Genomic DNA, 56,373 nt, shown 5'->3' with positions numbered 1-56,373 from the left:
TTTTTCCATGTAGCGAGCGTCATAGCCACCACCTTGGATCATAAAGTTATTGATGACGCGGTGAAAAATCAAACCGTTGTAATGACCATCGCGCACATAAGCCAAAAAATTCTCAACGGTGCTAGGCGCTTTGTCGGGGTAAAGCTCCACCACAAACTCGCCTGCGCTGGTAGTGAATTTGACTTGAGGGGAGGAAGTTTGTGCCTGTGCAAAACCAATGGAGCTCAGGGCCAAGGCTATGCCAAGTAAATAGCGACGAAGAATCATGGGGTGGTACTTAGGGTGAGTTGAAGAAGAGGGTTGAGAGCCAGCATTTTTTGCTGAGCCGATTTAGCAGCAGCGGGGTCAAGTTCTGCTGATTTGGCAAATGACAGTCGGGCCAAGTGCAACAATATATCGCCCATGTTTTCATGGGCAGTGGCTAAGCTTGGGTTGTTGCGCAAGGCGTGCTCAAAAGCCAATTTGGCCTGACCCCAATTACCTTTGGCCGCGTACATCACGCCAAGGTTGTTTTGTACTTCGGCAAGCTCTGGGTAGTCTTGCGCCAACTCTTCGTAAACCACGAAGGCTTCATCGCCACGTTGGAGTTGTTCGAGCATGCGGGCGCGCCAAAAACGCATTTGTGGGTCGCGAGGCCGCTCAAACAAATAGGTATCGATCTGCTCTAAGGCTTGGTCCCATTGGCGCTGCCCCATGGCTTTTTGCACTTCAACATGTGGCGTTCCTTTGAGTTGCAAGGTGCTGGAAGTTTGCGCCTGCAAACCCAGACAAGTCGATACCAGCAGGCAAAACAAGCTGGTACGCCAAACCAAGACATATGAAACAAATAAACGTGGTAAAGATCGTGGCATGAAATTCAATCAAGCATCTGGTGAAAAAAATGCTTACAAAGGATGGGATCGATATACTGCAGTCATTGTAGTAGAGAGTCCTTCTAAGCCTTTTGTCAGTCTTGCCTTGTTGCAAGCGCCGTTAACCTCACCATGACCGTCCGCATTTACAGCACCCTAACCCGTGCGTTGGAAAACTTGACGCCGCTTACGCCTGGACAGGTGCGCATGTATGTCTGCGGTATGACGGTTTATGACTTATGTCACCTTGGTCACGCGCGGTCTATGGTGGCGTTCGATGTGGTTCAGCGCTGGTTACGCCACAGTGGCTTACAGGTCACCTATGTTCGCAACGTCACTGATATCGACGACAAAATCATCCGCCGCGCCAGCGAAAACGGCGAAAGCATTCGCTCTTTGACTGACCGCATGATTGCCGCATTGCACCAAGATGCAGATGCACTAGGGATTGAGCGACCCACACTCGAGCCTCGTGCCACCGATTACGTGCCACAAATGCTCTCGCTCATTGGTCAACTTGAAGACAAAGGATTGGCCTACCGCGCACCCAGCGGCGACGTCAATTACGCGGTTCGTAAGTTCACAGGCTACGGCAAGCTCTCGGGTAAGTCCTTGGACGAGTTGCATGCGGGTGAGCGTGTGGCGGTACTCGATGGCAAGCAAGACCCGCTTGACTTTGTACTTTGGAAATCTGCCAAGCCAGAAGAGCCCCAAGAAGTGAAATGGGACAGCCCCTTTGGCGCTGGGCGACCTGGTTGGCATATTGAGTGCTCCGCCATGGCTTGCGAGTTGTTAGGCCAAAGCTTTGACATTCATGGAGGGGGCGCAGATTTGCAGTTCCCCCATCATGAAAACGAAATTGCACAAAGCGAGGGCGTTCATGGCCAATCTATGGCCAGCATTTGGATGCATAACGGCTTTATCAATGTCGATAACGTCAAGATGTCCAAAAGCTTGGACAACTTTTTCACCATCCGCGAAGTATTGAAACTGTATGCCCCAGAGGTGGTTCGCTTCTTTGTGGTCAGAAGCCATTACCGAAGCGCTTTGAATTTCAGCGATGCGCATTTGGACGATGCTCGCGCTTCCCTCAAGCGCTTGTACACCGCTTTGCATGCAGCGCCTGCCGCTGATGTGACCATCGATTGGCAAGACCCTTACGCTGCGCGCTTCAAGGCCGCCATGGACGAGGACTTTGGCACCCCTGAAGCGGTCGCTGTTCTCTTTGAACTTGCCGCGGAAGTTAACCGCACGCAGTCAGCGCAGTTGTCGGGCTTGCTCAAAAGCTTGGGCGGTGTGCTGGGTTTGTTGCAAAGTCATCCGCAAGATTTTTTGCAATCAGGCAGCCAAGTCGATGAAGTTCAGATTCAGTCCTTGATCGACGCCCGAGCAGTGGCCAAAGCAAGCAAAGACTTCGCCGAAGCAGACCGTATCCGCAAAACCTTAGCCGATATGGGCGTGGTGCTGAAAGACTCCGCACAAGGCACACAATGGGAGCGCGCCTGATGGTGGCCAGTTTGCCTGTCAAACGTGCGGTCCCACCTTATTGGGAAGATGCTTGTAAGCACTTGGCCAAAAAAGACCGCGTCATGCGCCGCCTCATACCGCAGTTTGGCGACGCCAGCTTAGAGTCGCGTGGGGACGCTTTTGTCACCCTTGCCAGAAGCATTGTGGGGCAACAAATATCGGTAAAGGCTGCGCAAGCTGTATGGGACAGGTTTTCCGCCTTGCCCAAAAAGATCACGCCAGCTTATGTCCTAAAGCTTAAAGTGGACGATATGCGTGCTGCTGGCCTGTCGGCGCGCAAGGTGGAGTATTTGGTGGATTTGGCTTTGCATTTCGCTAATGGCGCTGTTCATACCCGCCAGTGGGCGGCTATGGATGATGAAGACATCATTACCGAGTTGGTGTCTATTCGGGGCATAGGGCGCTGGACGGCAGAGATGTTTTTGATTTTTTATTTGATGCGTCCCAATGTGCTGCCACTGGACGACGTGGGTCTGATCAATGGCATTAGCCACAACTATTTTTCGGGCGAATCGGTCAGTCGAAGTGATGCCCGTGAAGTGGCTGCGGCTTGGGCGCCGTACTGTAGCGTTGCAACTTGGTATATTTGGCGATCGCTTGACCCGCAACCGGTGGCCTACTAGGCTTCCTAAAGCGAACACAGCGCAAGGAGAGACGATTGGCGAAAAAAACATTTCTCGATTTCGAGCAACCTATAGCGGAGCTTGAAGGCAAAATTGAAGAGCTCAGGTATGTACAAACAGAGTCTGCTGTGGATATTTCAGATGAAATAGAGCAACTCGCCAAAAAAAGTCAACAACTCACCAAAGACATTTACAGCGACCTCACACCTTGGCAAATCACCAAGATTGCGCGCCACCCAGAGCGCCCCTATACGCTGGACTACATCAATGAAATCTTCACCGACTTTGTGGAAATGCATGGCGATAGGCATTTTTCGGATGACCAGAGCATCGTTGGTGGTTTAGCCCGTTTCAATGGCAACGCTTGCATGGTGATGGGTCAGCAAAAAGGGCGTGATACCAAAGAGCGTACCGCCCGAAACTTCGGCATGACCCGTCCCGAGGGTTACCGCAAAGCTTTGCGTTTGATGAAGACCGCAGAGAAATTCAAGTTGCCAGTATTCACTTTTGTTGATACGCCCGGTGCTTTTCCGGGTATCGACGCCGAAGAGCGCAGCCAAAGCGAGGCGATTGGGCGCAATATTTTTGAGATGGCACAACTTCAGGTGCCCATCATCACCACCATCATTGGCGAGGGCGGTTCGGGTGGTGCTTTGGCCATCAGCGTGGCCGACCAACTTTTGATGTTGCAGTACTCCATTTATTCCGTTATCAGCCCTGAAGGCTGTGCCTCTATTTTGTGGAAAACCTCCGAAAGAGCATCTGACGCTGCTGACGCCTTGGGTATTACCGCCCACCGCTTAAAGGCTTTGGGGTTGGTCGACAAGATTGTGAATGAACCTGTGGGTGGCGCGCATCGCGATACCAAGCTCATGGCTTCGCAGCTCAAGCGTGGACTCAACGACGCATGGCGTCAGGTCACTGACCTCAAGCCCAAGGAGTTGCTTGACAGACGTTACGAGCGCTTGCAAAGCTATGGGCGCTTCACTGATATCAAAGCCGACGCGCGTTAACTTGGCTCCCCCCTCCTTAGCGCATTTTTTACCATCTTTGCCTTTTGCGCTTGCTTTGAGTGGGGGCGCTGATTCTTGTGCTTTGTTGTTGGCCTGTAACAAGCAGTGGCCTGGGCAAGTGCGAGCAGTACATGTGCACCACGGTTTGCAGGCTGCGGCAGATGACTTCGCAGCCCATTGCCAATCATTGTGTGACCTGTGGTCTGTTCCCTTGGTGGTGACCCGCGTCAACGCTCACCCTCGCAGTGGCGAAAGCCCAGAAGACGCTGCCCGTCAAGCACGTTATCAAGCCTATGCACAAGTCTTGAAAACGCATTGGGGTGGCACCATTCAAGACATCGCCTTGGCGCAGCACGCTGACGATCAGGTGGAGACCGTGTTGCTTGCCTTAACTCGCGGTGCGGGTTTGCCAGGCTTGTCGGGTATGCCCGCATTGGTCGAGCGTGCAGGCTTGCGCATTCACCGCCCATGGTTGGAGGTGCCAGCTCAGCAGTTGCGTGATTGGCTGGTGCAAGAAGGTGTGTCTTGGGTAGAGGATGCCACCAACCAAGACGAACGCTATACCCGCAACCGTATTCGCCACCAATTGCTACCTGTCCTTGTGGAGGCGTTTCCCTCTTTTCGGCAAACCTTTGGTCGCAGTGCTCGACATGCGGCACAAGCCCAACTGGTTTTGGATGACATGGCCTTGATCGATTTGCAGATGACAGGGGTACCCCCTCAGTTGGCGGCTTTGCAACTGCTCAGTGTGGCTCGCCAAGCCAATGTGTTGCGGGCGTGGTTGCTGCAGCGGCAAGTCGCTTGCAGTACGGCACAGCTCGACCAACTGCTGCACCAAATCGACGCTTGTCGAACGCGAGGGCATCAAATTGACATCAAAGTAGGCGAGGGCTTTGTGCGCAGGGTGGACGGCAACATCGATTGGTACAATTTATAGCTTTCGCATAAAGATACTTTCTACTACGATGGCATTGATCGTTCATAAATACGGCGGCACCTCCATGGGCTCGACCGAACGCATACGCAATGTGGCTAAGCGCGTGGCCAAATGGGCCAAAGCGGGGCACCAACTGGTGGTGGTTCCCTCTGCCATGAGTGGCGAGACCAACCGTTTGTTGGGTCTAGCCAAGGAGTTGGCGCCGCAGTCAAGCAACGCCGAACACTTCAGAGAATTGGACGCATTGGCCGCGACAGGTGAGCAAGCCTCGTCTGCTTTGCTGGCCATTGCTTTGCAGGCTGAAGGTATGCCGTCGGTCAGTTATGCAGGTTGGCAAGTGCCTATTCGCACCGACAGCGCTTTCACCAAAGCGCGAATTGAGTCTATTGACGATGCGCGTGTGCGTGCAGATTTGAACGCTGGCAAGGTGGTCATCATCACTGGGTTTCAGGGGGTTGACCCTGATGGTCACATCACCACTTTGGGCCGCGGTGGTTCGGATACCTCTGCAGTGGCGGTAGCTGCTGCCATGAAGGCAGCGGAGTGTTTGATCTACACCGATGTGGATGGCGTGTACACCACCGACCCGCGCGTGGTGCCAGAAGCTCGTCGCTTGCATACCGTGAGCTTTGAAGAAATGTTGGAGATGGCGTCCCTTGGCAGCAAGGTGCTGCAAATCCGTTCGGTCGAGTTTGCAGGTAAATACAAGGTACCCCTTCGCGTACTGTCTAGTTTTACGCCATGGGATATTGATATTCATGAGGAAGCCAAGTCTGGCACTTTGATTACTTTTGAGGAAGACGAACAAATGGAACAAGCCATCGTATCGGGCATCGCCTTCACCCGCGATGAAGCCAAAATTTCCATCATCGGTGTGCCCGATAAACCTGGCATTGCTTACAAAATTTTGGGTGCCGTGGCGCAAGCCAACATCGAAGTGGACATGATCATTCAAAACATCAGCAAAGGTGGTTTGACTGACTTCAGCTTCACCGTCAACCGCAACGACCACGCCCGAGCCATGGAGTTGCTCAAAACCCAAGTCATGGCTGACTTGGGTGCGCCCGAGGTCATTGGCGACGCCAAGATTTGCAAGGTGTCTATTGTGGGTATTGGTATGCGCAGCCATGTGGGGGTGGCCAGCAGGATGTTTGAATCCTTGAGCGATGAAGGTATCAATATTCAGATGATTTCCACCAGTGAAATCAAAACTTCCGTGGTAATTGACGAGAAATATTTGGAGTTGGCGGTGCGTGCTCTGCACAAAGCCTTTGACTTAGAGAAGAATCAGGCATAATAAATCCGCTGGAAACGTGACCGAGTGGCCGAAGGTGCTCCCCTGCTAAGGGAGTATGGGGTGTTGAGCCTCATCAAGGGTTCGAATCCCTTCGTTTCCGCCAGCAAGTCAACCTTGCTATCAGAAACCCTAGGCAAGGTGACCACGCTTAGGTGACAAAATAAGGCATGAATACATCCAAAGTCACCCAAATCAAAAAAACATCTGCCCTCTACTATGTGGTGGGCATCGTCATATTCTCGGCCATCGCTGGAACGGTTGCTGTGATTGTGGAAATCGTCAAGCAAAACAGCTAAGCGAGCTTACTTACTGCAGGCTTAGGGTATGCGTGTTTTATTGCTCGGTGCCACCGGAACCATAGGCCAAGCCACTTGCAAAGCCTTGCTCGATGCTGGGCATTCGGTGTTCTGTTGGGTACGCGAGAAGGCAGGCGTCAAAGCACAGTGGTCTGCTGAACAATCCCGTGAATGGCTGGCAGGTGCAGAGATTCGTTTTGTTGATGTGAAAAACCCAAGTTCAATGCAAGTGCATGTTTTGCGGGAGGAACGTTTCGACGCCATCGTTTCTTGCATGGCTTCACGAACGGGTGCGCCCAAAGATGCTTGGGCGATTGACTACCAAGCCCATTCACAGTTACTCCAAATTGCCAAACAAGCAGGCGTTGCCCAGTTTGTTTTGCTGTCTGCCATTTGTGTGCAAAAACCCTTGCTGGCTTTTCAACAAGCCAAATTGGCTTTTGAAAAGGAGTTGTGCGAGTCTGGCATGAACTACTCCATTGTTCGCCCCACCGCGTTTTTCAAGTCGCTGTCTGGGCAAGTCAAAAGACTCCAACAGAACAAGCCCTTTTTGCTGTTTGCAGACGGACAGCTAACCGCTTGCAAACCTATCAGCGACCTCGATCTGGGCAGGTTCATGGCTGAATGCCTGAGCGACCCCGCCAAGCACAATCGAATTCTTCCCATTGGAGGACCTGGCGACGCCATCACCCCTTTGCAGCAGGGCGAGTATTTGTTCAAAGCCATGGGCAAGCCGCCCAAATTCAAATACGTTCCAGTTGCGCTGTTAGATGTCATCATTCGGGTCTTGCAAACATTGTCGTGGTTCATTCCCCCCTTGGCTGTCAAAGCCGAACTCGCTCGCATTGGACGCTACTACGCCACCGAATCCATGCTGGTGTGGGATGCACAAGTAATGCGCTATGACGCCCAAGCCACCCCTTCATTCGGTTCACAAACCCTTTTTGAACATTACGACCAATTGCTTGCCGGTCAAGCAAATGTGCAATTGGGTGAGCACGCGGTGTTTAAATAGGGCTTAACTTTGGGGGCAATGATGGCTACTGATCTTGATATGTCAAATCTTGGCAATTGGGTGGGCAAACAAGAAAGCCTACAAGACAGCATCACTGCTGCACCTGTGCGGTCTATGGCTGCCTTGCTCGACCGAGAACAGGCTTTGAAGGAGGGTGACCCCTTGCCCCCTTTGTGGCACTGGTTGTATTTTTTGCCCGCTGCCAAGCAGTCAGAACTGGCGGAGGATGGACACCCCAAGCGTGGTGGGTTTTTGCCCCCAGTGCCGCTGCCTAGGCGAATGTGGGCTGGAGGGAGCCTAGACTTTATAGCTCCCATCTATGTGGGTGACACGCTGAAACGTAGCTCTTGCATTCAATCCGTCACACCCAAAAAGGGGCGGGGAGGTGACTTGGTGTTTGTCTGCGTTGAGCACCAATACCATGGCGAGCAAGGCTTGTGTTTGCGCGAGACACACGACATTGTTTACCGAGACAGTCCGGCCCCAACTGACAAACCTTTGCCACCCGTTGCAGCGCACATCATGGTGGAGTCTGGTAATGGTGCTAAAGAAGTATGGAGTCGCGACGCTGTGCCAGACGCTACCCTGTTGTTTCGCTATTCAGCATTGACCTTTAATGCGCACCGCATCCATTACGACCGTCAATATGCAAGCGAGGTCGAGGGCTATCCAGGTTTGGTAGTTCACGGGCCGTTGATCGCCACCTTGTTATTAGATCTGTTAGGCCAGCATACTGACAAGGCCATTAAACGCTTTACATTTAAAGCAACTCGCCCCACTTTTGAATGTGTGGACCAACGACCTTTGCGTGTAAATGCCCAAATGCTCTCCGATGGCCAGCACTGCCGCTTATGGGCGCAAGACCATGAGGGTTGGCTGACCATGCAAGCTGATGCTGAATTGAACTGATGCTGATGACCATGGAACTCCCGCCTCCAGACCAACACCAAGCCTTGCGAGAAGCTGTGCGCTCCTTGTGCACTTCTTTTGATTCTCGCTATTGGCAAGGCGTTGACGAGCAACGCACTTACCCCGAAGAATTTGTAAGTGCCTTGACCCAAGCGGGATGGCTGGCCGCCTTGATTCCCGCCGACTATGGCGGCTCTGGGTTGGGTTTGGCGCAAGCGTCTGTCATCATGGAAGAAATCAATGTAAGCGGGGGCAATGCGGGTTCATGCCATGGTCAGATGTACAACATGGGTACCTTGTTGCGCCATGGCTCTGTGCAGCAAAAAGCCCATTACCTTCCAAAGATAGCCTCGGGTGAGTGGCGACTGCAGTCCATGGCAGTGACCGAACCCACCACCGGCACCGACACCACCCAACTCAAAACCACGGCAGTCAAGCGCGGCGACTGCTATGTGGTCAATGGTCAAAAAGTGTGGATTTCTCGCCTTCAACATTCGGACCTGATGATTTTGTTGGCAAGAACAACACCGCTGGAGCAAGTCAAACGTAAAAGCGAAGGTATGTCTGTTTTTATAGTGGATGTGAACATGGCCTTAAAGCATGGCATGGCTATCAAGCCCATTCGCAATATGGTCAACCACGAAACCAATGAAGTCTTTTTCGACCATTTGGAAATTCCTGCAGACAACTTGATTGGCGAAGAAGGCAAAGGCTTTTCCTATATTCTGGACGGCTTGAATGCCGAGCGCATTTTGATTGCGGCCGAATGCATTGGTGACGCTTATTGGTTCATTGACCGCGCCCGTCGCTATGCCAACGACAGGGTGGTGTTTGGACGACCCATTGGTCAAAACCAAGGTGTTCAATTCCCTATTGCAGACGCCTACATGGAAACCGAAGCAGCCAATCTGATGCGTTGGAAGGCTTGCGAGCTTTTTGACGCAACTCAGCCCTGCGGTAAAGAAGCCAATATGGCGAAATACTTGGCCGCCAAAGCCTCATGGGAGGCAGCCAATGTGTGTTTGCAAACCCATGGCGGGTTTGGCTTTGCCAGTGAATACGATGTCGAGCGAAAGTTTAGAGAAACGCGTTTGTACCAAGTGGCGCCCATCTCTACCAATTTGATTTATGCCTATATGGCCGAGCATGTGTTGGGCTTGCCAAGGTCCTTCTAATTCAGCAGCGCTCAGGCCTTGATATCTACCCTTGAACCTTTGGACGCACTGCTTCTGGGCTGTTGTTTAACCTCAGGCTCAATTTGCCTGAGCTCTTTCGGAAGTTCAGGTCTTGGCTTTGCCTGAGGTTTTGCTTGAACCTGAGGCGGGGGTTGAGAGCGTGGGGAGTCGATGCGAGCCATGCATTCATCTTAACTAAATTATCATCTTCCAACAGAACAAGGAGATGACCCATGACCCATGCCATGATTTTCGATGCGGTACGTACACCGCGCGGCAAAGGTAAAAAGGACGGTAGCTTGCACAGCGTCAAACCCGTGGATTTGCTGGGCGGATTGCTGAACCAGCTGCAAGCCCGCCATGATTTTGACCCTGCCGAGGTCGATGATGTGGTCATGGGTTGCGTGTCCCCTGTAGGTGAGCAGGGCTCCGTTTTGCCTAAAACCGCTTTGCTCAAGGCGGGTTGGGACTTTCGAGTGTCTGGCGTTCAAATCAACCGCTTTTGTGCCTCAGGCCTAGAAGCGGTAAACATGGCTGCGCAAAAAGTCGCCAGCGGTTGGGAAGATTTGGTGGTCGCTGGTGGTGTGGAAAGCATGTCTCGTGTACCTATGGGTTCGGATGGCGGTGCGTGGGCGCAAGACCCTGCCACCAATGCAGCCACAGGTTTCACGCCGCAAGGCATTGGTGCTGATTTGATTGCGACCATGGCGGGTTGGAGCCGTGAAGACGTCGATCAATTTGCGCTGACTTCGCAGCAACGTGCCGCTGCCGCACAAAGCCTTGGCAAATTCGACCGCTCGGTGATGCCTGTTTTCGATGAGATTGGCCTTGCTGTATTGGAGCGCGACGAGTTCATCAAACCCCGCACCACCTTGGAAGGTTTGGGTGCATTGAAGCCCAGCTTTGCCGACATGGGCCGAATGGGTTTTGATGCAGTGGCTTTGTCGCGCTACCCGCAGGTTGAGCGCATCGACCATGTGCACACAGCGGGCAATTCATCGGGTATTGTGGATGGTGCGGCGGCCGTGTTGATTGGCAGCGAAGCCAAAGGCAAAGCGCTGGGCTTAAAGCCGCGTGGGCGCATTGTGGCGACAGCCTTGTCGGGGGCAGACCCCACCATCATGCTCACTGGCCCCATGCCAGCGGCGCGTAAAGCCTTGGCCAAAGCGGGTTTGACTGTTGACGATATCGACTTGTTTGAAATCAACGAAGCGTTTGCCGCTGTGCCTATGCGCTTCATGCGTGAGATGAACGTCCCGCATGAAAAGGTGAATGTGAACGGCGGCGCCATCGCCATGGGCCACCCCTTGGGGGCCACGGGTGCGATGTTGCTGGGCACCTTGCTCGACGAGTTAGAACTGCGCCAACTCAAACGCGGCCTCATCACTTTGTGTGTGGGCGGCGGCATGGGCATCGCCACCATCATTGAACGGATCTGACATGGCTTTTTCTACCTTGCGTTACGAGCTGAGCCCTCAAGGCATTGCCACGGTTACCTTCGACGAGACTGGTTCTCCTGTGAACACCATGAAACCCGAGTGGCAAGCAGACATGCTGGCCTTGGCGGATCAACTGGCTGCAGACCAAGCTGCGCTGAAAGGCGTGTTGCTGACCTCTGCCAAGACCACTTTTTTCGCAGGCGCGGACCTTAAAGGTTTGCTCAAACTGCAAGCCAGCGATGCAGCCCGTGGCTTTGCAGGCATTGAGGCTTTGAAGCAGGCCTTTCGCCGCATAGAGACTCTGGGCAAGCCCGTGGTGGCGCTGTTGCAAGGTGCTGCATTGGGTGGTGGTTGGGAAGTAGCGCTGATAGCCCATGCACGTTTTGCTTTGGACAACCCCAAAATTTCCTTCGGTTTGCCAGAGGTCACGCTCGGCTTAATACCGGGGGCAACGGGCATCACCAAGATGACGCGGTTGCTGGGTTTGATGGTAGCGCAGCCTTATCTCATGGAAGGCAAGTTATTCAACCCTGCTGAAGCGGTGTCATTGGGCTTGGTCGATGGTTTGGCCTCTGGCCCCGAGCAACTCATGGAATTGGCGCTGGCCTACATCCATGACAACCCACAGGTGCAACAACCGTGGGACCGCAAGGGCTACAAAATGCCCGGAGGCAGTGTCAACAGCCCTGCTTTGGCCAATGGCTTGGCAGTGGTGCCTGCCATGCTGTTCAAGAAAGCCCATGGTTTGTACCCTGCGCCCCAAGCTGTTTTGGAAGCCATGGTCGAGGGGGCGCAGGTAGATTACGACACCGCCACAAGAATCGAGAGCCGCAAGCTGGCCAAGTTGATGGTGAGTCAAACCACCAAGAACATGATCACGGCGTTCTTTTTCAACCTCAATGCCATTAAGGCAGGCAAATCGCGCCCCAGCGGTTTTGCCCCTTGGAAGCCTGCCAAGGTGGGTATCTTGGGTGCCGGCATGATGGGGGCAGGCATTGCGCTGGCCTCTGCCAAGAAAAGCATTCCCTGTGTGCTGCTGGATGTGAATTTAGAAAAGGCCCAGCAAGCGCAAGTACTTCCATTGATACACGCCACCGACAAGCTCAGCGATTTGAAAGGCTGCGATTTGGTGATTGAGGCGGTGTTTGAAAACCGAGAACTCAAAGCCCAAATAACCCGTGAAGTGGAAGCGGTGATGGCAGGGAACGGCGTGTTTGCTTCGAATACCTCGACCTTGCCCATCAGCGGTTTAGCCAAGGCCAGCGTCAGGCCTACACAGTTTGTAGGGCTGCATTTCTTCTCGCCGGTGGACAAAATGCGTTTGGTGGAAATCATCAAAGGCGCACAAACAGACAACGAAACTTTGGCACGTGCCTACGACTATGTGTTGGCGATTGGCAAGACACCCATCGTGGTCAACGATGGGCGAGGTTTTTTCACCAGCCGCGTGTTTGGCACCTATGTGATGGAGGGAGCGGCCATGTTGGCTGAGGGCATTCCTGCAGCCTTGATCGAACACGCTGCCTTGGCAGCGGGTATGCCTGTCGGTCCGTTGGCGGTGATGGATGAAACCTCTTTGTCGCTTTCAGTGCATGTGATCGAGCAAACACGTGCGGATTTCGCGGCAGAAGGCAAGACCTATAACACCAGTGTGGGCGAGCAAATGGTGGAGCGCATGGTGCATGAACATAAACGCGCAGGCCGTGCAGCAGGTGGCGGCTTTTACGACTACCCCACAGACAGCCCCAAACGTTTATGGTCTGGGTTGAAGCAGCATTTTGAAAAACCCTTGTCTGGCGACCCGCAAGCGCTGCAACTGGCTATCAAACAGCGACTGCTTTACCGCCAAGCGGTGGAGACAGCCCGCTGCTTGCAAGAAAACCTGCTGACCTCTGCGCATGACGCCAACATCGGCTCTATTTTTGGCATTGGTTTTCCTGCGTGGACGGGTGGCGCCTTGCAATTCGTGTTCTCTGAAGGCTTGCAAACCTTTGTCAGCAACTGCCACCAGTTAGCCCAGCAGCATGGCAAGGGTTTTGAGGTAAGTCCTGAAGTGGTCGATTGCCTGAAGAAACAGGCGCTTTGAAGGGTTATGTTTGAGGCTGCCTACAATAACTATTCTCTGGAGTGCTATATGAAACGATTTTTGGTATTGAGTTTGTTTGCCTTGTCAGCTGCCGCCCATGCGGAGTGGACACCCATCATGCAAGATGCTGAGTTTGGCGAAAACCATTACATCGACTTGGCAAGCATCAGCGATGTGGATGGTATGAAACAAGTCACCACCATGTCGGACTACCCCACAGGCAAAAAAGAGGCTTGCCAAGGCGATAGCTGTGCCTACCTCACCAGTTCACGTATTTCTGTGCGTCATGTGCAGTGTGAAACCCTTAGGCAGCGCCAAATCAAGTTCACCGACTTTGATGGACGCATGGGCAAAGGCAATGTCACCCAAGGCGGCGCATCTTTAGACCCCAAAAAACGTTATTTCCGCTGGTACTTCCCTCAGCCCAAATCCTTCTTTGAGGCATTGATCAACAAAGTTTGCGCCACTTAAAGAGCAGCCAAGCGTTCAGACCGTGGCGATGGGTGCCGCGGGTGAGCCAATCGCCCCTGGCAAGCGCAGCGGTGGCGCAGTCAACAAAAACCGTGAACGGCCGTTCGCTCTAAGCCAATTAGCCAAGGGTGTGAGATGCCACAACTCGCCCAAGTGAACCCCCAGTTTGAATAAACAATGTTCGTGCAGGGGCAGGGCCGCACATGCGCCTGCATGGGGCAGGGCAGGGTGGGTTTCCACCGCGTAGTTGTCGGCGATCAGGGCGATCAAGCCGCTGTCGGTGATCCATTGTTTCAAGCGTTCGTCCCGACCATCGAGGGTGGAGCCGCTTTTGTCTAAAACTGCACCGTCAGGTTGTTTGTTCATGCCCAGCAGCACCTCGCCAAAGCCAGTGTGCAAACACACCATGTCGCCTTCTTCCACCACCACCTTGTCTTTGGCCATGATGTCCATCAGCATGTCGTAGCCCACCACCGCGCCGGTGTTGCCGACATGGGCGTGCAAGTCGATCATCACCGCACGGCCTTGCACACAACGCTCGGCCATTTTTTCGATGCCCAATGCTTTGGCATAAGAGGTGGATTCACGCGGTACTTTGATGAAATCGAAAATGCCTGCGCCCTCGTTGTGGTCGGGGCCAATGACATCGGTTCCCGCGCGAAAACCGTTGTAGTACAGCGCTTGGGGCACACCATCGCCATTGGCGTCAAACATAGAGCCCGCATGGGCCAAGCTGTCCCACTGGGTGCTGTATTGCAAATGCATGATGACCAAGTCGTCGCTCATGACATCGGTGCACAAGGGGTCATCACACCACATTTGGTAGTTCATATTGGGCTTGCCGTTGCGCACCGTGGGGCGCAAGACGGGGGGGCTGCGCCGCGGGTTGAGTACCGAGCCGCCGGGAAAGTCCAGCGGCAAACTCAGGTTAAAGCTCAGGCCATGCTTGACCTCGGACACGCCTTGCAAGACCTTGGCGGGGGTGAGTAAATTCATGCGGCCAAACTGGTCGTCGGGGCCAAAGTCGCCCCATGTCGAACCTGCAGGGCGGTGTTTCCATCGGGGGGATGTGCTCATGGGGATGCCTCAAGTCGGTGCATGACGGGCTTGTCTTGCGGATGAAAGATAGTCCATTATGACCTTCAACAATTCTTCTTTTTACTTGAATTGGAAAATTATTTATGGACAAGTCCTGTGCGCTTAAAGCACAATGGGACTCAACATCAAGGGGCAGCCATGAGTCACACTGAAGCGCATTACGACGAACTGCTTGAAATTTCCAAGCGCATCCAATCTCGTCAAATTTCCTCGGTAGAGGCCACCCAAGCGCAGTTGGCTCGCATTGCGCAGTTAGACCCCAGCTTAAAGAGTTACGCCACCGTCATGGCCGACCATGCGCTGGCAGACGCCCAAGCGGCAGACAAGGCCATTGGCGCAGGGCACATCTTGGGGCCGCTGCACGGCGTGCCCATCGCGGTGAAAGACCTGTGTTGGACGGCGGGCACCAAGACGGCCGCTGGCATGACCATCCATGCCAACAACATTCCCACAGAAGACGGCACGGTGGTGCGCAAACTCCGCGAAGCAGGTGCCGTCATTTTGGGCAAGTTGCAACTTACTGAAGGCGCTTACGCCGACCACCACCCCAACATCACGCCACCCGTCAACCCTTGGAGTGCGGGCCAATGGCCGGGGGCGTCTTCCAGCGGCTCGGGTGTCGCCACTGCGGCTGGCCTGTGCTACGGCTCGCTGGGTTCGGACACCGGCGGCTCGATTCGCTTTCCGTCTGCGGCCAATGGCATCACCGGCATCAAACCCACTTGGGGGCGGGTCAGCCGCTATGGTGCTTTCGAGTTGGCGGCCACCTTGGACCACTTGGGTCCCATGACCCGCAGCACCGCAGACGCAGCAGCCATCTTGGGCGTGATTGCAGGTGCAGACGCCAAAGACCCCACCGCCAGTTTGTTGCCTGTGCCAGATTACTTGGCCAGCATGAGCAAAGGCCTCAAAGGGGTTCGTGTGGGTATCGATTTGAAATGGAGCTTGGAGGGCATTGACGAGCCCAGCAAGCAAGCTTTCATGGCCATGATCGAGGTCGCTAAAGCGCAAGGCGCTATCGTCAAAGAAGTGAAGTTTCCCGACCCTCAACAAGCCATTGACGACTGGTTTCCTTTGTGCGGCGCCGAGACTGCGGTCGCGCATGAAGCCACTTACCCCGCGCGTAAGTCTGAGTACGGCGCAGGTTTGGCGGGTTTGATCGACATGGGACACGCCTTAAGCGGCTTGGATTACCAAAAAATCATTCTGCGCCGCCACGACTTCAAAGGCCGCGTCGATGCTTTGTTCCAAGACATCGATTTACTGCTGATTCCCACCACCGGCATTGCAGCGCCCACGTGGGAGCGTATGAGCAAGTTAGCCACCGACGCCGAGTTGCTCAGCGCCTTGTTGAAATTCACCTGCCCGTTTGACATGACGGGCCAACCCACCATCACCTTGCCCGCTGGCTTCACGCCCCAAGGCATGCCGATTGGTTGCCAGTTTGTGGGACGCCATTTCGAAGAAGACATGATTGTTCGCGCGGGTTGGGCGTTTCAGCAAGCCACCGATTGGCACCGCCATCACCCCAAAGTTTGATTCCAAAGGAGTATTTGTATGTCATGGTTAGAACAATCCATCATGCGCCAACGTGGCGTGGCCCAAGGTCGTCAGGCCGTCACCCACGAATTGACAGAGGCCAAGCAAGGCAATTACCACTACACCATTGGCCCCTACTCGCAGCCGGTGTTGAGCGTCAAGCCTGGCGACCGCATCATCGTGGAAACCCGTGACGCTTTCGAAGGCAAGGTGAAAACCGAGCAAGACTTGCCCTCCAAGGTGCTGACCATGCCTTTTGTCAATCCGCAAAACGGCCCCATCATGGTCGAAGGTGCGCAGCCTGGCGATGTGATCGCGGTGTACATCGAATCCATGGCGCCACGTGGCCCCAACCCGCGAGGAACCTGCGCCATGATCCCCGAGTTCGGCGCACTCAGCGCCACCATGTTCACCTCGCTGCTCACGCAACCCTTGCCCGAAATTGTGCGCAAGATCGATGTGGATGAAAAAGGCGTTTACTGGAGCAAGCGGGTCACGCTGCCCTACAAGCCGCACATTGGCACCTTGAGCTGCTCGCCCATGCTCGACTCCATCAACACCTTGACGCCCGACACCCATGGCGGCAATATGGATTTGCCCGACATGGGCCCTGGCAGCATCACTTATTTACCCGTTTGTACCGATGGTGCGCGGGTGTTTATTGGCGACGCCCATGCTTGCCAAGGCGACGGCGAGGTGTGTGGCACGGCGGTGGAGTTTCAAAGCACCACCACCATTCAGGTCGACCTCATCAAAAACTGGGCTATTACTTGGCCACGCTTGGAGACCGAGGACATGATCATGACCATTGGCAGCGCTAGGCCCTTGGAAGACGCCACACGCATCGCCTACAAAGACTTGGTGCTGTGGATGGAGGCCGAGTTTGGCTTTGACCGATGGGATGCCTACATGATGCTCAGCCAATGCGGCAAAGTGCGTTTGGGTAATTTTGTGGATCCCAAGTACACCGTGGGGGCGGGCATATTGAAGGAATACCTCAAAGCCTGATATCTAGCCCGTCATTGCGAAGTCCGCAGGGATGAAGCAATCCCCTTAAAGGCTTGCGCCGCAGGCTCGGCCTCGCCTCCATGCTGTCACAACGTCGGCTACGGCCGACCTGCGACACCCGCCTTCACTGATGCGTTGATTCATCCCAAAGCTTTATTTCGAATGATCGCCCCTTGTTGACAGCCGTACTTACGAGCGCAGCGAAGCAATCTTTCATGGCATCGAAACATGACGCTACGCCACCCGGCCTGGGGACGCATTTTGCTGCTCTTTCGCTCACAAAATGGTCCCCAGACCGATTGGCTTAGACGATGTATCTTGGGTTTACGAAGGGCCCACTTCAGCTGCCGAGGGCAGCGAATCGGCAAGCAGCTAGATTGCTTCAGCCCTGCAGGCTTCGCAATGACGGCGCTCGTAATGACGGCCCTCTACTTCTCACCCTGTGAAGTTAATTCGTGTGCAAAAAAGTAGCGTAAAAGGCGTGTGCTGCAGGTCGGCCGTAGCCGACGTTGTGCAAGCATGGAGGCGAGGCCGATCCTGTGGCATACGCCTTGAAGGGGATTGCTTCAGCCCTGCGGGCTTCGCAATGACGGGGATTGCTTCGGGGCTTTGCCCCTCGCAATGACGGGGATTGCTTCGGGGCTTTGCCCCTCGCAAAGACGGGCTTACTTCAAGCTCAGAATCCAGGCGACAAGCTTTTTGGCCTCAGGCTCTTTCACCTGCGGGTTGGCCGGCATGGGAATGGCACCCCACACACCGCCACCACCGGCCATGACTTTGGCGGCCAAGGTGGCTGCAGCCCCTTTGTCCCCCGCGTATTTGGCGGCCACTTCTTTGAAAGCAGGCCCCACCACTTTGTTGTCCACCGAGTGGCAAGCCAAACAGTTTTTGGCTTGTGCCAGTTCTTTGCTGGCCATGGCGGGTGCCACCAAACAAGAGGCCAGCAAGGTGGCTGTCAACACAGGTTTCATGGGACTTCCTTTCAGAACAAATCGAGCACCGCGCCTTTGCTGGCGCTGGAGGCGTTGTGGGCAAACTTGGCTTGCACACCGCGGGTGTAGCGCGGCGCTGGGGCTTTCCATGCGGCGCGGCGTTTGGCGATTTCGTCGTCTGCCACATTCAGTTGCAACAACAACTGGCGAGCATCGATGGTGATGCTGTCGCCTTCATGGATGAGGGCGATGTTGCCGCCAGCCGCCGCCTCGGGGGCGACATGGCCGACCACCATGCCCCAAGTGCCGCCCGAGAAACGCCCATCGGTAATCAAGCCCACGCTCTCGCCCAAACCCGCACCAATGAGTGCGCTGGTGGGGGCCAGCATCTCGGGCATGCCTGGGCCCCCTTTGGGGCCAAGGTAGCGCAGCACCATCACATCGCCCGCCACAATTTTGCCGTCCAAAATGGCTTTGAGGGCCGACTGCTCGTCGTCAAACACCCGTGCGGGGCCGGTGATGACGGGGTTTTTCAGGCCGGTGATTTTGGCCACACAGCCCTCGGGAGAGAGGTTGCCTTTCAAAATCGCCAAGTGACCTTCGGCGTACATGGGCTTGTCGATGGAGCGAATCACGTCTTGGTCGGCGCGGGGCGTGTCGGGCACATCGGCCAGGTTTTCCGCCACGGTTTTGCCGGTGATGGTCATGCAGTCGCCGTGCAGCAAGCCGGCCTTGAGCAAGACCTTCATCACTTGCGGAATGCCACCGGCTTTGTGCAGGTCCACGGCCAGGTATTTGCCGCTGGGTTTCAAGTCGCAAATCACCGGGATTTTGCGGCGCATGCGCTCAAAGTCGTCAATCGTCCAGTCCACCTCGGCGGTATGGGCGATGGCCAAAAAGTGCAGCACCGCGTTGGTGGAGCCGCCCGTGGCCATGATGACCGCCACGGCGTTTTCAATCGCTTGCTTGGTGACAATGTCGCGGGGTTTGAGGTCTTTTTTGATGGCCTCGATCAGCACCTTGGCCGAAGCCTTGGCCGAGTTTTTGGTTTCGTCGTGGGGGTTGGCCATGGTCGACGAGTAAGGCAGCGACATGCCCAGCGCCTCGAAGGCCGAGGACATGGTGTTGGCCGTGTACATGCCCCCGCAAGAGCCCGTGCCGGGGATGGCGCGCATCTCGATCTCGCGCAAATCGGCGTCGCTCAATTTGCCGGCGGCGTTTTCGCCCACCGCCTCGAACACGCTCACGATGTTCAAGTCTTTGCCCTGGTAGCTGCCGGGCAAGATGGTGCCGCCATACACATAAATGGCCGGCACATTGGCGCGCAACATGCCCATCATGCCGCCGGGCATGTTTTTGTCGCAACCACCCACCACCAGCACGCCGTCCATCCACTGGCCGCCCACGCAGGTTTCGATGCAGTCAGAAATGACTTCGCGGCTGACCAGCGAGTACTTCATGCCCTCGGTGCCCATGGCCATGCCGTCCGAAATGGTGGGGGTGCCAAAAATTTGCGCGTTGCCCCCGGCCTCTTCAATGCCCGCCACTGCTGCGTCCGCCAGCTTTTGCAAGCCGCTGTTGCACGGCGTGATGGTGCTGTGGCCATTGGCCACGCCCACCATGGGCTTGGTGAAGTCGCTTTCTTGGTAGCCCATGGCGTAATACATGGACCGGTTGGGTGCACGCGACTTGCCCTCGGTGATGTTGGCAGAGCGGCGGTTGATTTTGATTGGGAACGTGGCCATGGTGTCTCGCTGTGTTCAATGAAAAAGGTGAGTTTAGCCGCGCGCAAAGGGGTGCGGGTGGACTGAACATTTCAAAAGCGTCATGCATATAAAATATCATCAGATGATATAGTATGTCATGGTTGACCATTCCATTCGCACCTTGCTTGAGTTGCATCAGCAAATCATTGATCAAGAGGATGGGTATTGGCTGAAGATTGAAGCGTGGGAAGTCAAGCCGAGCAATGACATACCGCATGGTATTCGTTACTCACTGACCTTGCATGCGCCCAGCGGAAAGCGAATTTTGGGCTTTGACAATGCCCATGCCATGAAGCCCAAAGGTAAGAAGTTTGCGGGGCAGCGCCTTCCCTTTGATCACAAGCATCGCCACGCTTCGGACATGGGTGTGCCATATGAGTTCAAGGACGCACAACAGTTGTTAACAGATTTTTTCACCGAGGTCGATTCGGTTTTAAATGAAATGAGGCTCAAATGAAAGTCATCAAAATTGGTATCGCACCCCAAGCAAAAATTCGCGAGTATGTCTTGTCCATTGCCAAGGGTGAAATCAAACCGAAGGCATCAGACCCTAAAATTTGGTTTACCTCTATGCGTTCCTTGGCGCAAGTTTTGAGCGATGAAAACCGTGCTCTGCTGGATGTCATTCGCACGGCGCAGCCCGGCTCCATCAGCGAACTGGCTGGCCTCACAGGTCGCAAGCAAGGCAACCTGTCACGCACATTGAAAACCATGTCGCGTTATGGCTTGGTCAAAATGGAAAAAAACGATCGCGCCATGCGCCCCGTCGCGCAGGCTGACAGCTATCTGATCGTGGCTTGAGCTCGCCAGCCTAGATAACACCCGGAGATGAAAACCAAAGCCCCCAACTAGTTATAAGTTACGGTCAAGGTCAGCGTGCTACTCACTAGGCCTGAGGTGGGATTGGCTGGGCCTTGTTGTTTGTAAAGGCCCGCGTAGATATCCATCGACTTCTGGTAAGTTAGAGAATCGATGACAGGAAACGTCATGGTGTTGGAAAATTGGTTTCCATTTGTCAATAAAGGATAAACACAGTACCTTTCGGCTGGGGTGTGACCGATGGTGGCCGTCGTGAATAAGTTGATGACGGCATCGGAAGCATTCGCGGCCCAATTGACGGGGTTGCAGGTGGTATTGCTTGGTTCGTACGCATCGGTGATGGACACCTTGGGCGTGACATTGAAGCCATTATAAACCTTGGGGCAATTGAGGGTGACGGTGGTTGATTTCAAAACGCCCCCCAAAATGCCTTGGGTTCTCTGCACGCTGGGCGCGAAGGTACCCAAATTAATCGGCGGGGCCGTCACACTGCATGAGCCCGTCATCTTTCGAATGATCAAATCCGTCCCTGTTTTCGTGTACGTGCTTCCAACATATTGCCCAGTACCACAGCAACCACCCACGATGTTGTAAAGCAATGTGGCGGTAAACCCAAGTGCGTTGGTTGGACCTATGGCGTATTGGATTGTCAGCGGTATGTAGAACTTGGTGTTGTTGCACAAATAACTGTAATTGCTGCCACTTGTATAGTAAAAAGCCTCTGCTTTGGTTTTGGCGGTATCGCCACCGGTTACGTTTTCAAGCCAATGAAAGGAAAATGGGTTGGGCGTTCCGACAAAATAATTGTAGGCCGTCGAAGCACAAACCGTGGGGTTTGAGATTCCTTTAGTGGGCACACCATAGGTAATGGTCCAATAATTGGTGCCTGATGAAAATGTGCCATTTCGGAATTGGGCCTCTCGTTGTCCATAAGTCAGCGAGCAATAGTCACCCGCCAGCGGAGTTGTGGCCGGCACCGGTATTGCACCAAACTGGTCAAAATTTATTTCCAACACCAGGTTGTTAATGGTGCCCGTTGATGTGGTGAGGTTCAGGTTGGTCACCGTGGGGCCACCTACCCCTTGCGTAAACTTGGCGCTGGTGGCGCACATTGTGGCAAATGCAGGGGTTAAGCAGCACAGCCCCATACCCAAGATGAAGATTTTGATGAGGTGTTTAAACATGGTCAATGTTTCCTAGGGCGAAAAGATAAAACATTCATTTTCCCGCTTGGGCTGATTTCTCGCCCATGGGGTTCATGTCGCAGCGCAACTTCAAAAGCGTATAGCCCGAGGCGTTGGCGGTTTGTTTAGCGTCCAAGGCGTAGTCCAACCAACAACTTTCATCGGCCTTGTCGCCCCACACCACTTGCAGGCGGTCTGAGGGTTTTTGCACCCGCACCAAAGCGCGGCTGCCTTGGCCCACCGTGCCCACCTCGTTGCCTTGGGCGTCGCTCACCGTGGCGCCAATGGGCACACGCACACCGCTGCTGGTTTGCAACACGATCAGCAAGGGTCGTCCCGAACTGGCGTTGAACTTCAGCCGCACGATAGAACCCTCGACGGGCGCCACCTTTTGGTTGGCGTTGTCAACCTCGAGTTCGGCGGGCGCCCCCTCCAAGCTGATTTGCACATCGTTGAGGTAGTAGGGCGACAAGCTGGGCACCACGCCAAAGCCACCGCTGTTGATGCGCGCTGAGCTGCCCAACACGCCCGCACCTTCGCCCTTAGGAACTTCCACAATGGCAAAGGTGTCACCCAAAGTGGGGGCCAAAATAATGCCATCACGGTGCAACACCAAGCCGCCGCTGGCAGACAAACCGGTTTGCTGGCTACCACCTGTGGATGAACTGATCGATGCACCTAAATTGCCATAGCGGTGTTGCAGACTGGCCGAGCCGCTGGAGGTGCTGAAATTGGCGGTTTGGGATTGGTTGAGGTTGTAGCTGAGTTGGTTCTCTGTGCTGTAGCCGTAAAAGCCGACGGTCTTGGTGGGCTCTGACTCGCCAGTCTGGGTGTAGCCCGCCCGCAAACCGCCTGCCGAGGATCCCAAGTTCAAAGGAACCGAAGCGTTGACACTCATGCTTTTGACGCTGGGGCTGTTGTTGGTGTAGGAGGTTTTGTCAAAGTTGATGCCCAAGCTCAGCTTGGATACCGTGAAGGAATAGCCCAAGCGCACTTGCTGGTTTCCTTGGTCTTGCCAATTGCGCTGCTGCGTCAGACCCAGACTCAGCCCGCCCCAAGCGCCCATGCTCAAGCTGGAGCCCACGAAGATGTTAGATTTGAAACTGTCATTGGTGAACAATGCGTTGCTGCCCAAATTAAAGGCGGTGCTGGGCGGGGTGTACCTTTGGGACTGTCTGCCCACGCCAGCGTAGGCAGAGAACCGACCCATGGCGGGTGGGCTCAAACTGATGTTAGTGGCCGTGCCGTTGTTGTCAGTGCCATTGCTCGAAAAATGCGAGAACAAACTGCTAAAGCTCAGGCTGCCCATGGCTGAATTGAAATTGGCTTGCAAGCCGACGTTGCTGTAGTTGGGGCCCAGCAATACTTCAACACCGGGGGACAAAAAATTGTTCAAGCCATAGCGCACATAGGCTTGCACAATATTGGTGTTTTGCGTGGTGGTGTAGTTGCGGTACTGACCTGTGGCAACACTGTAGCGAAACGACCCAGGGTTGAGCGCACCCATGCTGGGGCTGTAGGGCACCACAAAGGTTTGCTGAGAGCCATCGGCTTCGGAAATCACAACTTGCAAATTGCCTACCGAGGCGACTGGGTTGATGTCGTCAAACTCAAAGGGGCCGGGTGGCACCGTTTGCTCAAAAAACACCACATTGTTTTGCGACACACGTACCCGCGCATTGGTGCGTGCCACGCCACGAATGATGGGGCGAAAACTGCGCTCCTCGTCGGGCATCATGGCTTCTTCAGACGACAGGCGCACCCCCCGAATGGGAGTGGAGCCGATGATGGGGCTGTTAGATGTCGTGTCGCCCAAGACCAAAGTGGACTTGATGTTCAACAGCGGTCGTTTGACCACGGTTTCGCCCGACACGTACTGGCTGGCGCTGGCGCTGCCAGCGATGCGGCTTTGCGAGACATAGCTGGTGTGGCGCAACTGCCAACCCGACAGGTTGATGCCCGTGTTCAGCCCCAAAAAGTTAGAGCTAAAACCTTGGGTGTTGTAATTGTTAAGGTTGTAGTTGATGAAACCCGCGTTTTCGCCGCGTGTGAGCATTTCGGGGGGCACACTTTGGCGGTTTTGCTTGGTCAAGAACGCTTGCGCAATGGTGATGTCCAAGCGCAGTTCGTTGGTGTCGTATTCACTGCTGGCGCCCGTCACCCATTGGTCGATGAACAGGCAGTCTGCCGCAGGCTTGCTGGTTGCGGAGCCTGTGCCAGTGTCGGCAGTTTTCATCATCTGCAAGCCTTGCGGACTGATGAAATTTGGTTTGACGCCCAACTGCTGAAATTGAACAGGCGTGATGCAAGCACGGGCATTGCCGCCATCGGGGGGGACAGTGAAACGCACAGTGGATTTGCCGACCATGCGCTCATTGCGAAAAATATCGACATCCACATTGCCGGGGCGCACGCTGCCCAAGCGCTTGATGTCCAATGGGCTCAAATTGCGAAAGGCTTTGCCTCGTAAAAATTCGGAATCGAATTCAATATCTTCTTCCAGTTTGGTCGGCGGCAGCGGAACCATGAAGGGCTTAGGCAAGGTGATGGGGGCCAAGGCCAGCAACTCGGGTCGTTTGGCATATAAATCACGGCGTTGATTGGGTTGCAGCGGCAAAACGGTCTGCTGATCTTCTTGGCTTGGCGTCTTCAGGCGCACGGTCAAAGGCGAGCGTTCATTCAAAGGGGGAATTTCACGGATACGAAACGCCCCCTCATTCAACTTTTGCTCGTAAATAACCAAGCCTTTTTGTTCCAGTTGCAGCACCTGCCCCTGCGCTGAATCCCCCTCCAATCGCACCAGCAGGGGCAAGTTGGGGTCGGATTGGATGGTACGCACCCCCACCCAAGTCATCACCCCCAGCGCAGTTTGATTGTCTTTGGTAGAAGCATCTGCTTGCGCCGCCAGTGCAAGGGGAAGTTGCGTGGCAAATGAAAATGCCACCACCTTGGCCAGCAAAGGCACAGGATTTGGGCAACGCAAGTCAGGGGTTTTCATGGGACAGGCTCAGGGCAATAAATTGATGGGGTAGTCTTTGGGGACGGCTCCGCCGTAGTCGCTGATGTATTCAGCCCGCAAAGCGTTGTAAGGTTTGCTGACCTTGTCCGCTGCACCCAAAACAAAGCTGGCGCTGGACTTGGGGGGCAACATACCGCCATCGATGTTGAAATCAAATTTACCGTCTTGCCCCAAAATCAGGCTAAAGAACGAGAAGTGGTAGGGGGTGGGGTTGGTGCCCTCGGCCACCCAGTTGTTGTCTTTTTTCGAAACCTTCCAAGTCACCTTGTCCAACTGCTCTAAGGGGTCGCCTTTCAAGGCCTTGGGGCGGTAAAAAACTTTGATGCGGGTACGAACCGCGAAGCTGAGTTTGTTTTCTTCAGCGCTTTTTTGGGGCAATTCCAGCATGTTGAAATAAAACACGCTCTCACGGTCGGCGGGCAAAGGCTCGCCAGTGAAAACCAAGCGCACGACTTGGCTGCCATCGGCTTTGAGGCGTGCCACAGGCGGGGTCAGGTTAAACGGCGTGACCGATTCCTCGGGCGCGGCCGCAGCGTTGCCGTCATCTAGCCACATCTGCACAAAGGCAGGTCGGTCTTTACTGACATTGGTGACTTTGAAATTCACATCACGCTTGGTCTCGGGGTAAATCACGCGTGTGGTGTCAATCACCATGTCAGCCTGTGCGTTGGACCAGCCAAGCGCCAAGCTAAAGGTTACAAATGCAAAAAAACGGTAAATCATGTTCTTCTCATCACTGGTGAAAGGGTTGAAAACACCCTCACCGAGAAGAACTGCTGGGACTGCGGCGTTTAGCGGTAGGTGAGTGTCACCATCCGTTTGCCAGAGTCCCTGCCTATGGCGTTTTGCAGGGTTTCTTCACTGATGCGGGCAATGTTTAAGCGGGACAAAGGGTTGCCAGTGCCACTGGTCAAACCACAGGCCTGACCGTTGATTGGGGTTTGTGTGTCCACAAAGGCGACGTTTTGGGGATTGAAGCTGCAACCTGGGGAGGTCAGCACGCCGCGAATTTCCAATACGCCGTTTTGTGCTTGTGCGGGGACTGCCGACACGGCCCAAACGACTGACAACACGCTAGCGGCGAAGCGAATTTTTTTGACTGAGCAGTTCATGGTTTTCCTTTGTGTTGATCGGTGCTTTCCACACCGTGGTGGTGTGAATTGAATCGAAACAAAGGAAGGGGCGCAAAAACTGCTAAAGCATTAAATCCGCAGGGCCGTTCTTACAAATGAGGGTGGTTTTGTGTTCTCCTTGGTGTGTAAATGAATTCTTTTGAAATTAATTTGAAAATTTTTCGGTTTTGCTTTTTCGTTGAAAAAAGCATTCGGTCAAAGACAAACTGTGGTGTTTTGCTTGAAACATGGCGCTTAGTTAATCAAGTCTGAGCAAAAAAGGCAGGAAAACCGAGACATTGCCGGCACTCACATCCTGCGATCCTGGGTTGGCAGTTTGAAAACTGGCGTTTTGGGCGACAAAAGCCCGACTGGCCACATAACGAACTCCCAAGCGCAGGGGGCTGAAAGTCTTGGTTAAGGTGTCTTTTTGGTTCAGCGCCAAGTTGAGTTGCTGGGGCTGGTTCAGGTCTATGGGGTTGAACACGCCAGACTCATTGATGAGACCCAGTTGCACAAATACATTTTCTGCAGGCTTGGTCGTGGCGTTGTTGCGCAGCAAACCCGTGCGAGGCGCGATGACGGCCAAGTCTGTGTCAAAGACGAGTTTGGCAGTGAAAGTAGTTGGGTTGGGGCAATCGGAAGCGCTGATTTTCACGTTGACTTGCAAATCCAAGGGCGTGACATCGCTGAACAGCCCGTTGGTGAGCGAGGTGGTTTTGAGTGTGGGCAATTGAAACAAATAGCCATTGCCCAGTTGATTGCTCAGGACCGTGGTTTTGCAAGCCGTGCTGTCGTTAATGCTGCCAGTCAGCGTCAACGCTATGGCAGGCGCTTCGGTCTCTACCGTTTGAGCTGATGCATGCGGCGCAGCCCATGCCAGCATGAGCAAACTCCAAACAATGCAATGGCTTTTCATCATTGATAAACCACCATGAGAGGTATGGTTTGTTGCCATTGTCCAGCGGTGGGTGCATTAGTACCCGCTTGCGTCAATTGGACTACAAGTTGAAGAGTTTGCGTTATTCCGACATTAGTTGATGGGTCACTGCCCACAGAGTTACTGCCAGAGACCAGCGTTCCATAGCCAGTGCTGTCGCCTACTTTAAGGTTTAGGTTTTGCGCTGATGTCCCCACAGTGCTGCCTTTGAGCAGGACAACCGCGTCGCTGCCGTTGGATAGGGCGTTTTTCAAATATGTTTGATTGTTGATGCTGATGATTTGGGACGAATCAAGCAACAGTGCAATGTCCCAATTATTAGAAGGCTGGCCCGTCGCAGCGGGCAAATAGCAATTGTCGTCAGTGTTGGGTTTCACGATGCGAAGAAGAATCGTCACAGAGGAGCCCAAAGGCGATCCCTGTGATCCTGAGGATGAATTGACGGTGGGTAAAGTGACGGTTCTTGTGCCGCCGTATTGAAAGCCACTCGTGTCCGACATTTTCAAGTAGCAGGTGTTGTCACTGATGCGAGCGTAGACATTAAAAGTAGTTGTTTCTTGGGCATTCGCCCGAGTGTGCAGGCAGACAAACGCCATCACCATGGCGCAGAGAAGCGCTATTTGGGGATGTGACAAAGGTTTGTGCATGGAGGCTCCAGAGGGAATGAAGCCCTGCTAACCTGTGGTGATCAGCAGGGCTTGATACGCCTAGCGGGGGTTAGTTATAAACAATCAACAGTGGTACTGAGGCGCTAAACAAACCTGCAGTAGGTGCAGATGCTGAGGTGGCTATGAATTGAGCACCCATCCCTAATGAAGTAGCTGCAGTCACACCTGTGGCAGCCAATTTGGTTCCTTGGTAACCTTGTCCTGTGGCCAGTGTTGTTATTTGGGCTCCCAAAGTGTCAAAGAGGGCAACACCCACATTGGTGGCAGCACCGGTGGTGGCGGAGTTCGTCAAGAATGATTTATTACTGACGGTACCGACTTGACTGGATTGCAGATCCAAAGCCAGATTCCAGCCGGTGGATCCTGTTGCAAAAGTGCAGCTTCCTGTACCAGAGGCAGCAGACAAACTAAAGGTGATGTTCTGTTTGGTACCCAAAAGTGAACCTATCGAGGCGCCTGTGGGGCTGACAGTTCCTAGCTCAACTGAGCGTGTCCCTTTGTTGGTAGGGGAGGCAACACCGGTACTGTCTGCAATATTCAATGTACAGGTGCTGGCGTTGATTTGGCCAGAAATGACGACAGTGCCATCAGCGGATTGGGCTTGGGCGGTCATTAGTGCGAGTGCAATGGCGCTGGCAAGAAGAGCCAGTTTTTGTTTGGCGAACGTTGAGGTCATGAAAAAGCTCCTTGAAGGAAAAAGTTGAGTGAAACAGCAAAGTTAAACATTTGAATTCAAACTTTGCATGAACTAATACTAATCAACTCTTTTTATATATTCAATATTTAAGTTCATATTTATTGTTTTTTTCCATTATTTTTAGTTATTTTTGTTGTTTTATTGTAATTTAAGAATTCATTGTGTAGTAAAAATGCAAAGTTCTGGTCCTGCCGCACAATAGAAGACATGTTGATTCACCCCCAATTTGACCCCGTGGCCTTGGCCATTGGCCCCTTGGCTGTGCACTGGTACGGCATTTCCTACCTCGCGGCCTTTGTGCTGTTTGTCTTGCTGGCGCGACAGCGCTTGCAGCACCCGCCCTACGCTGGCTTACAAGCGCAAGGCCTGTGGTCCTTGCAAGACGTGGACGACCTGATGAGCTGGGGCGTGTTTGGCGTGGTTTTGGGCGGGCGCATAGGCTATTGCCTGTTCTACAAACCCGCTTATTACGCCCAGCACCCGCTAGAGGTGTTGTATGTGTGGCAAGGCGGCATGAGTTTTCACGGCGGCATGTTGGGCGTGATCGCCGCCATGGCCTTGCTGGCTTGGAAGCGTGGTCGGCATTGGTTAGAAGTGACCGACTTTGTGGCGCCTTGCGTGCCCACGGGCTTGGCGGCGGGGCGGGTGGGCAACTTCATCAATGGCGAGTTGTGGGGACGTGCCGCCGATGTCAATCTGCCTTGGGCCATGGTGTTTCCGCAAAGCGGCAGCTTGCTGCCGCGCCACCCCTCGCAGATTTACCAGTTTTTATTAGAAGGCCTGCTGCTGTTTGCGCTGTTGTGGTGGCTGGCTCGCAAACCCCGACCGCTGGGCTGGGTGTCGGGCGCTTTCTTGCTGGGCTATGGGTCGCTGCGCTTTATTGCCGAGTATTTCCGTGAACCCGACGCACACCTTGGCTTGCTTGCCATGGGTTGGAGCATGGGGCAGTGGTTGTGTGTGCCTATGGTGCTCATAGGGGTTGGCATGATGCTGTGGGCGAATGCATCCTCTCCAAGAAGCCCGAAGGGCTGAAGCAGCCTACCCTAGCCCCGCGCCGCAGGCTCGAAAACGCGTCTGTGAATTGCGTTTTCAACGAGCTGCTTTAGGTCTTCCGCCTTTAGCGCCGTTCAGTCGAGCAGCCATGGCTTTGGCCTCGGACTTCACGCCTCCCGCTCGCGCCGCGTGTGCCTTGCGCCAAGCATGACTGCCAAACAAACCTTCCAACAAGCCCTGAACGCTTAAGTCGGCGTCCAGTTGCGGCCAATTCAATCCTGTGCCCATGGGGGAAAGTTGCACATCTGCCCATTGCGTGGGCTTGCCACTTTCAAGGCCCTGCGCAAGGTGCGGTGGAAATGAAAAAGATGCGCCATTGTTCATCTCAACAGCAATGGTTTTGGTCCTGCGGTTGTAGGCCACAGCTACGGCGCGGGGGGCTTCAACTTTACTTTTGCGCATGAGTTTTTGTGCTGATGCCAGTTGCTCATCCAGCCATTCAGCATTGCTTGCGTTAGTCATGTTTGGGCTTGCCCAATACGGACACCAGCATGGGAGGCTCTTTCAAACGAACTTTCAACTCCCAACCAGGACCCAGCACATGAACGTGAGGAGGGCCATGGTCGTTGGGGTAGATGACCAGTCGCAAAGCATTGACAAGGATAGAGCTCATAATAACCTAACATGATGGGTATGTGTTCAGAGGGACTCTATTTTTTGAAAAATCTGATGGCTCAGTTGTAAGTACAGCTGCAAAAAAGGAGTTAGTAAGGCACGTGTCGCAGGTCGGCCGTAGCCAACGTTGTGACGACTCTGTGCAATGACAAAATGCGGCCATGAACGCCAACCTCTACCTTGCCTTGCGCCAAGGCTTCCCGCAAGACCTCGATACCCTCGCCATTGAAACCGACCAAGGTTTGCGCTATAGCTGGCGTGACTTGGACCGCGCCAGTGCCATGTTGGCCAACTGGCTCGACAGCTTGCAGTTACCTGCAGGCTCTCGCATTGCGGTGCAGGTGGACAAGTCGGTAGAAGCGCTGATGTTGTACCTCGCCACTTTGCGGGCAGGTCATGTGTTTTTGCCACTTAACCCCGCTTATCAAAGCGCCGAGTTGGCCTACTTCATAGGCGACGCCGAGCCTGCGGTGGTGGTGTGTACTCCCGCCAACTTCGGCTGGGTCAGCAAGCTGGCCTTTCAAAAGGGCACACGCCATGTGATGACCTTGGACGATCAGCGCGGCGGCAGTTTGTTGCAACGTGCGGCCCACCACAGCGACCGACACACGCCCGCCTTGCGTCGCCCCGACGATTTGGCCGCTATTTTGTACACCAGTGGCACCACGGGGCGCAGCAAAGGTGCCATGCTCAGCCACGCCAATTTGCAAAGCAGCGCCCAGTGTCTGCACCACTGCTGGGGTTTTGCTACAAGCGATGTGCTGCTGCACACCTTGCCCATCTTTCATGTGCATGGGCTGTTTGTGGCTATCCATGCGGCGCTGTTTGGCGGTTGCACCATGCTGTGGCATGCGAAGTTTGAGCCTACAAGGGTGTTGGCGGACTTGCCACGCGCCAGTGTCTTTATGGGTGTGCCCACCTTCTACACCCGCTTGCTCGCCTTGCCCGAACTGGGGCAGCAGGTGTGCGCCAACATGCGCCTCTTTATTTCCGGCTCTGCACCCATGTTGGTCGACACTTTCGAGCAATGGCAGCAACGCACAGGACACACGGTGCTGGAGCGTTACGGCATGAGCGAAACCTTGATGCTCACCTCCAACCCCTATGCTGCTGACGAGCGCTTTGGTGGGCTTGACAAGCGGGTGGGCGGCAGTGTGGGTTTTGCGCTGCCTGGGGTGACGGTTCGCATTGCCAACGACCAGCACCAAGAGGTGACGCTTGGCGAGGTGGGCAGCATTCAGGTCAAGGGTGGCAATGTGTTTGCAGGGTACTGGCGAATGCCCGAAAAAACCGCACAAGAGTTCACCTCGGACGGCTACTTCATCACCGGTGACATGGGCACCCGAGATGCGCTGGGCTATGTGCGCATTGTTGGGCGCAGCAAAGACCTCATCATCAGCGGCGGCTTGAATGTGTACCCCGTGGAAATCGAGGATGCGCTCAACAACTTAAATGGTGTCCTTGAGAGTGCGGTGGTGGGTGTGCCGCATCCCGACTTTGGCGAAGTGGGCTGCGCTTTTGTGTTGGCCAAGGTCGGTGTGACGCTAGACCCTGCTGCGTTGCTGCAAGCGTTGAAGGCGCTTGTGGCCAACTTCAAGGTTCCTAAGCAATGTGTGGTACTTCAGGAATTACCCCGAAACGCCATGGGCAAGGTGCAAAAGAACGTGCTGCGCGAACAAGCCCTGTCATTGCGTGCGTAACGAAGCAATCTTCGCTGCGCTCGCAATGACGACAAAAGGCAATGACGGTAATTGAATCAATGGTCAGGATTCAAAGCCAACTCGGTTTGGATGGCGTGTCCTAGCTCAATGACGGCGAGGGCGTAGTAGCTGCTGCGGTTGTAGCGGGTAATGACAAAGAAGTTTTCTGTGCCCGCCACGTATGAAGGCGGATCATCTGCGTTGAAGACTTGCACCAAGGCCAAGGGCTGGGCATAGCCAGAGGCGTCCACCACCTCCACGCCCTTGTCTTGCAGGTGTGAAATCGACCAACTGGGCACGATATCGGGTGCCAACAATGCTGCCAAATCCGCCTCGTTGGCCTTGACCTTCACCTCAAAGTGGGTGGGCATACCGGTTTGCCAGCCAAAGGCTTGAAAGTAATGCGCCACCGAGCCAATCGCGTCCACCGCACTGCGCGACAAATCGATGCGCCCATCGCCATCAAAATCCACCGCGAACTTGGCAATGCTCGAAGGCATGAACTGAGGCCAACCAGTGGCACCAGCAAAACTGCCCAACTGGTTCTTCAAAGAAGGCTGTCGGCGCAACTGCTGCAAGTGCTGGCCCAGTTCGTTTTCAAAAAAGGCTTGTCGCTCGCTGGCATAAGGGTGCTCTTTGGGAAACGCAATGCTCAGCGTTGCCAAAGCGTGCAGCACCTTGAACTGCCCTTGGTGCTGGCCAAAAAATGTTTCCACACCCAACACACCCAGCACATAGGTGCTTGGTACGCCGAAGCTGGCTTGGGCGTTTTTGAGCTCTTGGGCGTATTTCCGTGCAAAGGCGGCACCCGCTTGTATGCGTTCTGCTTGCAAAAACCTGGCTCTATAGGCTTGCCAGTTTTTCGCGGTGGGCACGAGAGGGGGCAACACCATTTGCTGCACCTGTGGCAACAAACGCGCCGACGCAATTTGCTGCTGCACCCATGCTTTGGGCAGTTGGTGCGCTGCGCTCAAACGGCTTGCCAAGGCTTTCACCGCTGGCGTGTTGCCCCAAGCCTTGCCTAGCACCACTTTGGTATTTGTTTTGGCTTTGCCTTTGAGTGATGGGTTTTTTTTGAAGGTCTTTTGGCTCTTCTGGCTTGTAGCTGTCTGGGCGATGACAAGTGAGGGTGCAAACACCAGCAGCAAAAAAACACTCAAGAAAGTGGCAGAACTGCGTGAAACAAGGGTGCGAAATACGGTCATGGGTTTCGAGTGTAGCCAAGCCTGTGGTCACCCTTGCGTGTTAAGCTAAATTGAGATGGATACTTTCAATGATTTGCTCTCACCTTGGTTGCAAACCGAGGTTCAACCCTTGCTTTTGAAAGAGCTGGCCCTGCTGGCCTTGGCGCTCTTGCTGGCATGGCTTGTTAGCTACCAACTCAGCCGTTTTGCCACCCATACCTCGGTACTTTTTGGCCGTGGGGTGGTCGATGGCGTGTTGTTTCCGATGGCGGCATTGGCCTTGGCCTATGTGGCGCAGGTGGTGTTTTTCAAGCACCAAACCCCTATGTTGTTCAAACTGGCGATTCCAGTGCTGTTGTCGCTGGCGCTGATTCGTTTGTGTGCACGGGTGCTGATGGCAGTGTTTCCAGTGTCGCCCTTGGCGCAACTCACAGAACGATTGATCTCTTGGCTGGCGTGGGGCCTGGCGGTGCTGTGGATCACCGACTTGCTGCCCTTGGTGGCACAGGAGTTGGAGCAGATCAAACTCAATTTCGGCAAAGTGCGCTTAGACCTGCGCACCTTGCTCGAAGGCCTGCTGTCGTGTGGCTTGGTTTTGGTGCTCAGCCTGTGGTTGTCGGCCACCATAGAGCAACGGTTGTTGGCTCGCACGGTGAGCGATTTGTCCATGCGCAAAGTCGCTGCCAATTTGCTGCGGGCGGTGTTGCTCTTGGTGGGCTTGTTGTTCGCCTTGTCTGCGGTGGGGGTGGATTTGACCGCTTTGTCGGTCTTGGGCGGTGCTTTTGGCGTGGGGCTGGGCCTAGGTTTGCAAAAACTGGCCGCCAACTATGTCAGCGGTTTTGTGGTGCTGGTCGAGCGTTCGGTTCGCATTGGCGATTACATCAAGGTCGATGGCTTGGAAGGGCGGGTCACCGACATCAAAACCCGCTACACCTTGCTGCGTGACGCCACTGGACGCGAGTCCATCATCCCCAACGACATGCTGCTGACCCAGCGGGTCGACAACCTGTCCTTGAGTGACCCACAAATCGCGGTCAACTGCACTTTTCCTTTGGGTGTAGATGTCGACATAGAGCAGGTGTTGAAGTTGCTCAGCCTTGCCGCATTGCAAAGCCAGCGCGTGTTGCCCGACCCGCCGCCGCAGGCATTTTTGAGCAAAGTCGATTCCGCTGGCCTGGAGTTCACCGTGGTGTCATGGGTCAGTGAGCCCGAGGCTGGCTACTTAAAGACCCGCTCGCAAATCAATATCGCCGTGATGAAGGCTTTGCGCCAAGCCGGCATTGAGCTGCCAAAAGCCCAGCAACAGCTTGCATGGCATCCCGCACCCCCTTGAATTTAAAAGACTTTTCTATCTTTGGCATAAAAAAGCACGGTCGTACTTAAATACTCTCGGTTTCGTCTAGAATGACGTAACGTCAACTTTCAACCCCTTAATTCCTCGGAGAAAACCCATGAAGGCACTGGTCGCGGTCAAGCGCGTGGTGGATTACAACGTCAAAGTTCGGGTCAAGTCAGACCAAAGCGGCGTGGACATTGCCAACGTCAAAATGAGCATGAACCCCTTTGACGAAATAGCTGTTGAAGAGGCGGTTCGCTTGAAAGAAAAGGGTGTTTTGAGCGAGGTGATCGTGGTGTCTTGTGGCGTTGCCCAATGCCAAGAAACCTTGCGCACCGCCATGGCCATTGGCGCGGACCGTGCCATTTTGGTGGAAACCACCGAAGAACTGCAGCCTTTGGCGGTGGCCAAACTCCTCAAAGCCTTGGCCGACAAAGAGCAACCCAGCTTGGTTATTTTGGGCAAACAAGCGATTGACGACGATTGCAACCAAACCGGTCAAATGCTGGCCGCACTGGCCGATTGGCCGCAAGCCACGTTTGCGTCCAAAGTGGAAATGGCCGATGGCCACGCCATGGTCACCCGCGAGGTTGATGGTGGTTTGGAAACCTTGAAGCTCGCACTCCCCGCAGTCATCACCACCGACTTGCGCTTGAATGAGCCGCGCTATGTGACGCTGCCCAACATCATGAAGGCCAAGAAAAAACAACTCGACATCTTCAAACCCGAAGACCTCGGCGTGGATGTCAAGCCGCGTATCAAGACCTTGAAGGTATCTGAGCCGCCCAAGCGCAGCGCTGGCGTCAAAGTTGCCGATGTGGCGGCCTTGGTCGATAAATTGAAAAACGAAGCAAAGGTGATTTGACATGTCCGCTTTAGTGATCGCAGAACACGACAACCACAGTGTTAAACCCGCCACCTTGAACACCATCACCGCCGCCTTGGCCTGCGGTGGCGATGTACATGTGCTGGTGGCAGGCAAAGATGCCGCCGCCGCAGCCCTTGCCGCTTCCCATATCGCAGGTGTGAGCAAAGTGTTACACGCAGACGCTGATGGCTTTGCCCACGGCTTGGCCGAGCAAGTCGCCGCCCAAGTGCTGGCGCTGGCCTCAGGCTACAGCCATATCTTGTTTGCGGCCACGGCCAGCGGCAAGAACATCGCGCCCCGCGTTGCGGCCAAGCTCGACGTGGGCCAAATCAGCGACATCACCAAGGTAGATTCGCCCGACACCTTTGAGCGACCCATCTACGCTGGCAACGCCATCGCCACGGTGCAAGCCACAGATGCCACCTTGGTCATCACCGTTCGCACCACAGGGTTTGACCCCGCTGCGGCCACGGGTGGCAATGCAGCGGTTGAAAGCATCAGCCCCGCCAATGCAGGTGCGCAAAGCCAGTTCATGGGCAGCGAAATCGCCAAGAACGACCGCCCTGAACTCACTGCCGCCAAGATCATCGTCTCGGGTGGCCGCGCCTTGGGCAGCTCGGAAAAATTTGCCGAGGTCATCACCCCCTTGGCAGACAAACTCGGTGCTGCCATGGGTGCTAGCCGTGCGGCGGTGGACGCGGGCTTTGCGCCCAACGATTGGCAAGTGGGACAAACCGGAAAAATCGTCGCTCCTCAGCTGTACATTGCTTGCGGCATCAGCGGCGCCATCCAGCATTTGGCCGGCATGAAAGACAGCAAGGTCATTGTGGCCATCAACAAAGACCCCGAGGCACCCATTTTTAGCGTGGCCGATTACGGCTTGGAAGCCGATTTGTTCGTCGCTGTGCCTGAACTGGTGGCCGCACTATGAGCTATACCGCCCCTGTTAAAGACATGCTCTTCAATATGCAGCACTTGGCTGGCTTGGACGAGATCGCCAAGATCCCTGGCTTTGAAGACGCTGGCATGGAAACCGCTCAAGCGGTGCTCGAAGAATGCGCCCGCTTCAACCAAGACGTGTTGGCGCCGCTGAACTGGGAGGGCGATAAAAACCCGTCGTCCTGGAAAGACGGTGTGGTCACCACCACCATCGGTTTCAAGCAGGCCTATCAGCAATATGCCGAGGGAGGTTGGCAAGGTTTGCAACACCCGACAGACATGGGCGGGCAGGGCTTGCCCAAAACCATAGGCGCGGCCTGTGGCGAAATTTTGAATTCGGCCAACATGAGTTTTGCGCTGTGCCCACTGCTGACAGACGGCGCCATCGAGGCCTTGCTGACCGCTGGTTCAGATGAGTTGAAAGCCACTTACCTGCACAAATTGGTCAGCGGCGAGTGGACCGGCACCATGAATCTGACCGAGCCACAAGCAGGCTCAGATTTGTCCATGGTGCGCTCCCGCGCCGAGCCGCAAGCCGACGGCACTTACAAGGTGTTTGGCACCAAGATTTACATCACCTACGGCGAGCACGACATGGCAGACAACATCATTCATTTGGTGTTGGCGCGGGTCACGGGTGCGCCCGAGGGTGTCAAGGGCATCAGCTTGTTTGTGGTGCCCAAAGTGATGGTCAACAAAGACGGCTCCTTGGGTGCACGCAACGATGTGCATTGCGTGAGCATCGAACACAAAATGGGCATCAAAGCCAGCCCCACCGCTGTGCTGCAGTACGGCGACAACGGTGGCGCGGTGGGTTACTTGGTGGGCCAAGAAAATCGAGGCCTAGAGTACATGTTCATCATGATGAATGCCGCACGTTACGCGGTGGGTGTGCAAGGCATCGCCATTGCCGAGCGGGCCTACCAAAAGGCCACCCAATACGCCCGTGACCGAGTGCAGTCCCGCCCGGTGGACGGCTCCATCAAAGCCGCAGCGCCCATCATCCACCACCCCGATGTGCGGCGCATGCTCATGACCATGCGTGCCTATACCGAAGGTTGCCGTGCCATGGCGTCTGTGGCTGCAGCCGCCTTTGACGCCGCTCACCACCACCCCGATGCCGACACGCGCAAACAGAACAATGCGTTCTACGAATTTTTGGTGCCGCTGGTCAAGGGCTTCAGCACCGAGATGAGCTTGGAAGTCACCTCACTGGGCGTGCAAGTTCACGGCGGCATGGGTTTCATCGAAGAAACCGGTGCGGCACAGTACTACCGCGACGCCAAAATTCTCACCATTTATGAGGGCACCACCGCCATTCAAGCCAACGACTTGGTGGGGCGCAAAACCTCCCGCGATGGCGGCCAAACTGCCAAGGCCATCAGCGCTCAAGTGCAGCAAACCGTGGTGGCATTGCAAGACCAAGGCAGTGTCGCAGCGGTCGCCATCGCCAAACGCCTTGAAGCCGGCAGGCAAGCTTTTGACGATGTGATTGACTTCATCGTGCAAGCCGCTACCCACAACCCCAACGCTGCTTATGCGGGCAGCGTCCCCTACCTGATGCTGGCTGGCAATGTGCTGGCGGGTTGGCAGTTGGCAAGGTCGTTCTTGATCGCCCAAGAGGCTTTGAGCCAAGGCGCTGATGACAGCGCTTTCTTGCAAGCCAAAATGACAACTGCACGGTTTTATGCAGACCATATCTTGAGCAAAGTGCCTGGTATGCGAGACGGCATCGTCGACGGTGCTGACAGCGTCACCGAGATGGTTTTGGATTCTTTTTAGGAACTTTCATATGTCTAAACTCCCCGCGGCGCTCGCGTCGCTCAAATTCCCCGTCATCGGCTCGCCGCTCTTCATCATCAGCACCCCCAAGCTGGTGATTGCCCAGTGCATCAACGGTGTGGTGGGTTCCATGCCGGCTTTGAATGCCCGTCCAGCCTCTCAATTGGACGAATGGCTGGCCGAAATCACCGAGGCGCTGGCCGCGCACAACAAGGCGCATCCTGACAACCCTGCTGCGCCTTTCGCCATTAACCAAATCGTGCACAAAAGCAATGACCGCTTAGAGCATGACATGGCCATGTGCGTGAAGTACAAGGTGCCCATCATCATCACCTCGCTGGGTGCGCGTGAAGAAATCAACCAAGCTGCCCACAGCTATGGCGGTGTGGTGCTGCATGACATCATCAACAACAAGTTCGCCCACAAGGCGATTGAAAAAGGTGCTGATGGTTTGGTGGCGGTGGCCGCCGGTGCGGGTGGCCATGCGGGTGTGAAGAGCCCGTTTGCGCTGGTGCAAGAAATTCGTCAGTGGTTTGATGGCCCCTTGGCGCTGAGTGGCTCTATTGCCAGCGGCAGTGCCATTTTGGGCGCATTGGCCATGGGCGCCGACTTTGCTTACATCGGTTCAGCCTTTATCGCCACCGAAGAGGCACGTGCAGCCCAAGAGTACAAACAAAGCATTGTGGACAGCAACTCTGACGACATTGTCTACAGCAATTTGTTCACTGGTGTGCATGGCAACTACTTGGCACCTTCCATCCGCAACGCTGGCATGGACCCCGACCATCTGCCCGAGAGCGACCCCAGCAAAATGGACTTTGGCGGCGACAAGTCCAAAGCATGGAAAGACATTTGGGGTTGCGGCCAAGGCATTGGCACAGTCAATAAAATTCAAACCACCGCGGCCTTTATTGACCAACTCAAGGCTGAATACGCAACAGCCAAGGCGCGTTTGCTGGCTTAGCTTTCTAGCCGAAATGGCAGATGTAGTGGTAAGCCTGTGCCACCTTGATGTCAAACGACGAATTGGCAGGCACTGAAAACTGGGTCCCTGGCCCCGAGGTTTTCCATTCGTTGCTGCCAGCCACTTTGTATTCACAGCCACCCGCCACGCACTCCATGATTTCGGCGGCGGCGGTGTTGAAGGTGAGGGTGGCGGCCAGCACCACGCCCACGGATTTTTTTTCGCCATTGGCCAATGTCACGGTGTGGCTGACGCACTTGCCATCAAAAAACACATTGGCTTGGGTGGCGACGCTTGCGCCTTGGAGTTGTTCGGTCACCATGGTCAGGCTTTCTTTTTGGGTGAAGTCTTGCGCGCTGCAAGGGGTTTGCTGGTTTTGGCAGCGCGTTCGTTTTTCAAGTTGGCCGCAATGCGCAAACGCAAAGCGTTGAGCTTGATGAACCCACCAGCATCAGCTTGGTTGTAAGCGCCGCCGTCGTCGTCAAAGGTGGCGATGCGGGTGTCAAACAGGCTGTCGGTTTTGCTCTCGCGGCCCACGCACATGATGGTGCCTTTGTAGAGCTTCAAGCGCACCTTGCCGTTGGCGGTAGCTTGGGATGCATCAATCAAACCTTGTAGCAACTCACGCTCGGGGCTGAACCAATAGCCGTTGTAAACCAAACGCGCATAACGCGGCATCAGGTCTTCTTTGAGCGACAGCACTTCGCGGTCCAATGTGATGGACTCGATGGCGCGGTGACCCGACAACAGGATGGTGCCGCCAGGGGTTTCGTAGCACCCACGGCTCTTCATGCCCACGTAGCGGTTTTCCACTTTGTCCAAGCGGCCAATGCCGTGCTTGCCGCCCAAGGTGTTCAAGTGGGTCAGCACTTTGGCGGGGCTCATGCGAACGCCGTCAATCGCCACCACGTCGCCGTGCTTGTAGGTGAGTTCAATCACCTGCGGTTTGTTGGGTGCTTTTTCGGGGCTGACCGTTAAGCGCCACATGCTGTCATCGGGCGCGTAATTGGGGTCTTCCAAAATGCCGCCTTCGTAGCTGATGTGCAGCAAATTGGCGTCCATGGAATAGGGCGCAGGGCCTTTGCGTTTGGCGCCGTCCACGGGAATGCCGTGTTGGTCGGCGTAGCGCATGAGCTTTTCACGCGAAAGCAAATCCCATTCACGCCAAGGCGCGATGATCTTCACATTGGGCATCAGGGCATAAGCGCCTAACTCGAAACGCACTTGGTCGTTGCCCTTGCCAGTTGCGCCGTGGCTGATGGCGTCGGCCTTGGTTTTGCGGGCAATTTCCACCAAACGCTTAGCAATGAGTGGGCGGGCAATGGAGGTGCCCAGCAGGTATTCGCCTTCGTACAGCGCATTGGCGCGGAACATGGGAAACACAAAATCCCGCACAAACTCTTCGCGCAGGTCTTCAATGAAGATGTTGCTGGGCTTGATGCCCATCTTGATGGCTTTGGCGCGAGCGGGCTCAATTTCTTCGCCTTGGCCAATGTCGGCGGTGAAGGTGACCACCTCGCAGTGGTACTCGTCTTGCAGCCACTTCAAGATGATGGAAGTATCCAAACCGCCCGAGTAGGCGAGAACAACACGTTGGGGGGAAGTGGGTTTGCTGGGGGTGGGCCGTTTAGTGGGCATGGTGTCAGTAGGTGAGAAGCAAAGCCGCGATTCTAGGGCACTGCTCACTTGTGAACGGCCAAGGCCTAGGCGAAAAAAAACCGCCTTGGGAGGCGGTTTTCATGACAACGCAAGCTTAAAAGCTTTGCGGCGCTGAGCCCAAAGGAGGAATGGCGTTTTGGGCAGGATAAGGCACGTTGGGTGGTGCAGACTGGGTAGAAGAAATCATGGGGGTGACTTGCAAACGCACGGTGGGGCCTGGGTCTTGCGGCATTTGCACGTTGTATTGTTTGCCATTGAATTCATAAACCACGTTGTAAGCCACAGTGCGGTTTTCGTAAAAGTTTTGGGTGCTGCAGGTTTGCATGTTGTGAACTTCAGCAGGCGGCGAACCTTCGATTTTGTCGCCAAGAATAGCGCCACCAATGACTCCAATGGCGGTGGCCAAGGCGTTTCCCTCACCTTTGCCGATGGCATTCCCCACCACGCCACCAGCGATGGCGCCCATGGCCGAACCGGCACCAGATTTGCGGGGCTGGGTGGCCACCTGCTGCTGTGTACATACCTGACGGGGGACAGCCACTTGCTGGATGATGGGCATGGACGAAATGACGCGGCCGACTTCCTGTGCACTGACGGCGGCACTGAGTGAGGCGCTACAAACCAAAAGAAGGGTGATGAAACGTTTCATAGGGTCTCCAAAATCTAATGAATTCAATCAGTCAACGTTTTGGCAAGGGGTATGGTTGACTTTGAATCAATTTTAGCTTGCCAAACTTCAGAGACAATGACCGTATGAATCTTCAGGAATGGCTGTCCCATTGTGAGCGGTTACACCCGCAAAACATCGATATGGGCTTGGACAGAGTGACCGCGGTGGCCAAGACAATGGGCTTGCAATTTGCCTGCCCCGTGATCACCGTGGCGGGCACCAATGGCAAAGGCTCCACCTGCGCCATGCTCGAATCTATTTTGCGCGAAGCGGGCTACCGCACGGGAATGTTCACCTCGCCGCATTTGGTGTTTTTTCAGGAGCGCTGCAAGATCGAGGGGATGGCTGTTTCAGCCTCAGTACTGAGCGAGCATTTCGCCAAAGTAGAGGCTGCACGTGGTGAAATCAGCTTGAGCTATTTTGAGTTCACCGCATTGGCCATCTTCAGTTGTTTGGCCAGCGCCAATTTGGATGTGGTCATTTTGGAGGTTGGCTTGGGTGGCCGCTTGGACGCAGTCAATGTGATTGACACCGATTGCGCCATCATCACCAGCATAGATATAGACCACACCGAATGGTTGGGCAACGATCGTGAAAGCATAGGCCGTGAAAAGGCCGGCATCATGCGCAGCGGCAAGCCTGTCGTTGTCAGCGACCCGCATCCCCCCGCCAGCGTGGCGCAACACGCCGCGACGGTGGGCGCGATGCTTTGGCAATCGGGCAGCGACTTCCATTTTTCGGGTGACCAGCAGCAATGGCGCTGGCAAGGCGCGGGACGTACATGGGCTGGCTTGGCCTATCCGGCTTTAAGAGGCGTGAACCAGCTGATCAATGCCGCCGGTGTGCTGGCAGCCTTACATGCCTTACGAGATCGCTTGCCCGTCACCGCACAAGCGATTCGGCTAGGCTTGTCGCGGGTGGAGTGGGCTGGGCGTTTTCAAATGCTGCCAGGGCAACCTGCGCTGGTGCTCGATGTGGCGCACAACCCCCATTCGGTAGCGGCCTTGGCGCATAACTTGGACGCCATGGGATACTTTGCGGTCACCCGCGCGGTCATGGGAGCCATGGCCGATAAAGACCTTCAAGCCATGGTGCAGCGTTTGCAGCCTTTGGTGGAGCACTGGTATTTTTGTGATCTGCCTTCACCACGTGCGGCCACAGCCAAGCAGCTGCATTTGCTGTGGCAAGCTTGTGCGCCGCGCCAAGGTCAATCGGCCCAAACCTTTGCCGACCCTGTTGCCGCCTTAGGTCAGGTCATGGCCGACGCGAACCCCGCTGATAGAATTCTTGTCTTTGGTTCTTTCCTGACCGTTGGCGGTGTTTTACAGCACGGCATAGCTGGCCGCCTTTCTGCTCTAAGCCCACCACATTGACATGGCATTTTTCAAGTCCCGCTCCTCAGGCAATGCTTCGGCAGATGATAAAAACGCCGACGGCCTCGCTGCTCAAAGTCTCGACACCTTGCGACGCCAAGCGCGTCACCGCTTGATTGGCGCGACCGTCTTGGTGTTGCTTGCCGTCATTGGTTTTCCTTTGGTATTCGATACCAAGCCCAGAGAAGTCGCTGCCGACATCCGCATTGATATGCCTGACAAAGACGCGGTGCGCCCCTCTCAGGCACCGACTCCGCCGCCTTCCGTCGTTGCTACCCCTGCACCTGTTCCTGATGCAGAAGTACCCATTGAACAAAAAGCCGTTGAAGCCGCTCCCAAGTCCGTCGTTCCTCCCTCAGTGATGACTGAAAAAGCTCAACCGGCAGCGGCTAAAGAGGAAGAGGTCGTCTCAAAGACTGACCCAAACAGTGAAAAATCTGGTGAATCTGCGCCCAGATTTATTGTGCAAGTAGGTGCCTTTGCTGAAGAAAGCAAGTCCAAGGAAGTGCGGACCAAACTTGAAAATGCAGGTATCAAAACCTATACCCATATTGCCCAAACCAAAGAGGGCAAACGCATACGTGTTCGTGTAGGCCCTTTTGCCACCAAAGAAGAGGCGCAAAAAACCGTCGACAAAATCAAGTCTTTGAAGCTCAGTGCCTCGGTGCTGACCATCTGAAGCGATGAACAGTCTCGACTTGGTGTTGCTGGCATTGACTGCCTTGTCTGTCGGTTTGGGTTTGTGGCGCGGTGTGATCCGTGAGTCTTTTGCGGTGCTGGCTTGGCTCGCTGGTTTTCCACTTGCCAGTCATTTCGCGCCTGATGTCCGCCGTTGGCTCGATTTAACCGACACATCCCCAGCGCTGGCCTATATGCTTGCTTGGGTTTTGGTTTTTATGGCGGTTTGGTTGGTGTGCCATGTGGCGGCCCTGTTGCTCAGCAGTGCTTTGTCCATGGTGGGATTGGGCATTGTCAACCGTTTATTTGGCTCAGTGTTTGGGCTGACCCGTGCGGTTTTGAGTCTGTTGGTGTTGAGCATAGTTGTTGGGCTAACCCCTGCTGTGCGTTACCCCTTGTGGCAAAACTCTTGGGTGGCGCAACTCGCCCACCAAGGCGTTTTGTTGTTCAAGCCCTTTTTACCTGCTCCTTTGGAAGGTTGGGTGTTCTAATGTGTGGCATTGTGGGTGTGGTCAGTCAAACGGCGGTGAATCAACTCATTTATGACGCCTTGCTTTTGTTGCAGCACCGTGGACAAGATGCTGCTGGCATCGTCACGCAGCTTGAGCAAAAGTTTTTTATGCATAAGGCCAAGGGCATGGTGCGTGACGTTTTTCGCACTCGCAATATGCGAGCACTGCCAGGCAATATCGGTTTAGGACAAGTGCGTTACCCCACGGCAGGTAATGCCTACAGCGAAGAGGAAGCGCAACCTTTTTATGTGAATGCGCCGTTTGGTTTGGTCTTGGTTCACAACGGCAACTTAACCAACGCGCAGGCCTTGAAAGCGGAGTTGTTTTCCACTGATCACCGCCATATCAACACCGAAAGTGACTCCGAGGTCTTGCTCAATGTCTTGGCCCACGAGTTGGAAAAAACCACCCGTGGCGTGGTGTTGACGCCTGCCGATGTATTCGCGGCCGTTCAAGGCGTGCACAAGCGTGTGAAAGGTTCGTATGCGGTGGTGGCACTCATTGCGGGTCACGGTTTGCTGGCGTTTCGTGACCCTTTTGGTATTCGCCCTTTGTGCATTGGCAAAGGGGTTGATGGCACTTGGATGGTGGGCAGCGAGTCGGTCGCTTTGGAGGGTACTGGCAACCACTTTGAGCGAGATGTCGCCCCTGGGGAAGCCGTTTACATTGATTTAAAAGGCCAACTCCACGCGCAGCAGTGTGCCGCTAATCCCCAGTTGATGCCCTGCATTTTTGAGTTTGTTTATTTGGCCCGTCCAGACTCGACCATGGACGGTATGTCGGTCTACCAAGCGCGGCTCAATTTGGGCGAGACATTGGCTAAGCGCGTTGTCTCGACCCTGCCGCCTTCGGAAATTGATGTGGTGATTCCCATTCCTGAGTCGAGTCGACCCAGTGCCACCCAGTTGGCGCATTTGCTGGGTAAGCCTTACCGCGAAGGATTTGTGAAGAACCGCTATGTGGGCCGCACCTTCATCATGCCTGGCCAAGCGGTTCGTAAGCGCTCGGTGCGTCAAAAATTGAACGTCATCGTGAGCGAGTTCAAGGGCCGCAATGTGTTGTTGGTGGATGACTCCATCGTGCGCGGCACCACCAGCAAAGAAATCGTGCAAATGGCCAGAGATGCAGGCGCCAACAAGGTGTATTTGGCCAGTGCAGCCCCACCAGTACGCTTTCCCAATGTGTACGGCATAGATATGCCCACGCCTGAGGAACTGGTGGCGCACGAGCGCAGCGTGGAAGAAATTCGACAGATCATCGGTTGCGATGCCTTGATTTACCAAGAAGTCAATGCCATGCGAGAGGCTATATCTCGCTCTGCCTTGGCGGGTTCTCCCGTGGTCAATGGCTTTGATGCCTCTTGTTTTGATGGCGTTTACATCACGGGTGACATTACTGTGGCGGACATCGCCAGGTTGAACCAACAACGCGTCAATACTGAAGAAGATGCCGAAGACAACTCACGCTTGGCCCTGCCCAATGCCAATCAATAATTACCCATGACCGAACGCGCCTTACCCCCCCATTTGCATCTTGATACCTTGGCGGTGCGAACCGCTGTCAATAAATCGCAGTACGGCGAAAACTCCGAAGCGCTGTACCTGTCTTCTAGCTTTGTACAGCCTGACAGTGAAACCGCTGCGCGTCGTTTCGCTGGCGAGGAGGATGGTTACATCTATTCCCGCTTTACCAACCCGACAGTTGCCAGTATGGAGATGCGCTTGGCCGCGCTCGAGGGCTCTGAAGCTTGTGTGGGCACTGCCAGCGGCATGGCGGCGGTGTTGTTGCTATGCATGGCTTTGCTCAAAAGCGGCGACCATGTGGTGTGCTCGCATTCGGTGTTTGGTTCCACGCACAAGTTACTCAGCACGGAGTTTGCAAAGTTTGGCGTACAAACCACTTTTGTGTCGCAAACCGATTTGTCCGAATGGGCCAAAGCCATTCAACCCAACACCCGTTTACTGTTTGCTGAAACGCCTACCAATCCGCTGACCGAGGTCTGTGACATCGCAGCGTTGGCGCAAATTGCTCGCAAAGCGGGCGCTGTTTTGGCTGTTGACAACTGTTTTTGCACACCCGCTTTGCAAACCCCCATCTCCTTGGGTGCCGATGTGGTGGTGCATTCGGGCACCAAATACCTGGATGGTCAGGGCAGGGTGGTGGCAGGCGCTTTGTGTGCCAGCCAAGAGATGGTCAAAGACAAATTCATCCCCGTGATGCGCAGTGCGGGCATGAGTTTGTCGCCCTTCAATGCATGGGTGGTGTTGAAAGGTTTGGAAACTTTGTCGCTGCGAATGAAGGCGCAGTCCGCGCAAGCGCTTTCACTTGCCCAGTGGCTAGAAAACCATCCCAAAGTCGCCAAGGTGTATTTCCCAGGTTTGCCCAGCCACCCTCAACATGCGCTTGCCATGGCGCAGCAGTCTGGCGTGGGCGGGCCGGTACTGTCTTTCGATGTTGTCGGCGCCTCTGTGGCGCATTGCCGCGCCAATGCGTATAAAGTCATTGACAGCACGCAACTGATGTCCATCACCGCCAATTTGGGCGATGTGAAAACCATCATCACCCACCCAGGCAGCACCTCGCATGGCCGTTTAAGCGAAGCCAATCGACAACTGGCGGGTATTCAGCAAAGTTTGGTTCGCATTGCCGTTGGTTTAGAGCATCTTGACGACCTTAAAGCTGATTTATCCCGCGGCTTAGACCTTATTTCAGCCACCGCATGAGCACCCGTACCCGCTTTGCGCCGTCACCGACGGGCTTTATTCATCTGGGCAATATCCGTTCTGCCTTGTACCCTTGGGCATTCGCCAGAGCAACAGGCGGCAAGTTCATCTTGCGTATTGAGGACACCGATGTGGAACGATCCTCGCAAGAAGCGGTGGACGTGATTTTGCAGGGCATGTCTTGGTTAGGTTTAGATCATGACGAAGGCCCTTTCTACCAAATGCAGCGCATGGACCGCTACAAAGAGGTGTTAGCGCAACTGGTAGCGGCGGGTCATGTCTACCCTTGTTACATGAGCGTGGCTGAGTTGGACGCACTGCGTGAGCGGCAAATGGCCGCCAAAGAAAAGCCACGCTACGACGGCACATGGCGACCCGAAGCGGGCAAGGTCTTGCCCGTCATACCCGAGGGTGTTCAGCCTGTGTTGCGCTTCAAAACCCCTTTGCAAGGCGTGGTGTCGTGGGAAGACAAGGTCAAAGGTTTGATTGAGATTCGCAACACCGAACTCGACGACTTGGTCATTGCGCGGCCAGATGGCACACCTACCTACAACTTCTGCGTGGTGGTCGACGATATTGACATGGCCATCACACACGTCATTCGTGGTGACGATCATGTCAACAACACGCCGCGTCAAATTCATATCTTTCGCGCCTTAGGACATGAACCACCGGTGTACGCCCACTTGCCCACGGTGCTCAACGAGCAAGGCGACAAGCTGAGTAAGCGCACAGGTGCCAAGCCAGTCACCCAGTTTCGTGACGAAGGTTTCTTACCCGAGGCCATGGTGAATTACTTGGCACGTTTAGGCTGGAGCCATGGTGACGATGAAATATTCAGCAAGGCGCAGTTCGTTGAATGGTTCAACCTTGACCACTTAGGCAAAAGTGCCGCGCAGTTTGACGAGGCCAAACTGCGTTGGGTGAATGCGCAACACCTGAAGGCCATGGCTGATGATGCCTTGGCAGCTTTGGTGCAAGTGCAGTTGGCGCTCAAAGGTATTCATGCGGATGAGCGTCTACCTTCTATTTGCGGCTTGTTTAAAGACCGCTGCGACACCACGGTGGCTTTGGCTAACTGGGCCACTGCTTTTTATGCAGACATACATCCCAGTGCTGAAGACCTTGCCAAGCACGTCACCGATGAAGTCAAGCCTGCGCTGCAATTGTTGTCTGACAAATTGTCTGCGTTGCCCGAATGGAGTGTTTCAGTTATCAGTGTGGCCATTAAAGAAGTGTTGAGCGAAAAGGGTTTGAAGATGCCGCAACTGGCCATGCCGGTTCGGGTGTTGGTGATGGGCACGCTGCAAACCCCCTCGGTCGACGCGGTGCTGCACCTGTGCGGCTTGGAAAAAGTTTTGCTGCGCCTCAAGGCCTTCTAAAAAAGTTGGTTATACTATTTGGCTCGACACCCAATGGGGGTATAGCTCAGCTGGGAGAGCGCTTGCATGGCATGCAAGAGGTCAGCGGTTCGATCCCGCTTACCTCCACCAAACAAGGCGTCGAGTTGGTTAGTCCACAAGGTTTTGACCCTATCGTCTAGAGGCCTAGGACATCACCCTTTCACGGTGAGTACCGGGGTTCGAATCCCCGTAGGGTCGCCAAGTTTGTAGCACTTGGTTTTAGCTCACGCTGAAACAAAGCTATCTACCAGGAGTGGTAGTTCAGTTGGTTAGAATACCGGCCTGTCACGCCGGGGGTCGCGGGTTCGAGTCCCGTCCACTCCGCCAAAAATAAATGCCGCTGCGATGAGATTTGCAGCGGCATTTTTCATGGCTTGTCGCTTATGCATTTTTCTTTGTCAGATACCGCACGACATGTTGAATGTTTGTGTATAAAAAATTTATCAATTTTTGTAATTATAAGTATAGAATGAAAAATAGAAAATTTTTAGCTTTTCTTAAAAGAGCATTCGGGTGATTGTTCTGCGGTAGCCGTCCACTTAGCTGCCGCTTACTACAGAAAACGTATAGAAGACCAATCCATATCCAAGTAGTCCATTCTTCATATGAATAAACAAAAAGTTGCTTTAATAACTGGAATTACTGGGCAAGACGGCTCTTACCTGGCGGAATTTTTGCTTCATAAAAATTATATCGTTCACGGAATCAAGCGGCGTGCATCTCATATTAATACATCCCGTATAGATCATCTTTACCAAGATTCTCATGACAGTAATCTAAGGCTGATCCTACATTACGGTGACTTAACTGACACGAGTAACTTGGTACGGATTATTCAGGAGTGTCAACCTGACGAGATCTACAACTTGGGGGCGCAGTCCCATGTGGCGGTATCCTTTGAGTCGCCAGAGTACACGGCCGATGTAGATGCAATTGGACCACTTCGAATACTTGAGGCTATTCGCATTCTTGGGCTAGAAAAAAAGACTCGCTTTTATCAAGCTTCCACGTCAGAGCTTTATGGCTTGGTGCAAGAGATCCCTCAGAAAGAGACCACCCCCTTCTACCCACGCAGTCCATACGCTGTAGCAAAGTTATATGCCTATTGGATTACTGTGAACTACCGAGAAGCTTACGGAATATACGCTTGTAACGGAATTTTATTTAATCATGAATCAAAGCGTCGTGGAGAAACTTTTGTGACGCGTAAGATTACGCGTGGGCTTGCAAATATTGCGCAGGGCCTTGAGAAGTGCCTCTACATGGGCAACATAGACGCCTTGCGTGATTGGGGCCACGCCAAAGACTATGTTCGAATGCAGTGGCTAATGCTTCAGCAGGAAAAACCATAAGATTTCGTGATTGCAACAGGTGTGCAGTTCACTGTTCGTGATTTCTTAATTCGTAGCGCTAAGCAGCTTGGAATTACTCTTCGCTTCGAGGGTGCTGCTGAAAATGAAAAGGCAATAGTTGCTGGTATTGAAGGAACTAAAGCACCCGCCCTTAAAGCTGGTGATGTAATTATCCAAATTGATCCCCGCTACTACCGACCTACTGAAGTTGAAACCCTCCTAGGTGATGCTACGCAAGCTAAAGAAAAATTAGGATGGGTTCCTGAAATTACTCTAGATCAAATGATTGTAGAAATGGTGGATCATGATTTAGATCAAGCTAAGCAATATGCACTGCTGGCCAATAAAGGCTATAGCGTTACTATAAAAAAGAATATTGATTTTTAATACTTTAGATTTTACCTAATACACAAATTTTTTTTATAAATGAATTCATTTAAAGACAAAAAAGTATGGATAACTGGCCACAATGGCATGGTGGGTTCGGCCCTCTTGCGTAGCCTAGCCAACGAAGAGTGTGATGTATTGGTTACCTCTCGAGCCGAGTTAGATTTATCCGATGGCGCCAAAGTGCGCTCATGGCTTGCACAAAATAAACCCGATTTTGTTTTTCATACTGCTGCTAAAGTTGGTGGTATCAGTGCTAATCAAATGCAACCAGGCGACTTTATTCGCGAGAATTTACAAACCCAATTAAACGTTATTGATGGCGCGCGTGAAGTAGGCGTTAAAAAATTAATATTTGTTGCGACCAATTGCACTTATCCAAGTAATTTGCCCGATGCAATCCCTGAAGAGGCTTTGCTTTCAGGAGCGCCGGATGCTGCTGTGCGGGCCTATGCGATTGGAAAAATTGCAGGGATTGAAATGTGTCGTGCTTATGCAAAGCAATATGGGTGTAATTTTATTTCAATAATTCCTCCCAATTTATATGGGCCTGGGGATAACTATCACCCCACGAAAAGCCATGTGGTAGCGGGGATCTTGCGCCGGGCACATGAGGCAAAAGAGAGTGGGGCTAGTGAATTTGTAGTGTGGGGTGATGGAACTGCGCGTAGAGAATTACTCTGGGTGGGTGACCTAGCAGATGCTATGAAATTTTTGATGATCACCAATACACAGCATGATTTGTACAATATTGGCGCAGGTAAGGATTTAAGTATTGCCCAGTTAGCTCAATTAATTATCGAAGCTGTAGGATTTGATGGGAAGATAGTTTTTGATAAGTCTAAGCCTAACGGAGCCATGAGAAAGTTGCTGGACAGTAGTCGTATTACATCTTTGGGTTGGTCTCCAAGGGTCCCTGAGCAGATGGGCTTAGCAAAAGCGTATGAAGACCTTAAGCTCATTATTGATAGCAACCAGTCAGTTAGTTCACGCTATTAACGCGAGTTATTATTTTATATAGTCTAGAGAGCAATGATGCAGTTAAAGTCAAAGTCGGCGGAGAATGCTAATTTTCAGACTCAGGCCGGTTTATTCGGAAAGTTTGCAATCGTAAAACTATGGCCTGATTTGAAGACGGCTGAAGATGAGTGTATTGCGCGCATAAAATTAGCTGCTGCAGATATTGGCGTTGAATGTGTGGAGATTAATTCCGATGGATTTTTTTTGGAAGAGCCAAACAAAAGAGTTAATCAAGGTAATATTGATTTTGTGATTCACTTGCATTATGACACTCCAAAAAGTTATGATGCATTTTCATTTGCCGCCCTTTGGAATCCAGTTCGTTTTTATCATGAATGGGGATTTTCTAGAACATCCCGAAACCTAACTACTCATGATGACTTTATTAGCTGTAGCTCAGAAGTAGCTGATAATCACGTTCGATCTATGGTTGAAGTGGATGATCAGACGTTGCTTTCCCCTGAATTTAAGCTATACCATTCAACGCCAGGAATAATGTTTATGCCTTCTTTAGGCGATAAAAAATTATTTTATGTGGGCATTAATTGGGAAAAAATTACCGGGGGAAAAGCCCGTCATCAAGAGGTCCTTGAGCGTCTTGATAGGACTGGTTTACTAAGAATTTATGGCCCAACTATTTTTCAAGGCGTTAAGGTATGGGCCGGATATAAAAGTTATGTAAAAGAAATTCCATTTGATGGGGTTTCAATGTTGACCGAAATCTCTAAAGCAGGTATATCCTTTGTTTTATCTTCGCCGGCTCATAAAGAATCGGGTTTGATGTCCAGTAGATTGTTCGAGAGCATAGCTGCTGGCGCACTAATCATTTGTGATGAAAACCCATTTGCAAAGACGAATTTTGGCGACACCTTGCTCTATATTGACAGCAGAGATCCAGTAGAAAAGATTTATGAAGATATTGTGGGTCATATTCAGTGGGCAAAAAGCAACCCTCAAAAGGCATTAACTAAAATTACTGCCGCTCAAGAGATTTTTAAAGGCCAATTTAATTTACGCACTAATTTAGCAGATATTTATAGTGACCTCATTGATCGTAAGATACGCTTAAAGCAACAGATTAATCCCTCTGATCGGCCGCAGAGCAAGGTGGCTGCGTATTTTCTCATGCCGATATTTTCGATAGACACTTTGGAAAAGAATCTAGCAAGTATCACTACTCAAGACTATGAATATTTTTATCCAGCATTAGTAATTGATTCGACGCTAAATGATGAGCAGTTTCTGAAAATTAAAACGACTATAGAAAACATCGGATTCAAAGTAAAACTTATCAAGTTAGATTTTTTTAATTGCAGAAATAGTTCAGGTAATCATAAGCGTATGCTTGGAGATATTATTTCGGAGCTGATTTCGTTATCCAACAATGCAGATGCATTCATGGTTATTGCCCCTAATGAGAGTCTTTACTCTAATCATGTGAGGGTCTTGGCGGGCGCCTTAAATAGAAATCTTGATGCCTCTTGCGCAGCTACCGCAGCCATAATACGTAATGATGAAATCGTTCATGCCGTAAATGAGCTTTTAGATTTTGGACACGTTGATCGCTTGGCTCCACCAGGATATGGCCGTTTTATTTTTAGAATTAATAAAATTCCGGATGATGCAATTGTGGCGCTCAAGACCTTGGATGGTCGGCCGATAGCAGCATTAATTGGGAAAAATCAATTACTTCAGCAATTTCAGGCTACCATTGAAATTGAAATCAAAAATGAATTCCCGGAACGTACCTGGGATGAGGCAGCCGAGAATCTAATTATTAAATCCTACTGCCCAGAAGTAATGCAAATTTTCTTTGGCATCAACCCACGGCCAATAGATGGTGCTTATCTGCCGCCTAAATTATCGTTAAGGCAATTTTGGCTAAAATTTGTTAATGTATTTTGGTTAAAAGGGCAAATAAAGGCCTTGAAGAGAGAGGGCTTTGTTAAGCGCCTCGGGGTACTTAAAAGAAAGTTAAGCCGCACATGATTCAGCTTAAATCTTAATTTGCCAGATGAAAAGCTACCCAATTAGCCCTCTTTCGATGATCAGGAGTATTTGGATTCATCGCTATTTAATTTGGAATCTTACTTGTAGAGATGTCTTGGGGCGTTACAAGGGTTCGCTATTGGGTGTGTTGTGGTCTTTCGTTACCCCTGTGCTGATGTTGGTAATCTATACATTCGTCTTTCGAACGGCATTTAATGCCAAGTGGGGCGATCAATATGCAGATTCAGTAGGAAATTTTGCACTAATTCTCTTTATGGGTTTAATTATATTTTCATTATTTTCTGAGTCAGTTACAAAGGCTCCTTCTTTAATAATCAATAATGTGAATTTTGTTAAAAAGATTGTTTTTCCTTTGGAAGTTTTGCCAGTAGTCACCTTAGGAGCATCAATATTTCATGCATTCACAAGTATTTTGGTTTGGTTTTTTGGTTATGTCCTTATGCATGGAGCGCCGCCACTTGCCGCATTGTTATTGCCGTTCATTATTTTACCCTTGCTGTTCTTTACCTTGGGCGTGAGTTGGCTCTTGGCATCGCTCGGGGTATATCTGCGGGATATCTCGCAAGTAATAGGCATAGGTTGTCAAGCCTTAATGTTCATGAGCCCTATTTTTTATCCAGTAAGTGCATTGCCTGAAAAATATCAATGGATAATTATGCTTAATCCATTGACGATAGTTATTGAACAGGGGAGAAATTGCCTGTTACTAGGCGTCTTTCCTGAATGGCGCACTTTGTTAAGTGCTTACGTATTAGCTTTTCTGGCTGCATGGTTTGGATATGCTTGGTTTCAAAAAACACGTAAGGGTTTTGCCGATGTCATCTGACGTTATTATTAAGGTTGAAAATATTGGTAAGTGTTACCAAATTTATGAGAAGCCGTCAGATAGATTAAAACAATTTATATTTCCAAGAATTCAATGGCTTCTTGGTATTAAGCCCAATGTATATTTTAAGGAATTTTGGGCGCTAAAAAAAGTTACGCTTGACATCAAGCGCGGGGAAGTGTTGGGAGTTGTGGGTAGGAATGGCTCTGGTAAGTCTACGTTATTACAGGTTATATGCGGAATACTTGAGCCATCTAGTGGATATCTTCATATAACTGGAAGAGTTGCTGCACTTTTGGAGCTAGGCGCAGGCTTTAATTCTGAATTTACTGGCAGAGAAAATATTTATCTGTCGGCAGGATTGCTAGGACTAAGTCGCAAGGAAATAGATGAAGCATTAGAAGACATTATTAAATTTGCAGACATCGGACAATTTATTGATCAACCTGTCAAGACATTTTCTTCTGGGATGTATGTGCGGTTGGCATTTGCAGTTGCCATCAATGTCGATCCAGAGATTTTGGTAATAGATGAGGCCCTATCAGTTGGCGATGAGTTATTTCAACGTAAATGCTTTTCACGTATTGAAACTATTCGCTCAAGAGGTGCAACAATTCTCTTCGTATCTCACTCTAGCAGGGCAGTTATTGAATTATGTGATAGAGCGGTTCTCATTGATGCCGGCGAAATTCTTGCGGTTGGAATTCCTAAAGATATCATAGGCTGCTATCAAAAGTTACTTTATGCACCTATAGTCGATAGTCAACGTATACGTAGTCAAATTTCTCAATTTATAGAAAGTTTAAGGTTTGAGGCTAAACTTATTGAGACATCTAAAATGCAGTCGCATGGTCTCAGGGATGAATATTTCGACCCAAATTTGATCCCCAGCAGCACAATTTCCTATGAATCGCTTGGAGCAAATATAGATTCTCCTAAGGTCACCACAGTTGACGGAACGCGGATTAATGTCCTGACCAAAAATAATACCTATAAATATTCCTATAGAGTGAATTTTAACCAAGCAGCTCATAATGTGCGTTTTGGTATGGTTATTAAAAGTCATACAGGTATAGAGATAGGCGGCTCTGTAACATCAATTGATGGTACAAATTCAATATCATTTGTTCCACCAAATACACAAGTTGAAATTTTTTTTACATTTAAATGCATAGTTAATCCCGGTGTATATTTCTTAAATGCTGGCGTATTTGGAGATATTGGTGCCGGCGAAATATATCTGCATCGCATACTTGATGCATGTACTTTTAGGGTAGCTGATATACAAGATTGCTCCTCTTGCATGGTTGATTTTGGCTTTATTAGTGACGTACAAGAACTTAATGGGGCCATTAGATGAACCATATTATGTCTTTTAACTGTTTATGCTGAATACACATTCAATAAATCTATTTATTGCTTTATATAGAGCAGTCTCACTAGTAATAATCTGTTTAGAATTCAAATATGCGTGACTCAAATATCGTATTTTTGTTATCAATGCCGCGCTCTGGCTCATCTTTATTGGGAATGATGCTGGGGAGCAATCCAAACGTACTTTGCCCCCCAGAATCTTGGATTCAGCTTGCAATGAGAGAACTATCAATCTCTAGTGAAGATAGGCTTCCAATTGATGATAATGCGTTAATTATTGCTGTTGGAGAGTTTATAAAGTCTTTATCTTCCAAACAGGCAGATGCATCCATTCTAAATAAAGAGCTGCAGATTCTGTTTTCTAAAAAGGTGAAAGAAACATCTCGGTTTGCTCGAGTGCTATATAGGCTTGCACTTTCTGCCTCAGGAAAGAAATTTTTTGTTGATAAAACTCCCCGCTACTATCATATTTTAGATTTTATTGATCGTCTTTACCCTTCGGCAAAAAAAATTGTACTTTTGCGAAATCCACTGGATATTGCCCTTTCATACAAAAATTCATGGAAAGTGTCTATTGACGAACTAATTGGTCAAGTGCCCACAGCAAATTCAGTTGATTTTGCTAAAGGGTTATTTACCCTGGCGGATTACAGTGCAAAGAAGGAATCAAATATTCATGTTATTAATTATGAAGATTTAGTAAGCGAGCCAAAGAAGGTGCTTCAGCATATTTGTGATTTCATTGGGACTAAATTCTCACCTAAAATGTTAGCCTATCAAGATAATGCCTCATTAATAGAGACATATCGAAGATCATCTTTGGGTGATCGTAATGTTTTGAATGACGAGAAAAAGCCTAATATAAACAATTTATCAGTTGGGAAATGGAGACAGGAGCTAACTAAAGAAGAAATCACCAGCTTAGTTAACTTTCTTGGAGAAGATATTTTTTTAAAGCTGGGTTATAAAAAAATCATAGAAGAACTAAAAGCAGATGGTTTCAAATTTCCAGAAGTAGATAACAGCACATCTCTACGGGAATCCTTTTTGATCCGAATGCAAGAGAGTTTTAGTAGTAAAAATTTGTTACTTATGGGCGCTGAAATCATTGCCTCATCTGGGATTAATTCAAGAGAGTCTGGGAGATTGTTAGAGTTATTGTCAAATAAGATTGGTGCAAAAATTGAGACTTCCTTTACTGAAAACATGGGAGCCTTGACACTGGATCTGGTGTGTAGATATCGGCAATTGCAAGCCAGGGTGGGAGATTTAACCACGTTGAATTCAGTTAGCCAGCTGGGGCATACTCAATTAGAGCTCAATACCCGTACCCAAGAATTAGTCCAGAACCGTCAAGAATTAGCTACCCGCTCCAAGCTCTTAGAGCAAACGACTACAGAACTGGATTTAGCTAATGCAGAGCTTGATACCCGTACTCAAGAATTAGTCCAGAATCGTCAAGAGTTAGTTACCCGCTCCAAGCTCTTAGAGCAAACGACTACAGAACTGGATTTAGCTAATGCA

53 protein-coding genes, 4 tRNA genes and 1 pseudogene (1 of these 58 cut by a window edge) are annotated in these 56,373 nt (G+C 52.5%); 40 read left to right on the top strand and 18 right to left on the bottom strand.

Features of this window, described 5'->3' with window-relative positions:
• A protein-coding gene (locus AC9UEO_RS00305; RefSeq protein WP_509528437.1) for a peptidylprolyl isomerase crosses the window boundary here: on the bottom strand, window positions 1-267 show its start. The gene continues 327 nt to the left of window position 1, outside the view; the window shows 267 of its 594 coding nt (coding positions 1-267); the start codon lies at window positions 265-267; the stop codon falls past the left edge of the window.
• The gene (locus AC9UEO_RS00300; protein WP_509528435.1) at window positions 264-851 is read right to left on the bottom strand and encodes a tetratricopeptide repeat protein; all 588 of its coding nucleotides are present in this window, start codon (window positions 849-851) and stop codon (window positions 264-266) included. Before AC9UEO_RS00300 ends, AC9UEO_RS00305 begins: the two co-directional genes overlap by 4 nt.
• Here AC9UEO_RS00300 and AC9UEO_RS00295 point away from each other — a divergent pair.
• From AC9UEO_RS00295 to AC9UEO_RS00230, 14 genes are all read left to right on the top strand, one after another.
• Window positions 850-987 (top strand): hypothetical protein, encoded by a 138-nt coding sequence (locus AC9UEO_RS00295; protein WP_509528433.1) that lies wholly within the window; start codon window positions 850-852, stop codon window positions 985-987. The two genes, AC9UEO_RS00300 and AC9UEO_RS00295, sit on opposite strands and share 2 nt — an antisense overlap.
• On the top strand, window positions 984-2,357 hold the full coding sequence (gene cysS, locus AC9UEO_RS00290; RefSeq protein ID WP_509528430.1) for a cysteine--tRNA ligase: 1,374 nt from the start codon (window positions 984-986) through the stop codon (window positions 2,355-2,357). Before AC9UEO_RS00295 ends, cysS begins: the two co-directional genes overlap by 4 nt.
• Window positions 2,342-3,001 (top strand): DNA-3-methyladenine glycosylase family protein, encoded by a 660-nt coding sequence (locus AC9UEO_RS00285; protein ID WP_509528428.1) that lies wholly within the window; start codon window positions 2,342-2,344, stop codon window positions 2,999-3,001. Before cysS ends, AC9UEO_RS00285 begins: the two co-directional genes overlap by 16 nt.
• 35 nt (window positions 3,002-3,036) lie before the next feature.
• Entirely contained in the window at window positions 3,037-4,014 is a 978-nt protein-coding gene (locus AC9UEO_RS00280) for an acetyl-CoA carboxylase carboxyltransferase subunit alpha (RefSeq protein ID WP_509528425.1), read from the top strand.
• A gap of 37 nt (window positions 4,015-4,051) precedes the next feature.
• Window positions 4,052-4,951 carry a tRNA lysidine(34) synthetase TilS gene (tilS, locus tag AC9UEO_RS00275; protein ID WP_509528423.1) on the top strand — a complete coding sequence of 300 codons (900 nt, stop codon included), beginning with the start codon at window positions 4,052-4,054 and terminating at the stop codon, window positions 4,949-4,951.
• A gap of 28 nt (window positions 4,952-4,979) precedes the next feature.
• Window positions 4,980-6,248 carry an aspartate kinase gene (locus tag AC9UEO_RS00270; protein ID WP_509528421.1) on the top strand — a complete coding sequence of 423 codons (1,269 nt, stop codon included), beginning with the start codon at window positions 4,980-4,982 and terminating at the stop codon, window positions 6,246-6,248.
• Between the two features lie 10 nt (window positions 6,249-6,258).
• A tRNA-Ser gene (locus AC9UEO_RS00265) sits at window positions 6,259-6,351 on the top strand.
• Between the two features lie 64 nt (window positions 6,352-6,415).
• Window positions 6,416-6,544 carry a hypothetical protein gene (locus AC9UEO_RS00260; protein WP_509528419.1) on the top strand — a complete coding sequence of 43 codons (129 nt, stop codon included), beginning with the start codon at window positions 6,416-6,418 and terminating at the stop codon, window positions 6,542-6,544.
• A 28-nt stretch (window positions 6,545-6,572) separates the two neighbouring features.
• The gene (locus AC9UEO_RS00255) at window positions 6,573-7,559 is read left to right on the top strand and encodes an NAD(P)H-binding protein (RefSeq protein WP_509528417.1); all 987 of its coding nucleotides are present in this window, start codon (window positions 6,573-6,575) and stop codon (window positions 7,557-7,559) included.
• Window positions 7,560-7,580: 21 nt separating this feature from the next.
• On the top strand, window positions 7,581-8,468 hold the full coding sequence (locus AC9UEO_RS00250) for an HTD2 family dehydratase (RefSeq protein ID WP_509528415.1): 888 nt from the start codon (window positions 7,581-7,583) through the stop codon (window positions 8,466-8,468).
• 11 nt (window positions 8,469-8,479) lie between these two features.
• On the top strand, window positions 8,480-9,643 hold the full coding sequence (locus AC9UEO_RS00245; protein WP_509528413.1) for an acyl-CoA dehydrogenase family protein: 1,164 nt from the start codon (window positions 8,480-8,482) through the stop codon (window positions 9,641-9,643).
• Between the two features lie 233 nt (window positions 9,644-9,876).
• On the top strand, window positions 9,877-11,082 hold the full coding sequence (locus tag AC9UEO_RS00240) for an acetyl-CoA C-acetyltransferase (protein ID WP_509528411.1): 1,206 nt from the start codon (window positions 9,877-9,879) through the stop codon (window positions 11,080-11,082).
• 1 nt (window position 11,083) lies between these two features.
• On the top strand, window positions 11,084-13,168 hold the full coding sequence (locus AC9UEO_RS00235) for a 3-hydroxyacyl-CoA dehydrogenase NAD-binding domain-containing protein (protein ID WP_509528409.1): 2,085 nt from the start codon (window positions 11,084-11,086) through the stop codon (window positions 13,166-13,168).
• Window positions 13,169-13,216: 48 nt separating this feature from the next.
• Window positions 13,217-13,639 carry a surface-adhesin E family protein gene (locus AC9UEO_RS00230; protein ID WP_509528407.1) on the top strand — a complete coding sequence of 141 codons (423 nt, stop codon included), beginning with the start codon at window positions 13,217-13,219 and terminating at the stop codon, window positions 13,637-13,639.
• Window positions 13,640-13,654: 15 nt separating this feature from the next.
• Here AC9UEO_RS00230 and AC9UEO_RS00225 read toward each other — a convergent pair whose 3' ends face one another.
• Window positions 13,655-14,716: a cyclase family protein gene (locus AC9UEO_RS00225; RefSeq protein ID WP_509528405.1), complete on the bottom strand. Its 1,062-nt coding sequence runs from the start codon at window positions 14,714-14,716 to the stop codon at window positions 13,655-13,657.
• A 159-nt stretch (window positions 14,717-14,875) separates the two neighbouring features.
• Here AC9UEO_RS00225 and AC9UEO_RS00220 point away from each other — a divergent pair, with 159 nt between their 5' ends.
• Together AC9UEO_RS00220 and AC9UEO_RS00215 are read left to right on the top strand one after the other, a co-directional pair.
• Window positions 14,876-16,276 carry an amidase gene (locus AC9UEO_RS00220; protein WP_509528403.1) on the top strand — a complete coding sequence of 467 codons (1,401 nt, stop codon included), beginning with the start codon at window positions 14,876-14,878 and terminating at the stop codon, window positions 16,274-16,276.
• An 18-nt stretch (window positions 16,277-16,294) separates the two neighbouring features.
• Window positions 16,295-17,284, top strand: a complete 990-nt coding sequence (locus tag AC9UEO_RS00215) for an acetamidase/formamidase family protein (protein ID WP_509528401.1) — start codon at window positions 16,295-16,297, stop codon at window positions 17,282-17,284.
• A 665-nt stretch (window positions 17,285-17,949) separates the two neighbouring features.
• Here the strand turns inward: AC9UEO_RS00215 and AC9UEO_RS00210 are convergent.
• Together AC9UEO_RS00210 and ilvD are read right to left on the bottom strand one after the other, a co-directional pair.
• A complete protein-coding gene (locus AC9UEO_RS00210) occupies window positions 17,950-18,255 on the bottom strand; it encodes a c-type cytochrome (RefSeq protein ID WP_509528399.1) in 306 nt (101 codons plus the stop codon).
• Between the two features lie 11 nt (window positions 18,256-18,266).
• Window positions 18,267-19,961, bottom strand: coding sequence for a dihydroxy-acid dehydratase (gene ilvD / locus AC9UEO_RS00205; RefSeq protein ID WP_509528397.1), 1,695 nt, complete (start codon window positions 19,959-19,961; stop codon window positions 18,267-18,269).
• Window positions 19,962-20,079: 118 nt separating this feature from the next.
• On the opposite strand from ilvD, the gene AC9UEO_RS00200 reads away from it, so the two are divergent.
• Together AC9UEO_RS00200 and AC9UEO_RS00195 are read left to right on the top strand one after the other, a co-directional pair.
• The gene (locus tag AC9UEO_RS00200) at window positions 20,080-20,439 is read left to right on the top strand and encodes a toxin-antitoxin system TumE family protein (RefSeq protein WP_509528394.1); all 360 of its coding nucleotides are present in this window, start codon (window positions 20,080-20,082) and stop codon (window positions 20,437-20,439) included.
• A complete protein-coding gene (locus AC9UEO_RS00195; RefSeq protein ID WP_509528392.1) occupies window positions 20,436-20,783 on the top strand; it encodes an HVO_A0114 family putative DNA-binding protein in 348 nt (115 codons plus the stop codon). The genes AC9UEO_RS00200 and AC9UEO_RS00195 overlap by 4 nt, the downstream gene beginning before the upstream one ends.
• Before the next feature lie 47 nt (window positions 20,784-20,830).
• Here AC9UEO_RS00195 and AC9UEO_RS00190 read toward each other — a convergent pair whose 3' ends face one another.
• The 7 genes from AC9UEO_RS00190 to AC9UEO_RS00160 form a co-directional block, all read right to left on the bottom strand.
• Window positions 20,831-21,985, bottom strand: coding sequence for a hypothetical protein (locus AC9UEO_RS00190; protein ID WP_509528390.1), 1,155 nt, complete (start codon window positions 21,983-21,985; stop codon window positions 20,831-20,833).
• A gap of 34 nt (window positions 21,986-22,019) precedes the next feature.
• Entirely contained in the window at window positions 22,020-24,983 is a 2,964-nt protein-coding gene (locus tag AC9UEO_RS00185) for a fimbria/pilus outer membrane usher protein (RefSeq protein WP_509528387.1), read from the bottom strand.
• Window positions 24,984-24,992: 9 nt separating this feature from the next.
• Window positions 24,993-25,727 carry a fimbrial biogenesis chaperone gene (locus AC9UEO_RS00180; protein WP_509528385.1) on the bottom strand — a complete coding sequence of 245 codons (735 nt, stop codon included), beginning with the start codon at window positions 25,725-25,727 and terminating at the stop codon, window positions 24,993-24,995.
• Between the two features lie 68 nt (window positions 25,728-25,795).
• On the bottom strand, window positions 25,796-26,116 hold the full coding sequence (locus tag AC9UEO_RS00175; RefSeq protein ID WP_509528382.1) for a hypothetical protein: 321 nt from the start codon (window positions 26,114-26,116) through the stop codon (window positions 25,796-25,798).
• A gap of 259 nt (window positions 26,117-26,375) precedes the next feature.
• Complete coding sequence (locus AC9UEO_RS00170) at window positions 26,376-27,038, bottom strand: hypothetical protein (protein WP_509528379.1); 663 nt, start codon at window positions 27,036-27,038, stop codon at window positions 26,376-26,378.
• Entirely contained in the window at window positions 27,035-27,703 is a 669-nt protein-coding gene (locus tag AC9UEO_RS00165; protein WP_509528376.1) for a hypothetical protein, read from the bottom strand. The genes AC9UEO_RS00170 and AC9UEO_RS00165 overlap by 4 nt, the downstream gene beginning before the upstream one ends.
• 70 nt (window positions 27,704-27,773) lie before the next feature.
• Window positions 27,774-28,400, bottom strand: coding sequence for a fimbrial protein (locus AC9UEO_RS00160; RefSeq protein ID WP_509528373.1), 627 nt, complete (start codon window positions 28,398-28,400; stop codon window positions 27,774-27,776).
• A gap of 228 nt (window positions 28,401-28,628) precedes the next feature.
• On the opposite strand from AC9UEO_RS00160, the gene lgt reads away from it, so the two are divergent.
• Entirely contained in the window at window positions 28,629-29,453 is an 825-nt protein-coding gene (gene lgt / locus AC9UEO_RS00155; RefSeq protein WP_509528371.1) for a prolipoprotein diacylglyceryl transferase, read from the top strand.
• A gap of 57 nt (window positions 29,454-29,510) precedes the next feature.
• Here the strand turns inward: lgt and AC9UEO_RS00150 are convergent, their stop codons facing one another.
• Together AC9UEO_RS00150 and AC9UEO_RS00145 are read right to left on the bottom strand one after the other, a co-directional pair.
• Window positions 29,511-29,936, bottom strand: a complete 426-nt coding sequence (locus AC9UEO_RS00150; protein ID WP_509528370.1) for a DUF2442 domain-containing protein — start codon at window positions 29,934-29,936, stop codon at window positions 29,511-29,513.
• A complete protein-coding gene (locus tag AC9UEO_RS00145) occupies window positions 29,929-30,087 on the bottom strand; it encodes a hypothetical protein (protein WP_509528368.1) in 159 nt (52 codons plus the stop codon). The genes AC9UEO_RS00150 and AC9UEO_RS00145 overlap by 8 nt, the downstream gene beginning before the upstream one ends.
• Window positions 30,088-30,250: 163 nt before the next feature.
• Here AC9UEO_RS00145 and AC9UEO_RS00140 point away from each other — a divergent pair, with 163 nt between their 5' ends.
• Window positions 30,251-31,789, top strand: coding sequence for a malonate--CoA ligase (locus AC9UEO_RS00140; protein WP_509528366.1), 1,539 nt, complete (start codon window positions 30,251-30,253; stop codon window positions 31,787-31,789).
• A 56-nt stretch (window positions 31,790-31,845) separates the two neighbouring features.
• On the opposite strand, the gene AC9UEO_RS00135 is transcribed toward AC9UEO_RS00140, so the two are convergent.
• The gene (locus AC9UEO_RS00135) at window positions 31,846-32,994 is read right to left on the bottom strand and encodes a lytic murein transglycosylase (protein WP_509528365.1); all 1,149 of its coding nucleotides are present in this window, start codon (window positions 32,992-32,994) and stop codon (window positions 31,846-31,848) included.
• 55 nt (window positions 32,995-33,049) lie between these two features.
• On the opposite strand from AC9UEO_RS00135, the gene AC9UEO_RS00130 reads away from it, so the two are divergent.
• The 5 genes from AC9UEO_RS00130 to AC9UEO_RS00110 all read left to right on the top strand — a co-directional run bounded on the left by AC9UEO_RS00130 (window position 33,050) and on the right by AC9UEO_RS00110 (window position 38,862).
• Entirely contained in the window at window positions 33,050-34,306 is a 1,257-nt protein-coding gene (locus AC9UEO_RS00130) for a mechanosensitive ion channel family protein (RefSeq protein WP_509528363.1), read from the top strand.
• A gap of 118 nt (window positions 34,307-34,424) precedes the next feature.
• Complete coding sequence (locus AC9UEO_RS00125) at window positions 34,425-35,174, top strand: electron transfer flavoprotein subunit beta/FixA family protein (RefSeq protein ID WP_509528361.1); 750 nt, start codon at window positions 34,425-34,427, stop codon at window positions 35,172-35,174.
• 1 nt (window position 35,175) lies between these two features.
• Entirely contained in the window at window positions 35,176-36,108 is a 933-nt protein-coding gene (locus tag AC9UEO_RS00120) for an electron transfer flavoprotein subunit alpha/FixB family protein (RefSeq protein ID WP_509528359.1), read from the top strand.
• Complete coding sequence (locus tag AC9UEO_RS00115; RefSeq protein WP_509528356.1) at window positions 36,105-37,898, top strand: acyl-CoA dehydrogenase C-terminal domain-containing protein; 1,794 nt, start codon at window positions 36,105-36,107, stop codon at window positions 37,896-37,898. The genes AC9UEO_RS00120 and AC9UEO_RS00115 overlap by 4 nt, the downstream gene beginning before the upstream one ends.
• Window positions 37,899-37,908: 10 nt before the next feature.
• The gene (locus tag AC9UEO_RS00110; protein WP_509528353.1) at window positions 37,909-38,862 is read left to right on the top strand and encodes an NAD(P)H-dependent flavin oxidoreductase; all 954 of its coding nucleotides are present in this window, start codon (window positions 37,909-37,911) and stop codon (window positions 38,860-38,862) included.
• Between the two features lie 4 nt (window positions 38,863-38,866).
• Here AC9UEO_RS00110 and ppnP read toward each other — a convergent pair whose 3' ends face one another.
• The 3 genes from ppnP to AC9UEO_RS00095 all read right to left on the bottom strand — a co-directional run bounded on the left by ppnP (window position 38,867) and on the right by AC9UEO_RS00095 (window position 41,170).
• Window positions 38,867-39,184 carry a pyrimidine/purine nucleoside phosphorylase gene (gene ppnP, locus AC9UEO_RS00105; RefSeq protein WP_509528351.1) on the bottom strand — a complete coding sequence of 106 codons (318 nt, stop codon included), beginning with the start codon at window positions 39,182-39,184 and terminating at the stop codon, window positions 38,867-38,869.
• A 2-nt stretch (window positions 39,185-39,186) separates the two neighbouring features.
• Window positions 39,187-40,500 (bottom strand): argininosuccinate synthase, encoded by a 1,314-nt coding sequence (locus tag AC9UEO_RS00100; RefSeq protein ID WP_509528349.1) that lies wholly within the window; start codon window positions 40,498-40,500, stop codon window positions 39,187-39,189.
• A 115-nt stretch (window positions 40,501-40,615) separates the two neighbouring features.
• On the bottom strand, window positions 40,616-41,170 hold the full coding sequence (locus AC9UEO_RS00095) for a glycine zipper 2TM domain-containing protein (RefSeq protein ID WP_509528347.1): 555 nt from the start codon (window positions 41,168-41,170) through the stop codon (window positions 40,616-40,618).
• Window positions 41,171-41,274: 104 nt separating this feature from the next.
• Here AC9UEO_RS00095 and folC point away from each other — a divergent pair, with 104 nt between their 5' ends.
• The 15 genes and pseudogenes from folC to AC9UEO_RS00020 form a co-directional block, all read left to right on the top strand.
• Entirely contained in the window at window positions 41,275-42,564 is a 1,290-nt protein-coding gene (gene folC / locus AC9UEO_RS00090) for a bifunctional tetrahydrofolate synthase/dihydrofolate synthase (RefSeq protein WP_509528345.1), read from the top strand.
• A gap of 1 nt (window position 42,565) precedes the next feature.
• Window positions 42,566-43,243 (top strand): SPOR domain-containing protein, encoded by a 678-nt coding sequence (locus AC9UEO_RS00085; protein WP_509528343.1) that lies wholly within the window; start codon window positions 42,566-42,568, stop codon window positions 43,241-43,243.
• Window positions 43,244-43,247: 4 nt separating this feature from the next.
• A complete protein-coding gene (locus tag AC9UEO_RS00080) occupies window positions 43,248-43,733 on the top strand; it encodes a CvpA family protein (protein WP_509528341.1) in 486 nt (161 codons plus the stop codon).
• Complete coding sequence (purF, locus tag AC9UEO_RS00075) at window positions 43,733-45,247, top strand: amidophosphoribosyltransferase (protein WP_509528339.1); 1,515 nt, start codon at window positions 43,733-43,735, stop codon at window positions 45,245-45,247. The genes AC9UEO_RS00080 and purF overlap by 1 nt, the downstream gene beginning before the upstream one ends.
• Before the next feature lie 6 nt (window positions 45,248-45,253).
• Window positions 45,254-46,477, top strand: coding sequence for an O-succinylhomoserine sulfhydrylase (locus tag AC9UEO_RS00070; RefSeq protein WP_509528336.1), 1,224 nt, complete (start codon window positions 45,254-45,256; stop codon window positions 46,475-46,477).
• A complete protein-coding gene (gene gltX / locus AC9UEO_RS00065; RefSeq protein ID WP_509528334.1) occupies window positions 46,474-47,859 on the top strand; it encodes a glutamate--tRNA ligase in 1,386 nt (461 codons plus the stop codon). The genes AC9UEO_RS00070 and gltX overlap by 4 nt, the downstream gene beginning before the upstream one ends.
• A 35-nt stretch (window positions 47,860-47,894) precedes the next feature.
• Window positions 47,895-47,970: transfer RNA gene (locus AC9UEO_RS00060), tRNA-Ala, on the top strand.
• A gap of 35 nt (window positions 47,971-48,005) precedes the next feature.
• Window positions 48,006-48,081 (top strand) — tRNA-Glu (locus AC9UEO_RS00055).
• 49 nt (window positions 48,082-48,130) lie between these two features.
• Window positions 48,131-48,207 (top strand) — tRNA-Asp (locus AC9UEO_RS00050).
• A gap of 278 nt (window positions 48,208-48,485) precedes the next feature.
• A pseudogene (gene gmd / locus AC9UEO_RS00045) lies at window positions 48,486-49,619 on the top strand (GDP-mannose 4,6-dehydratase).
• 39 nt (window positions 49,620-49,658) lie between these two features.
• Window positions 49,659-50,618: a GDP-L-fucose synthase family protein gene (locus tag AC9UEO_RS00040; RefSeq protein ID WP_509528332.1), complete on the top strand. Its 960-nt coding sequence runs from the start codon at window positions 49,659-49,661 to the stop codon at window positions 50,616-50,618.
• Between the two features lie 36 nt (window positions 50,619-50,654).
• Entirely contained in the window at window positions 50,655-52,628 is a 1,974-nt protein-coding gene (locus AC9UEO_RS00035; protein WP_509528329.1) for a glycosyltransferase family protein, read from the top strand.
• Window positions 52,629-52,653: 25 nt separating this feature from the next.
• Complete coding sequence (locus tag AC9UEO_RS00030; protein ID WP_509528326.1) at window positions 52,654-53,475, top strand: ABC transporter permease; 822 nt, start codon at window positions 52,654-52,656, stop codon at window positions 53,473-53,475.
• Window positions 53,465-54,835 (top strand): ABC transporter ATP-binding protein, encoded by a 1,371-nt coding sequence (locus AC9UEO_RS00025; RefSeq protein WP_509528324.1) that lies wholly within the window; start codon window positions 53,465-53,467, stop codon window positions 54,833-54,835. The genes AC9UEO_RS00030 and AC9UEO_RS00025 overlap by 11 nt, the downstream gene beginning before the upstream one ends.
• Before the next feature lie 107 nt (window positions 54,836-54,942).
• A partial coding sequence (locus AC9UEO_RS00020; protein ID WP_509528322.1) for a sulfotransferase occupies window positions 54,943-56,373 on the top strand: 1,431 nt, incomplete at its 3' end.

The organism is Limnohabitans sp. (genome assembly GCF_040401495.1).
In the GTDB taxonomy this organism is placed as follows: domain Bacteria; phylum Pseudomonadota; class Gammaproteobacteria; order Burkholderiales; family Burkholderiaceae_C; genus Limnohabitans.
This window is presented reverse-complemented; position numbering and strand designations above follow the sequence as displayed.

Coding starts and splice junctions, on each gene's coding strand:
- folC (WP_509528345.1), top strand. CDS start 41,275: ATGAATCTTCAGGAATGGCTGTCCCATTGTGAGCGGTTACACCCGCAA.
- AC9UEO_RS00240 (WP_509528411.1), top strand. CDS start 9,877: ATGACCCATGCCATGATTTTCGATGCGGTACGTACACCGCGCGGCAAA.
- AC9UEO_RS00175 (WP_509528382.1), bottom strand. CDS start 26,116: ATGAACTGCTCAGTCAAAAAAATTCGCTTCGCCGCTAGCGTGTTGTCA.
- AC9UEO_RS00270 (WP_509528421.1), top strand. CDS start 4,980: ATGGCATTGATCGTTCATAAATACGGCGGCACCTCCATGGGCTCGACC.
- AC9UEO_RS00070 (WP_509528336.1), top strand. CDS start 45,254: ATGACCGAACGCGCCTTACCCCCCCATTTGCATCTTGATACCTTGGCG.
- AC9UEO_RS00035 (WP_509528329.1), top strand. CDS start 50,655: ATGCAGTTAAAGTCAAAGTCGGCGGAGAATGCTAATTTTCAGACTCAG.
- AC9UEO_RS00285 (WP_509528428.1), top strand. CDS start 2,342: ATGGGAGCGCGCCTGATGGTGGCCAGTTTGCCTGTCAAACGTGCGGTC.
- AC9UEO_RS00100 (WP_509528349.1), bottom strand. CDS start 40,500: ATGCCCACTAAACGGCCCACCCCCAGCAAACCCACTTCCCCCCAACGT.
- AC9UEO_RS00025 (WP_509528324.1), top strand. CDS start 53,465: ATGTCATCTGACGTTATTATTAAGGTTGAAAATATTGGTAAGTGTTAC.
- AC9UEO_RS00210 (WP_509528399.1), bottom strand. CDS start 18,255: ATGAAACCTGTGTTGACAGCCACCTTGCTGGCCTCTTGTTTGGTGGCA.
- AC9UEO_RS00140 (WP_509528366.1), top strand. CDS start 30,251: ATGAACGCCAACCTCTACCTTGCCTTGCGCCAAGGCTTCCCGCAAGAC.
- lgt (WP_509528371.1), top strand. CDS start 28,629: ATGTTGATTCACCCCCAATTTGACCCCGTGGCCTTGGCCATTGGCCCC.
- AC9UEO_RS00190 (WP_509528390.1), bottom strand. CDS start 21,985: ATGTTTAAACACCTCATCAAAATCTTCATCTTGGGTATGGGGCTGTGC.
- purF (WP_509528339.1), top strand. CDS start 43,733: ATGTGTGGCATTGTGGGTGTGGTCAGTCAAACGGCGGTGAATCAACTC.
- AC9UEO_RS00195 (WP_509528392.1), top strand. CDS start 20,436: ATGAAAGTCATCAAAATTGGTATCGCACCCCAAGCAAAAATTCGCGAG.
- AC9UEO_RS00085 (WP_509528343.1), top strand. CDS start 42,566: ATGGCATTTTTCAAGTCCCGCTCCTCAGGCAATGCTTCGGCAGATGAT.
- AC9UEO_RS00220 (WP_509528403.1), top strand. CDS start 14,876: ATGAGTCACACTGAAGCGCATTACGACGAACTGCTTGAAATTTCCAAG.
- AC9UEO_RS00160 (WP_509528373.1), bottom strand. CDS start 28,400: ATGACCTCAACGTTCGCCAAACAAAAACTGGCTCTTCTTGCCAGCGCC.
- AC9UEO_RS00180 (WP_509528385.1), bottom strand. CDS start 25,727: ATGATTTACCGTTTTTTTGCATTTGTAACCTTTAGCTTGGCGCTTGGC.
- AC9UEO_RS00295 (WP_509528433.1), top strand. CDS start 850: ATGAAATTCAATCAAGCATCTGGTGAAAAAAATGCTTACAAAGGATGG.
- AC9UEO_RS00150 (WP_509528370.1), bottom strand. CDS start 29,936: ATGACTAACGCAAGCAATGCTGAATGGCTGGATGAGCAACTGGCATCA.
- AC9UEO_RS00170 (WP_509528379.1), bottom strand. CDS start 27,038: ATGATGAAAAGCCATTGCATTGTTTGGAGTTTGCTCATGCTGGCATGG.
- AC9UEO_RS00110 (WP_509528353.1), top strand. CDS start 37,909: ATGTCTAAACTCCCCGCGGCGCTCGCGTCGCTCAAATTCCCCGTCATC.
- AC9UEO_RS00130 (WP_509528363.1), top strand. CDS start 33,050: ATGGATACTTTCAATGATTTGCTCTCACCTTGGTTGCAAACCGAGGTT.
- AC9UEO_RS00245 (WP_509528413.1), top strand. CDS start 8,480: ATGGAACTCCCGCCTCCAGACCAACACCAAGCCTTGCGAGAAGCTGTG.
- AC9UEO_RS00235 (WP_509528409.1), top strand. CDS start 11,084: ATGGCTTTTTCTACCTTGCGTTACGAGCTGAGCCCTCAAGGCATTGCC.
- AC9UEO_RS00145 (WP_509528368.1), bottom strand. CDS start 30,087: ATGAGCTCTATCCTTGTCAATGCTTTGCGACTGGTCATCTACCCCAAC.
- AC9UEO_RS00230 (WP_509528407.1), top strand. CDS start 13,217: ATGAAACGATTTTTGGTATTGAGTTTGTTTGCCTTGTCAGCTGCCGCC.
- AC9UEO_RS00135 (WP_509528365.1), bottom strand. CDS start 32,994: ATGACCGTATTTCGCACCCTTGTTTCACGCAGTTCTGCCACTTTCTTG.
- AC9UEO_RS00200 (WP_509528394.1), top strand. CDS start 20,080: ATGGTTGACCATTCCATTCGCACCTTGCTTGAGTTGCATCAGCAAATC.
- AC9UEO_RS00115 (WP_509528356.1), top strand. CDS start 36,105: ATGAGCTATACCGCCCCTGTTAAAGACATGCTCTTCAATATGCAGCAC.
- AC9UEO_RS00215 (WP_509528401.1), top strand. CDS start 16,295: ATGTCATGGTTAGAACAATCCATCATGCGCCAACGTGGCGTGGCCCAA.
- AC9UEO_RS00225 (WP_509528405.1), bottom strand. CDS start 14,716: ATGAGCACATCCCCCCGATGGAAACACCGCCCTGCAGGTTCGACATGG.
- AC9UEO_RS00030 (WP_509528326.1), top strand. CDS start 52,654: ATGAAAAGCTACCCAATTAGCCCTCTTTCGATGATCAGGAGTATTTGG.
- AC9UEO_RS00120 (WP_509528359.1), top strand. CDS start 35,176: ATGTCCGCTTTAGTGATCGCAGAACACGACAACCACAGTGTTAAACCC.
- cysS (WP_509528430.1), top strand. CDS start 984: ATGACCGTCCGCATTTACAGCACCCTAACCCGTGCGTTGGAAAACTTG.
- AC9UEO_RS00165 (WP_509528376.1), bottom strand. CDS start 27,703: ATGCACAAACCTTTGTCACATCCCCAAATAGCGCTTCTCTGCGCCATG.
- AC9UEO_RS00040 (WP_509528332.1), top strand. CDS start 49,659: ATGAATTCATTTAAAGACAAAAAAGTATGGATAACTGGCCACAATGGC.
- gltX (WP_509528334.1), top strand. CDS start 46,474: ATGAGCACCCGTACCCGCTTTGCGCCGTCACCGACGGGCTTTATTCAT.
- AC9UEO_RS00300 (WP_509528435.1), bottom strand. CDS start 851: ATGCCACGATCTTTACCACGTTTATTTGTTTCATATGTCTTGGTTTGG.
- ilvD (WP_509528397.1), bottom strand. CDS start 19,961: ATGGCCACGTTCCCAATCAAAATCAACCGCCGCTCTGCCAACATCACC.
- AC9UEO_RS00080 (WP_509528341.1), top strand. CDS start 43,248: ATGAACAGTCTCGACTTGGTGTTGCTGGCATTGACTGCCTTGTCTGTC.
- AC9UEO_RS00095 (WP_509528347.1), bottom strand. CDS start 41,170: ATGAAACGTTTCATCACCCTTCTTTTGGTTTGTAGCGCCTCACTCAGT.
- AC9UEO_RS00125 (WP_509528361.1), top strand. CDS start 34,425: ATGAAGGCACTGGTCGCGGTCAAGCGCGTGGTGGATTACAACGTCAAA.
- AC9UEO_RS00250 (WP_509528415.1), top strand. CDS start 7,581: ATGGCTACTGATCTTGATATGTCAAATCTTGGCAATTGGGTGGGCAAA.
- ppnP (WP_509528351.1), bottom strand. CDS start 39,184: ATGGTGACCGAACAACTCCAAGGCGCAAGCGTCGCCACCCAAGCCAAT.
- AC9UEO_RS00260 (WP_509528419.1), top strand. CDS start 6,416: ATGAATACATCCAAAGTCACCCAAATCAAAAAAACATCTGCCCTCTAC.
- AC9UEO_RS00255 (WP_509528417.1), top strand. CDS start 6,573: ATGCGTGTTTTATTGCTCGGTGCCACCGGAACCATAGGCCAAGCCACT.
- AC9UEO_RS00185 (WP_509528387.1), bottom strand. CDS start 24,983: ATGAAAACCCCTGACTTGCGTTGCCCAAATCCTGTGCCTTTGCTGGCC.